This window comes from Streptomyces sp. NPDC002867, from assembly GCF_053591895.1.
This window is the reverse complement of the sequence record NZ_JBSFUR010000050.1, coordinates 1-42,614: the sequence shown is the minus strand read 5'-3', so window position 1 is coordinate 42,614 and position 42,614 is coordinate 1. Positions and strand designations below refer to the sequence as shown.

Here is a 42,614-nt window from a genome sequence, read left to right as displayed (position 1 = left end):
AACCGACGAGACCGCCCTGCCCACCGAACTCACCGCATAGCCTCAAAACGAGATCACCGAGTGGCCGTCACTACACCACTCCAGCGGACGTGACCAGATACTACTTCCCATTCAATGAGGAAGCGTTGCACTCTGCTTTGGTTATCGGCCGATGCTGCGGCGTTTCATGTGTACCAGCCAAGCCGTGCTCTGTGGCAGCGGGCGGTTGATAGCTGTGCGCGCAACGCGTGAGTTGCCGGGCTGAGGCGCGGTGGAGACAGGCCCGGCCGGGGCCCGCCTTGGTCGAACAGTGAAGGCGGCACCCCTCTCGGGCGATAGCGCCCTGACGCGCTGTGCGCTGAGGCTGAGGGCGGTTCATGCTGTCGGTGTGCCCCGAGACGGAATCCCTCGCAGGGTGGAGGCATGCGTGAGCCGCTACCTGTGGTCGTCTACCCGCCCTCGCCGACGGGCGGCCGGCGCGTGCGTGTGGGTGGCGAGATTTTCGGCCTCGCGAACTCGGATCGGGACCTGATCGAGTTTCTGCGGCGAGCGGGCCTTGCCGATGCTGACGAGCTGGTGCTCAGCGATGCGTTGTTGATCGACTGGCGGGGCGGGCGGCCGCACGAGTACAACGCGGCGTAGTTGCAATGCCTCTGAACAGCTCCCCGCAAGGTCTGTCCGGACTGTCCGGCTGTCCGGTTAAGGATCTGACCAGCAGATACGGGCCGGCCAGCTCTGAGGGCAGGTGTCCGGGCTGTCCGGTCAAAGACGGCGCAACACCAGCACCGGTGTTGCAGCCGTCGGCGAAGCCGACCCCGTGGGCCGTGTCGCCGGAGGCGACTCCTCTTACTAAGGAGGAGTCGCATGAGCACCCCGGAAGAACGCCCCAACCCCGACGACGCACTCGCCCGCGCCCGTGCCGCCCGCGAGCAGATGGCCGCCGCGCTCACCGAGGACCAGGAGCCGGACCCTGACGAGCCCCTGGGGTGGCAGCCGATCTGGAAGCGCCGCCGGAAGCCGAAGTCGAAGGCCGCGAAGAAGGCAGAACTGCGCAAGCAGCGGAAGCGACTCCAGGAAGCCGGGAAGCGCCGCCTCGCCGCCTCGCAGTCGCGCCGGCCCCGCTCCCGGCAGAACCGGATCGGCAACGCGGCCGCGCGCCGCGATGCCCGCGCCCTGTCCCGGGTGCGGCACTCCAACGCCTGGCTGTGGTGACGATGCCGGGCATCGTCCACTGAGTGGAGTCCACCCGATGTCGCGCATCGCCACCGGATGCAGAACATCGAGTGGGCGCCACTCGGTGGATTCCACCCGGTGGATTCCACCGAGTGGACTCCACTCCGGTGCGCCGGATGACGATGGACGCCACCGTGGTGCGCACCGCGATGGTGCGCCACCGCACCCGGTGCGCCGCACCACCCGACGATGCCCGGCACTCTCTCGCGCGCCGGTGCGCCGCACCTGATGCTCCGCACCGCCGACCATCCGCCGCTGACCTCCGACAAGGCGGGGCCCGGCTGGGCCGGAGGCTACAGCGACGAACCACCGTTCTGACCCCGGCTGCGCCCCGCCCGCTCGGGTCATGAGCCGTCCCGGCCCCGCACGCACCGCGCGTGCGGGGCCGACCGCGTCGATGACCTGTCCTGCAACCTGACCGGCGCTGCGCCCCACCGGATCTGACGGCCCGCCCTCCGGCATACCCGGGAGGCGGGCTGTCCACGTCACCCCTCCGGCGTCGCTGCTCCCGACCCCAGAGATTGCCCGGCTTGGTTGCCTCCATGTTCGGAAGAACCGGGGGCCTGCGTCGTTGTGGCGTGTCCGGGCGCATCCGGCGGCACGACCGAGGGCCACCCCCTCCCCTTGTCACGAACAGTCACGTTCTGCACCCTCTCGAAACGCCGTGTGACTGATCACATAGGTCCATGACTGTTCCTTTACTCAATCCTCATGAAATGATCACGCGCCGCCTGCCTCGCAGGTGATCCACATCGAACGCACGATTAAGGGGGGATGGATGCGACGAGCAGTACGTCTCGCGTCCGTCTCGACCGTCGTTGCGCTGACGCTGTCCATACAGCTGCCGGCCACCGCGGTAGAGGAAACACCGATCGCCGCCGCATCGAGCGGCGTTGACACCACCACCGGCCGCGCCGAGGCACCTGACCTCGCTTCGGCCCGCCTGGCCGCCGCGTTGAGGGGGAAGCGCGTCGAGGCCCTGTCCGAGCGGACGGAGACCTCCAGCACCTGGGCGAACCCGAACGGGACGCTCACCACGGAGACCGCGTCCGGACCGTTCCGGGTCAAGGAGGGTGGCGAGTGGAAGCAGCTCGACACCACCCTCGTCGACACCGGGGAACGGCTGGAACCCCAAGTCGCCCTGGCCGACGTCGAACTGTCCGACGGCGGGGCCGAGGACTTCGCCGCCGTCACCCGGGGGACGCAGACCTTCGGTCTCGACTGGTCCACGTCGAAGTCCCTGCCGACCCCTCGGGTCGAGGGCGACACCGCGGTCTACCACGATGTCGTTCCCGACGGTGACCTGCACGTCACCGCGCTCCCGCAGGGCTTCACCGAGTCGCTCATCCTGAACGAGCGGCCCACCAAGCCGGTGGAGCTGAGGCTCCCGATCACCCTCAAGGGCCTGAGCCTGGAGAAGGAGCGGTCGGGGCACCTGCGACTCGAGGACTCCAAGGGGGCGTTGGTCGCCAGCGCCCCGGCCCCTCGCATGTGGGGCATGGGCACGGACCCGAAGTCCGGGGACCCGACCCACTCCATGGAGATCGAGACCAGCGTCGAGCAGGGGGCGGGCCGGGCGGTCCTGGTCCTCAAGCCGAGCATGGAGTTCCTCACCGACCCCGACGTCGTCTACCCGGTCAACATCGACCCGACGACGACCCTGGCGGCGTCCACGGACACCTGGGTCGCCACCAACTACCCCGACTCCCAGCGCGGTTCGACCGAGCTGAAGGCCGGGACGTACGACGGTGGCACCACGAAGGCCCGGTCGTACGTGAAGTTCGACGTGTCGAAGTACGCCGGCAAGCAGATCCTGGACACCGAGTTCAGGCTGCACTCCTACTGGTCGTCGAGCTGCGCCACGACCGGGTCCGGCGTGGCCGTCCGGCGCATCACCGCGAACTGGGACCCCAGCGCGGTGACCTGGGGGGTCCAGCCCGCGACGACGGCCGACGGCGCCGTCGTCTCCAAGGCTGCGTACGGATTCAGTTCGGCGTGCCCGGCGAACTTCATGCGCTGGGACGTGGACGCGATCGTCCAGGCCTGGGCCTCGGGCCAGCCGAACCACGGCCTCCAGGTGCGCGCGGTCGACGAGGCCGACTCGCTGAGCTGGCGGCGCTTCCGCTCCGCGAACTACGTGGACGGGTCCCAGGGCCCCACCGAGCCGACCCTCGTCGTCACGTACAACACCAAGCCGAACCTGGCCTCCCCGGTGAGCCCTGCCGACGCCCTGGTCACGGCGGACACCACCCCCACCCTCACCGGTCAGGCCACCGACCCCGACGGTGACTCCGTGCGCCTCACCTTCGAGGTGTGGAACGCGGACGCCACCGCCAAGGTCACGAGCGGGGTCTCCGCCTTCGTCCCGTCCGGCAAGCCCGGCACCTGGACGGCCGGCGCGCTGGCGCCGGGGGCGTACAAGTGGCGCATCGCCGTGTACGACGGCAAGCTCTGGAACGGCGGTTGGTCCGTCTGGCGCACCCTGACCGTGGACACGTCCGTGCCCGCGGCCCCCGCCGTCAGCTCCACCACCTACCCCGCCGACGGCCTGTGGCACGGCGGCGCGGGGACGCCCGGAGCGTTCACGATCACCGATCCCCAGGGCAAGGCGGTGACGGCCGAGTACACCCTCGACGGTGGCGCGCCGAGCACCGTGGCGCTGACGGCCGGCAAGGCGACCGTGACCCTGACCCCCTCGGTGGACGGCACGCACGTCCTGTCCGCCCGGGTCAAGAACGTCGCCGGAACGTGGTCGGACCCGGCGGAGTACACCTTCCGCAGCGGCCGGATCACCGGGGCCCTCTCCCCCGCGTTCATCAACCAGATCGCCGAGACCCACTTCTCCGACCTGCTGCACCCCGAGGAGGAGCAGGCGGAGCCCGAGGACCGGCCCATCGACACCGAGTACCCGGAGGTCGACGACACCCCGGTGGGCTACCAGGAGCAGATCGACCCCGAGGTCGTCGAGACGGAGGAGTCCGTCCTCGCCGCCGGCGTCGTGGAGCTCCCCGGCACGGCGGGCCAGGAGATCGTGGGCACGAGCGCGGACGGGACCACCCAGACCGCCGTGACCATGCCCGCGGGTGCCGCCGCGACCGCCGGCCTCAGCGAGACCGGCGTCATCGTCTACCCCAACACGCAGACGGACGCGGACACCCTCGCCATCCGGACGAGCCAGAACGCCGTCGAGACGTTCCACCTGCTGCGGAGCGCGTCCGCGGCAAAGAGCTACGCGTACTCCCTCCAGCTGCGTCCCGGCCAGACGGCCACGCAGGGAGCGGACAACGTCATCATCGTCTCGGACGAACTGGGCAACCTCACCTTCATCACCGCCCCGATCGCCAGGGACGCCAAGGGCGTCGAGATCCCCGTGAAGCTCACGCTCTCGGGCACCGAGGTCACCGCCTCGCTGGCGCCGGCCGCCGGCCAGGAGCTCGCCTACCCGGTCCTGATGGACCCGGGCTTCGGCTACGGCAGCGCCACGCCCTCCGAGAGGTCGTACTGCTTCTGGAACCCGATCGACTGCACCGCGGCCTACGACGCGGCGAACAAGGCGTTCAAGCAGGCGCAGGACTGGTACCCCGACAGCACCCTCTTCCAGGGCACGGGTGACTCCTTCCGGCACTGCTACTGGAACGCGCGGATGGAGATCCGCCTGTCCACCACGGACGCCTACGAGTTCGCGACCCGGCACGAGTCGACGTCCTCGGGCGTTGACAAGCAGATGGACCTGAAGAACAACGCGATCGGCCGGGAGATCGGCCGCAAGCGGACCGGCCAGAACAGCGCCGGGACGAGGGCGCGGGACGATTGCCGCAGCGCCCAGCGGAACGGCAAGCTGTGGATCATCAAGAGCGGCAGGCTTGTGAGGAGCAATCAGTGACCCTTTTCGTCAGGCGGGCCGGTGCCCTGATCCTCGTTCTGGAGGCCTGCTACCTGCTCCTCATGGAGCTGGCCCTTGCGGTGTTCGTGGTGGACACCTCTGAGATCGACCACACGGACGCGGGGGGGTACGGCGGCCTCGGCGGCGTCCTCTTCCTCGCCGCCGAAGGGCTGACGGTCCTGCTGCTGCTCTGGGGAGGGGCCGCGCTCGGGCTCGCCTCCTTCGCGGACAAGGGCCCCTCGTGGGCGCGTGCCGCTGGATTCGGCCTCGTGGCCGTCACGCAGATGCTCGGCGTCTGGGCGGCGACGTCCAACGCGCTGGCGCAGGACGCCGGACCGGACGTGCTGGTCAACGCGGTGATGGTGCTGTTCGCCCTCACCGCCGGCGTCGCCTGTGTCCTGGGGCTCCGCGGCGCGGTGCGGAAGGCGCCTCTCGCGGCCTGAGCGGTCCCCTTCCCCACGGAAGGCCGGGGCCCCGGTTCGGAAGAACCGGGGCCCCGGCCTTTTTCGTGTTCAGGGGCCGCCGGGGGGCGGGGGCGGTCAGCCCGTCGCGCACGGCACACCTCCGAGGGTGAAGGCGCCGGGGGCCGGGTTGGCGCCGGTCCAGCTTCCGGTGAAGCCGACGCGTCAACGGCGCGGCCGAGTCCGCGCAGGGCTGCTTGGCGCTCGCCGGGGAGGCGGGCCTGCGCGATGGCAGTGCGGGCGTGCCCGAGGCTCGCGAAGAGGGGGTCGCGGCGGGTGATGGCAGTTGCCCGGGCCGCTTGGCCGGCTGCGAGGGCATGGATGTAGTTCCCGCGTTGGTTGGCGAGCATGGAGACCGAGTTCCACACGCACATGGCTGCGGCCGGGTCCTGGGCGAGACCGGCCAGTTGCAGAGCCCGGTCGAGGTGGGCGTCGGCACGGTCGTGTTCGCCGGCGTCGACACACGACCAGGCTGCGGTCGTGGTGTAGTCGGCGGCAAGTGAGAACAGCCGCTGCTGGGTGCGCTGGGTGGCGGCCTTTGCCTGGAGCATGAGCACTTCTCGGGCGCCGGCTAGCGCGGCCCGCTCCAGGGTGTCGTGGCCGCCGCGCTGATTGTCGAGAGCCAAGAGGGTGTCGAGCTGCTGCCGCAGCCGCACGACGTCGCTGCTGCCGACCGCGGGCGCGGCTCCGGCAAGGACCACCGAGCTTACGGCGCAGGACACGGCGTTGAGGAAGGTGCGGCGGTGCACTCGGTCCTCCGGGGCGGGGCGGTTCTTGCGGCGGTCGGGAGGTGCGAACCCTAAGAGGTCATCTCATTTGGCTACGTGTGGGGAATCCGCGACAAGTTGAGCCATCTCGCGCAGGCGGTGCCAGTACGCAGGGGGCGTCCGCTTCGCCGAGTACAGGTATGGGGCGGTAGAGCTCGGCCCACACGCGGCCTTCGTCCACTCCGAGAAGCGCCGGTGGGCCGTTGCTCCTGATGGTCCGAACGACGCGGATGGCAACTGCTGCCACGTGCAGCCCGACGTGGCCACGAACACGATCGCGGCCAGCACTTCCCGGTCGCCATGCCGGCGTCGGCCACCACCCTGAGGCCGCGACGGCGCCTCCGGCACCACACGCTGGAACAGCTCCCACAACTCGTCCGGCACCAGCCGCTCAACAATCCCCACCACGACCGACAGGCTACCGACCCGGCCAAATGAGATGATCTCTAAGCCTCTCGGAGCCTGCCTGGCCTGCCCGCATCCGCGCAACGAGCGCAGGATTCCGGCAGTCCGCGCGACACAGCTCCGACACAGTACGCGCATCCTTGGAACCCCCCGTCGGCTCCCGCGCAGGTCAGATAGCATGCAGGACATGATCGGCACAATCACTCCGGAGCCGTGTGCGTAGGTTCGAATCCTGCCGGGGGCACTTCGCAGGAAGTGCCCAAAGACCCCGCCACCAGCGCTTTCGCTGAGGACGGGGTCTTCGCGTATGTGCAGGCGCCTGCCGCTCGGAGCGGGCGTATGTCGGGGGTCCGCAGATCCTCGACGTGGGCGTCCCCTCAGCCGGCAGCTTTGGCGATGATGCGGTCCATCTCCTCCCGGCCGAAGGCCCGCAGCGTCGTGCTACGGACGTTGCCCAACCCTCCGACCTGTAGGAGCACTGCGGTGGCGGTCTCGTCGTCGGGCGCCTCGACGACTGCCACGAGGTCGTACGGACCGACCGTCCAGTAGAGGTTCAGGACCTTCACCCCGAGCTTCTGCGCCGCTGCGGCGAAGGCCTCGGCGCGTTGCGGGGTGTCCTTGTAGCCGCGGATCCCCTGGTCGGTCCAGTTCAGCAGCGCAACAAATGTAGGCATGATCCTTTACCTCTGTGAGGAGACACAACGCATCACGGTCAACTCTGGGCATGAGGCGCGCAATGTGCATGAAAGGCGCATCTGAACGAGTGAGAGGAGCCATCGCTTCCTCGAGCGGCAGGCAGCCCGTCAGCACAAGTAGTGCGGCTTCCGCCACCACTGCGTCGCCACCGACGGCAGCCGAAGTGGTTCGGTTCGGAACTCGATTACGCGCCGGTCCCGTCCTTCAGCAGGCCCGGCACATCCGCGAACGAATCCAGCACATGGTCCGGTGTCCCCGACGCCGCCTCGTGTGTCTCCCGGCGGTACTTTCCCGTCTTGACCAGGACACCCGTCAGCCCGTTGCGCTGGGCTGCGAGGACGTCCGACTCGATGTCGTCGCCGACCATCAGTGTCTCGGAGGCAGCGGCGCCCACGCGGGACAGGGCCGTCGCGAAGAACGCGGCGGCGGGTTTGCCGATGACCTCCGCCTCGACGTCCGCTGCACGCTCCAGGCCCAGCAGGAAGGCGCCCGTGTCGAGGGTGAGGTCCGACTCCGTGCGCCAGTAGAGGTTGCGGTGCATGGCCACCAGGCGGGCGCCCTGCCGGAGGTGGGCGAACGCACGGTTGAGGGACGCGTAGTCGAACTCCGGGCCCGCCCCGCCGACGACCACCACGTCGGCAGGGGCGGGGTCATCCGGCTCGATCAGCGTGACGCCCGCGAGGCCGTCGGCGATGTCGCCGCTGTTGAGCAGCAGACAGCGCGCGCCGGGAAAGTGCTCGGTGAGGTACACGGCGGTGGCGGCCGGCGCGGTGAGGACGTCTTCGGCGGTGACGGGAAAGCCGGCCTGCGCCAGGACCGTCGCGATGGAATCGCGCGTGCGGGACGTGGTGTTGGTGAGCAGCGCCAGCGGTACGCGGTGCTCACGCAGATGTCGCATCGCCTCGACCGCACCGGGCAATGGCTTCCAGGAGACGGTGAGCACCCCGTCGATATCGATCAGGACCGCGCCGACCCGTTCCATGCAACGACCGTACCGAGGCCGGTCCGCTCCGGCAGCTCGGCCGCCCGCCCCGCCCGGAGCACGCGTAGTCCATGCCGGCACTGTGATCATGCCGCAACTGCGGCCCCGCCTCGCGCTACTCCGGGTTTCGGGCAGCTCCCGTACGGATGGCCAAAAGAAGCCCATTGCTCGGATCAACCCCGTGACGGAAAAGAGACCTGCACCTACCTAGCGGTAACAAGACGCGACGTGCCAGATTCCGCATGCCACCGGCCGGAGGCTCCCCCACCCGTACGCCACATCCTCGTCGAGAACGACCGGAAATCGCTCTCTTCCGTGGCCAGCAGCAGGAGTTCGCCGTGTCTGGATTCCGTCTGTTCAGAGTGATGCCACTGACCGCCCGCCGTCAGCGGTGGCTTCGGGCCGCCGTCGCCGGGCCGCTCGCCTTCTGTGGCCTCGTGGTCGCCGGGGCCGGGACCGCGCAGGCCGGGCCCGGGAGCGGAGCGAGTGCGATCGTGGCGCTCGGGGACAGTTACATCTCCGGTGAGGCCGGGCGGTGGCAGGGCAACAGCCTCACCAACGCAGGCAGCAGGGACGGCACCGACCGGGCCTGGACCGGGACCGCGTACGACCCGACGCGGGTGTACGGGACGACCGCCGTGAACGGGTGCCACCGGTCGGACTCCGCGGAGGTGCGCAGCGCCACCGGGACGACCCAGGCGCTGGTGAACCTCGCCTGTTCCGGGGCGACGACGCAGAACGTCTTCCGGGCGTCCAGCGGGGGCACGTGGTTCAAGGGTGAGGCGCCGCAGGCGGACCAACTCGCCGCCGTGGCCGCGAGGTATGACGTCAAGGTGATCGCGCTGTCGATCGGCGGCAACGACCTCGGGTTCGCCGACATCATCACGACCTGCGCGAAGGACTACATCCTCTACTACTCGTACTGCCACGACGATCAGCAGGACGTCGTGGACGCGAAGATCGACACCGTGATGGCGAACGTCGGCAAGGCCGTCGACGAGGTCCGCGCGGTGATGTCCGGGGCCGGATACGCGGCCTCCTCGTACCGGATCGTGCTCCAGTCGTACCCGTCGCCGATCCCCCGGGGCAGCGAGAACCGGTACGCGGAGAGCGGCTGGTCGCGGGTGAACACCGGCGGGTGCCCCTTCTGGAACCTGGACGCCGACTGGGCGCGCGACTCGCTCGTGCCGCAGCTCGCCGACCGGTTGAAGGCGCTGGCGGCGGCGAAGGGCACGCAGTTCCTGGATCTGCGGGACATGCTCCAGGGCCGCGAGGTCTGTGCGAAGGCCAGCCGCCTGGTGACCGCGACGCAGCCGCCGTCGGCCTCGGCCAGCGAGTGGACGCGGTGGATCGACAGCGACGGCACGCAGGGGCCGGTGCAGGAGTCCGCGCACCCCAACTACTACGGGCAGCTGGCCCAGGGGCGCTGCCTTTCGCTGGTCTACGCGAAGCCGGCGGGCGACTACAGCTGCCGCAACACGGCCGGGACCGGGGCCTCGGGCATGTATCTGACGGCCCTGTCCGGGACGTCCTGACGGTCACCAGCCGCACGGGAGCCCGGCGGGGACCGTCCCCGGGTCGGCTCGCCGGTACCAGGCGACAGGTCGATGAGGTGGGTGCGCGATACGCCATCGGCGTCGCCCGTGACCAGGCAGATCCGGTCGGGACAGGCCCAGGCGGCCTCGGTCAGGGCATGACTGGAGGCGTCGCCGTTGAAGTGGCCGACCGGCCGGCGGCGGGTGGTGGGCCCCGTACCCGGTCCACGTGGACCAGCCAGTACGGGTCGATCACCGCCGCGCCCTCCTCGACGACGAGGCGGCGGTCGGAGCGGCCCGGCGCCGGGCGTTCAGGATGGTCTGCGTGGCGGCGCCCTGGACGAGCAGGAGCGAGAGCGGCCCGCCGAGGACCACGGCGGCGCCGGCCGTCAGGGCCGTCGCGACGCGCACGACGGCGTGGCGGACGCCGACCAGCACCGCGGCGGTGAGGGCGGCCAGGACCAGCCAGCCCAAGAGCAGGGGGATGGTCGAACGCCTGCGACAGGATCAGCAGGCCGCCCTGCCGGGCGGACCATGCGCCGGTCAGCGCCGCCGTCACCAGGATCGCCGCGGCTCCCACGAGAGCCCGTACGGTCGCCCGGCGGCGCCGCTCCGTCATCTGTGCCATGCAGTCCCCCGACCTCAAGCGTCGGCGGACGTATGGCAGTCGGTCAGGATCAGGCGTTGGGCCGCTTGCCGTGGTTCGCGCCCTTCTTCTTGCGGGCGCGTCGCTTGTTGCCTCGCTTGGACATGGCACATCTCCCTCTTTCGGGGCATATCGGGCGCTCGCCAGTCTAGGTTCGGGCCGTGGCTGCCGCATCAGCGCCCGCAGCCCCGGCCTGCGCCTCCCGCGCCAGGCGCACCGGTGCCGGCGGCGCCGCGTAGGCCAGGCGGCGGTGGGTGCGGCTGAGCATCAGGCGGGCCATGAAGGGGTGGAGGCGGCGCACGACGGCCCAGTAGAGCCTGCCGCGCAGGTTGTGGATCCGGACGACGGTGGTGAGGGTGACTGTGTCGTCCTCGATCAGCACCGAGGCGCGGAAGTCGAGATGGCTCGCGTCCTCACCGAGCAGCAGCTCGTCCGGGGTGCTCGCCCTGACCTCGTACGGAAGGACATCGCGCCAGGCGGCGGGGGCCTTGGGCATGCCGGGGTCGAGCGGGAGCTGCCAGGAGTCGGTGAAGTCCGGTGCGCCGAAGGCCCGTCGGGCGAGGACGGCCGCCGCCGGGAAGGCCACGGCCTTCGGCCGGTACCAGACGGCCCGCCGCATCAGGCGCGTCCAGCGGCTCCAGCGCGCGGGCCGCAGGGGCGCGTCGGGGGTGGCGGCGCGGACGACGTTGTCGAGCAGTTCCTCGATCATCACGTCGTGCATCGGGCGGATGGCGAGCGACCAGAGCAGTGCCTGCCGGAGGTTCTGCTTCTGCTCCAGGACATGGGTGACGCGGCAACGGCCGGCGTCGAGGCGCTCCACGGTGAGGGCGTGGTGGCCGTTGTCCGGCGGCGGGAAGTCGAAGCGGATGCCGCGGCCCGGGTCGTAGGCGGTGACCCGGTACTTCACGAAGCCGTGGCCCCCGTCGGCGCCGACACCGAGCGGGCGGTCGAAGCGGATCGGCGGCCAGACGGGGCTCGGGCTCAACGGGTCGTCCGGCGACGAGAGGCGGTCGAGCAGGGCGCCGACCACGTCGGCCGGGGCTTCGACGACGCGCTCGTGGACATTGCGTTCCGCGCGCATGGCGCACCTCCATACGGTGGCGTATGTTCAACCGTACGGTAGCGTACGGACATGCCGCACGCAGAGAAAAGGAGCAAGCGGGAGCAGGGACGCCGACGGCTCACCGTGCGCGACTGGGCCGACGCCGCGCTCGCCGCGATGGCCGAGCGCGGGCTCGCCGCCGTCGCCGTCGAGCCCCTCGCCGCGCGGCTCGGCACCACCAAGGGCAGCTTCTACTGGCACTTCACCAACCGTGAGGCGCTGATCGAGGCGGCTCTTGAGCGCTGGGAGGAGATCTGCACCGAGGAGATCATCACCGCCGTCGAGGCCGAGCCCGACCCGGAGCGGCGGCTGCGCACCCTGTTGCGGCAGGCGACGACGTCGGCCGCCGACGACCCGCTGGAGGTGTCGCTGCTCGCGACCGCCGCGCACCCCCAAGTGGCCGCGGTCCTCGGGCGGGTGACGGAGCGCCGGGTCGGGTACGTGGCGTGGCTCTTCGAGGAGCTCGGCTTCCCGGCCGCGGAGGCGCGCACCCGCGGCCTGCTGGCGTACAGCACCTACCTCGGGCACACGCAGCTGGCCCACGCGGTGCCCCACGCCCTGCCACAGGGCGCGGAGAGGGACGCGTACCTGGAGTCCGTCCTGGACACCCTGCTGAGGCGGTAGTTGTTCTTTCGTGGGCCTCTCCCCGAACCGCTACGACCGGCAAGGCTCACCCACCGGGACGGGGGCGACCGGACGTGTCGTCACTGCCTGGCGATCGGCAGGTACCTGCCTTTCATCGGGCCGAGCACAGCGGAGCCAAGAATCTGCTCGGCTCGCCGTGCCATGTAAAGGTCAGCGCGTCTCGGGCACGGGTCGCGGCAACGAAGAGCAGGGGGCGGGAGCGGTGGAGCTCCCGTTGATGGCGTGTGGGGTCGGTGTGCTCCCGGGAGTCCACCGATGACCGCGGTACGAGCCCCTCGGACACTCCTGCGATGATCAGGCAGCGGTACTCCAGACCCTTGAAGCGGTACATGGTGCCGATGTGTAGGCCCTGGTCGCTCCGTGGTCCGTCCTGCGTGATCTCCGTGGCGGTGATCCCACGCTGCCCCAGGCGGTTGGCGAGCTGAGTGACCATGTCGTTGGTCGGGACACAGCTCACCGAGGACTCGCGGGGCACGTCGTGCCAGGCCCCGCGGCTGCTCGACGACGAGGTCCATCTCCTCCTCCCAGCTCCGCGCGCCGCGCAGCGACGGGCTCAACCCGTGGAGGACGCAGCGGTACCCGGCAAGATTGTCGGCGCTGCCGTCGAGGTCGACGTAGACCGCGTCGCCCAGTACGCGGATCGCGTCGCGGAGGATCTCCCGGGTCGTGCGGTAGCTGAGCGTCAGCCGGGAGGAACGGCCCCGGATGTGGACGCCGAGGCTGCCGAGCGTGACCTGGTTGTCGTAGATCCGCTGGTGTGTGTCGCCGACCAGGAAGATGTCGTCGGGCTCCGCCGGGACCATGGCGCGCAGCATCTTCCAGTGGGCGGCGCTGAGGTCCTGGGCCTCGTCGACCACGATGTGCCGGTACCGGTAACGCAGCCAGGCACCGGAGCCGGTCTCGACGTGGATGTTGTCCAGGCCGCCCCGTTCCTCCGCCCGCCCGTCGATCCTGGCGAGCGGTCTCCAGCCGTGCCGCCCGTGCCGCGACCTGGCGATGGGTCTCCAGCCCTTTGGTCTCCAGCCGCTGGGTGAAGCGTTCGGCGAGCTGCCAGATCCGGCGCGCTCGGCGCGTGTGACGCTGCGTCCCCGGTCGGCGCGACGGGCGGCGAAGTAGTCGCTCCGGGAGGTCACGGCCTGGCCGAGGATGACCTGATTCCACTCGTCGCTCAGGAACTCGGCGTTCCAGCGGGTCTCGCCCACCCCCCAGCAGCGGCTCCCGCCACTCGCGGAGCGCCGCCGTGTCGTCGATCCGCCGCTTCGCATTGCCCGGGGCGGCCTCGCTGACGATGCGGGTGGCCAACTGGTCGACGTGGGCGATGTCGACCCGGGCCAGCACGTCGGGGCCGCCGAGCGAGAGACGACGGGCCCCACCTGTGGCAAAGAACACACCGCGAGGGTGGGTGCCATCAGGTCGTTTTCCGGCCAACAAGCACCTCCCCGCCCACCCACCTTCACAGCAACCACACAGGCAATCCCGACCATGAACACACTGTGCAGGAGCACGATACCGACATATTGCCCGCACTCCACGTTCGCGCCATCGCGCTTCCCGCGCCGAAATGCTCTCTGTACTGGCCAGTTGGCTTGTGTCTATGGTGATCCCGTGTCTGATGGATCTTGACCACTCCGTCAGACGCGCGCACACATCAGTAGGCGGCCGGGGGAACAGTGCCGCCACGGGGAGGGATGGATCGTCATGCCGCGATACCGGCTTGCTGCTAAAGCCGCCTTGGTCGCCGCTGACTGCGCCCGCTGTCCCCGCGCCGGGACAGCGGACTGACCCGGCTCATCATCACCGCCCCCTCGGGCGGTCGCCCCCGCCTGCCCTCGCTCGCTACGAAGGACGATCCTTTGCGACTTGGGCCGGGGTTGTTCAACCCCAGATCCCGAAAATCCGCGACCCTCGCCTCTGCCGTCACGTCCGTCACCGCCATGGCCGTCCTCGGTGGCCTGGCCGTCCAGCCCGCTCCGCTCAGCCCGAACGCCGAACCGCGCATAGCCCCGGCCCGCGACTCGTACGAAGGCTATGACGCCAAGGCAGCCGCACAGCTGCGTGAGGACCAGTGCCTGGCCGGCGAAGCACTGCGCAAGGGCGGACCAAGCATGTTCGCCCTCGCTCAGGAGGCGATCGCGCTGCCGCCCGATCAGCTCCACAAGAAGCTCGAACGGGACATCTTCAACGACAAGACCCCGCTGCATCAGGCCTACAGAACGGACAGCGACAGCAAGGACCAGTGGGTCGACAAGGTTCAGAAGCAGGGGTACGCGTGGTCGAGTGCCACAAGCGGCCTGGAGTCCTACCCCGGCGAACCGCGCGACGCGAACAAGATCTACGACCGGATCGGGCTGCTGCCGTGGCTGTGGCAGTCGTACTCCAGTCCGGAGGAGGGGGTTCTCAACCCGTTCTGGGACCCGTCGCCCACCGCTGACGACAAGACGAAGGCCGCCGCGCTCGCGATCGGTGATCCGCTGTACACCACCGGAGGGACGCCGAAAGAACAGGAGGCGTGGGCGCTGTGGAAGAAGAACTCCGGGAAGGTCGAGCCCAACCAGTTCTTCGTTCCCAGGGTGTTCGCCGATGACGCCCGTATCTTCCTCGCCTCCGGCGGCTTCCCCCGCACAGCCCCGGCCCCGGGCACCCCGGAGTTCCGCATCGCGGTCGAGGACCTGAAGACCCGCTTCGCGTCGTGCGCGTGGCACGACCCGATCGACCCGAACCGGGTTCTCGGCAAAGAGGTGGCGCAGGCGTCCGCCGAATGGCAGCAGGAGATCGCCTCGCAGGCGACCCAGCGGCAGCAGATCCTCGGCGCCAGTTCCACCGCCACGAAGGCGTTGCAGGACGGCACGTTCGCCCTGGGGCAGATAGTCGGCCAGTCGTGGCTCGCGGACTACTACGCCCGCTGGCAGGACTACTGGTCCCCCGGCGGTGTGGGCTGGATCGGCGACAGCCATGTGACGATCGAGGTGCCGGGCGCGAACGGCACCTGCCTGGACGTTCAGGGCGGTGGCAAGACCAACGGCACACCGGTCCAGATCTACACCTGCAACGGCGGCGCGGCGCAGCAGTGGACCCTCGAGGGCAGTGAGGACGACCTCCACCTCCGCAACGTCGGCTCGCAGAAGTGCCTGGATGTGGCGGGGAACGCGTCGGCGAACGGCACGAAGATCCAGATCTCGGACTGCTACAAGTCCAAGGGGCAGTCGTGGAAGGGCGACGTCCGAGCCACCTCGCCCCTGAAGAGCCTCTCCACGGGCAGGTGTGTGGACCTGAGTTCGTTCACCAAGAGCACGGACGCGCGGCTGTGGGACTGCAAGGACGCCAGTGCGCAGAAGTTTTTGATCAAGCCGTCCGGGCACAAGGGCACCGACAGCCTGTCGTACCCGGAGAAGGCGCAGTTCGACAGAGCGAAGAAGAGCATCGCCGACACTCAGGCGGCGGCGAAGAAGCACCTGGCCACGCTCAAGACGCAGCTGGAGAACGCCAAGAAGTCGGCCACCACGTCCGATGCCGCCGAGCAGGCCGCGTACGGCATCGCGGATGCCGCTGGTGCGCCGCGGGGTCGTGGTCTTCTGGTCGGGCAGCAGAAGGCTCAGGTCACCAAGGGTGCCGTGGCCGCGCTCACGGCGATGGTGAAGGCCGGCGAGACCGCCGAGGCCGCCACCCGTGCCGCCGCCAATGACAGCGCGACGATCGCCCAGCGTGCGTTGGCTCAGGCCGCGCAGGTCAACGCGGAGTTCCGCAAGGAGGCCGCGCACAAGGCGGAGTTGCAGGCGAAGGCGGCTGCGGATGCGGCCAAGGTGCACCGGGACAACGCCAAGAAGGACAAGGAGACGGCCGAGGCCAAGCTGGCCGTGGCGGTGAAGGCCGAGGCGGACGCGAAGGCGGCCGCTGCCGAGGCCCACGCCAAGCGGTTGTCGGCGGAGGCCGAGGAGAAGACGGCCAAGGCGGAGAAGGAGACCGCGGCGGCCAAGCAGGCCGAGGCGGCGCAGCACCGCAAGACCGCCGAGACCGAGGCGTCCAAGGCGCAGTCGGCCAAGGAGAAGGCGGAGTCCGCCGAGGGCACCGCGGTCGCGAAGAAGACGGCTGCTGAGAAGGCCCGTGACAAGGCCCGCGATCTGCGGGACGACGCGTGGGACGCGGAGCAGAAGGCGAACGCGGCGCGCGCGAAGGCTGCGGCTAAGGAGGCGTTCGCGCAGGCTCACGAGTCCGACGCGAACGCGAAGGAGTCCCGGGCGGCGGCGGATGCGGCCGCGGCGCACGCGGATGACGCCGAGGCGGCCGCAGGCAGGGCCCGTACGGTGGCCGACGCCGCGACCCAGGCGGCGGCCGACGCGGACGCGGCGGCCACCCGCGCGGAGGCGGCCGCCAAGCGGGCGCGCTCCGACGCGGATGCGGCGCAGGCGGCGAAGCTGAAGGCGGACGCCGCGGTGCGGACCGCGACGAGCGCCGCCGCGGACGCGATCGACGCCTCCGAGCACGCCTCCGCGGAGGCGGCGGCAGCGGTCAAGCTGGCCAACGAGGCGGAGAAGGACGCGAAGGCCGCCAAGGCCCACGCGGACGAGGCGAACAAGGAGGCCGGCAAGGCGCTGGCGGCGGCGGCGAAGGCGGCGGGCTTCGCCCATGTCACCGCGCAGGCCGCCGCGAACGCCGGGAACGCGGCCGCCCAGGTCGCCAAGCCGGCCAACGACGCCATCCAGCTCGGTTCCCCGTACGTCACCACCGATTCGGCTGCGAGCCTGGTCGTGTTGACCGGACAGGCGTCGAAGTCCATCGCCGAGCAGCAGAAGGCCGTCGCCGACGCCCACGCCAAGAACGCGCAGGCCGAAGCGGCCGCGGCCGAGAATCTCGCCGCCCAGGCGCAGGGCGACGTGAAGGCCGCCGACCAGCATGCCGCGAACGCCGCGGGCCACGCGGTCCGTGCCCGTACCTATTCCAAGGAGGCCCTCGGCTACGCGGCCGAAGCCGCCACAGCCGCGTCCAAGGCCGCGGCGTCGCTGGCCCGCACGATCGAGTACGGCCGCCAGGCCGCCGCGGACGCCGCGGCCGCCGACCAGGCAGCCGGCCGCGCCGAGCAGCACGCCAAGGACGCACGCGCGGCGGCCACCCGCGCCGCCGAGGCCGCCACGGCGGCCGAACAGGCGGCGAAGGACGCCCAGAAGTACGCCGAGTCGGCCCAGCAGGCCGCCGAGTCCGCCGAGCGGAAGGCGGCCAACCAGCAGATCTCGACCGGGGCCGGCACCGGCATCGGCGGCACCTGGTACGTCGTCGACGAGGACAGCGTCAAGGTCACCGGCGCGAAGCAACTGAACGACTGCGTCATCGAAGTCGGCTTCGAGGGCTGCACCGTCACCTTCGACGTGACGTTCACGGCGACCGTCGACTTCTACCTCTGCACCAACCCCGAGGTGCCGGCCTCCGCGTCGGGCTGCCCGGCACAGGACACGCTGCTTCTCGAGACCAAGACCTTCCCGGGTCTGAAGAAGGAGGTCACCCGGTACTTCAGCAAGCTCGACCTGATCCAGCAGACGGTCGTCTACCAGCTGCTGAAGGCCGTCCTGGTCCAGGACTTCGTCGACTGCTGGCACGGCAGCGCCGGCGGCTGCGCCTGGGCGGCGTCCAACTTCATCCCTGGCAAGGCCTTCGCCAAGGTCGCCGAGGCGATCCGCGCCCTGGACGCCGCCATGCACACAGGGGTCGGCGTCACCGACGCATTCAAGGCCCTGAAGGCCCTGGACGTGAATCCGGAGACCCTCGCCGACATCCAACGGACTGTCAACACGTATGAGGATCTCCGCACCGCGTGCACGGTGAACAGTTTCCCCGGCGACACGCAGGTGCTCATGGCCGACGGGACCCGCAAGGCCATCAGTGAGGTACGCCGGACGGACGAGGTACTGGCTACCGACACCGCCACCGGCCAGTTGCGCGCGGAGCCTGTTCTCAGCACGTTCTGGCACGACACCGACCGGCTGGTGGACATCGGCGTCACCGGCGGTGGCCGTGTCGCCAGTACGGCCGGGCACCGCTTCTTCGTCGTCGATCGCGGCTGGACCGTGGTGTCCGATCTGCAGGTGGGCGACCGGCTCCGGACGCAGGACGGGACCGTACGGACGGTGACCACGCTCCGGGACCGGCGGGGTCTGACGGACCAGCGGGTGTACGACCTGACCGTCGACGACCTGCACACGTTCTACGTCCTGGCGGGTCGCTCCCCCGTGCTGGTCCACAATTGCAGTGACCTGGTCGCCGACGCGCAGAAGTTCCCCACTCAGGCTCACGTTCTCGACCAGCACGTGAACCCGACGCAGGCGGAAGCGCTCAGGCTCGCCGTGAACAAGAACTCGAAGAACAGCGTGTTCGTAGACCTCCAGACAGCTCAGCAGGTCGTCGACTACGCCTTGGCGAACAAGGCCACTGAGATCACCACGTGGCTCCGGGGCCGCGAGCAGCAGAAGACGCTGAGGGGGACTTTCGGAGCCAGGAATTCCCTCGGCTTCGTCGCCCACCCGGACGGCAGGACGATCACCCAGGCCGGCAACCGGTACGTGATCATCCTGAAGCGTGCGCCGGGCCACCGGTTCGGCTATTACGTCCATACCGCGTACCCGGAGTAAGGAGGAGACAGTCGATGGATCGGTCCACGGAGTTCACGTTCGGCGTCCCCTGGATCATGAGTTTTTTCCACCAGGACTGGACATTGAGCGCCTCCACGGCAGCGGCGGCCGTGGCCGATCAGTTCGTGGAGGAGCTCGAGCCGGAGGCGGTCCTGCTGGTCCGGCGCGATGCCAGGCTCCTCCTCGAAGGGCTACCGCCGGACCGGATCACCGAGCTGTGGCAGCAAGGCGTGGAGGGCGGAGAACGCTTCTACCACCGCGGCCGTGCCAGGGACGGTGCCGAGTGGATGCGGCAGGTGCTCGGCGTGTGTGACGCATGGCTCTCCCGTCGCTCGGACACCCCGACTCTCTCCGGCGCCGACCGCTTCGAGGGGAGAGACCTGGCCGATCAGGTCCTGTCAGTGGTGGAGGAGTTCCGGGCGGTCCTCGGCGAGGAGGTGACGGATGCGCTCGCCGAGTGCGTCCGCCACTGCAGTCCCGATCTCGCCTTCCGGCTGCTGCTGCAGGTCCTGCCCACGAAGAGCGCCTCGTTGTCCCCTGAGTACCTGCATCTGTCCGCAGAGCAGTACGCGAGGCTGGAGGCGCTCGGGGCGGCGCTCCGCTACGGCGAGTACGTTGTGAGCGACATCAAGTACCTCGTCGGCCCATAGGCCGGCAACCGGTTCGCTACGCGTCGGCCCGAACCCCTGCCAGGGGTGCGGGCCGACGTCATCATGCGGCCCCGGAAAGCGGTGCGTCCTACGTGACGGAGCTGGGGTTCGTCGCGATTCCGGCAGACAAGGCGGGTCGCCTGCCAGAGGAGGTTCGCAGCGGGTGCTTCCTGCGCAGGTTGGAGCCTCCCGGGAGGCGCTGACAAGGTCGGGCCACGCCCAGCTTCGCCCGGCCAGCTCGAAGGCCGTACCGTCATCGATGTCCCGGCCTGGCTCCCCGCCACGCCCCCGACCTGGAGACAGCGCGTCCGCTACGTCGCCATCGACATGTCGGCCACCTCCGCACCGCTTGACTTCAAGGACCCGTCATTTGTCCAAGATCGCGGCGAGGACGGGCCGTTCACCACGGCGGGCGTGACGATGAGGCCGAGTCAGAAGCGGTGCGGCGGGGCGGGTACGCCACACCCCACAGGGCGTTGACCACAGCGATGTTGGTGGCTGAGACCAGCGGGATCCGTTTACCCCGTGCGATCAAGTCGCGATGGCACGTTTGAGGACGGTGGTCTTCCCCGTTCCGGGCGGTCCCCATACCAGCCACAGTCCTTCACCCGTGCAAGCCCGACAAGCGAGGTCCTGAGCACGACAGAAGTGTCCCCGGGGGCAGGCCGACCGGTGCGAGCCGCCCAGTCCCCGCCTCACCACGCGCCATCAGACGGGCGAGCGGAGCGCCCGTGAGCCCGGCCATGCCATCTCGCAGCACCTTCACCAAGAAGCCGGTGGGCTGCGGTTTCATCCACAGGTGCGGGGTCGGCCGGATCCGCGAACTCGGCGACACGGACGCGCAGTGCGGTGCCGTCCTTGAAGACGTCCAGCACCGAGTGGCCTGCATCCACACCGTTCTCTTCCGGACCAGCCAGTCTCAGCCCCTCACCCTGGAGTTGGTCCGTTGCGACGTCCGAACCGCGGACGTCGACGACGTACTCCCCGGGTGTGCTGCCGCGTACTGCGCGTCCCACGGAACGCCAGCGCGGTTCGCGTGTGGGCACTCCTTCGTGCGCCACCCAGGCGTCCAGCGCCGAAACGACCTCTTCCTGCCAGCCCACGTTCCCCCGCCCACATGTCAGATCTTGTTCCCGTGGTATCAGGGCGTGACGGCGGTAGCCACGTTGTATCGCGCCAATGCGGAATTGGCTGTTCGTCGCTTGCGGACAAGAGGTCCCGGCAGTCGCCCGGACGTGGCGGAACCAGGGGAGAAGTATCCAGCTAGCGGGGTCCCTGAGGATGCCGCCCAATTAAGCACCCCACTGGCCGCTCAGAGTACGGATCAGCCATCAAGCCCGTCGTGTTCTCCCTTTGAACCACCGCACCGTGTCCATAGACGCCACCGAGGGGACCGACCTGATCCGGCCAGCGCCAGGGCCTGTAACAGGGGCGGGGTCTACGCCTCATCAGCGCCCGTTTGACCGGACCGCATGGGCCCCACACAAGGAGTCCGTTCTGGACACCCTGCTGAGGCGCTGAGGGCCGTCAGGCCGAACTGCGCCTGCGGGACGCCGTCTTCTTCGCCGCGGGCTCGGACGCCGTCTTGGACGCTGCCTTCTTGGTGGTCGTCTTCGCCGTGGACTTCGCCGTGGACTTCGCCGTGGACTTGGCCGACGCCGTCTTCTTGGCGGTCTTCGCCGTGGACTTGGCCGCCGTCTTCTTGGCCGCCGTCTTCTTCGCGGCCTGCGACGTCGACTTCCTCGCGCCGGACGGCTTGGACTCCCGCCGGCCCTTGATCGGCATGACCTCGGCGACCTCGCCCTCCCCGCCCCGCGCCTCCTTCGCCGCGCGCACGCTGTTCTCCAGCGCCGCCATCAGGTCGATGACCTTTCCGCCGCCACGCTCCTCGGAAGGCTCCGCCTCCGGCGCCGTGACCCCGCCCTCCACCTTCGCGGCGATCATGGCCTCGACCGCCTCGCGGTAGTCGTCGTGCAAGGACTCGATGTCGACCTCGCCGAGGGTGTCCATCAGTGCGTCGGCCAGGTCGAGTTCGGCTTCCCGTACGGTCACGTCCGCCTGGGGCGCCACGCTCTCGGGGGCCCGGATCTCGTCGGGCCACAGCAGGCCGTGCATGGTGATGACGTCGTCGACGACGCGCAGCATGCCGAGCCGTTCCCGGCCGCGCAGCGCGAACTTGGCGACGGCGACCTTGTCGCTGCGCTTGAGCGCCTCGCGCAGCAGGGTGTACGGCTTGGCGGCCGGCACCCCGTTGGCCGAGAGGTAGTAGGCCGCGTCCATCTGCAGCGGATCGATCTCGGAGGACGGCACGAAGGCGACGATCTCGATCGTCTTCGCCGTGGGCAGCGGCAGGGAGGCGAGGTCCTCGTCCGTGATCGGGATCATGACCCCGTCCGCGTCCTCGTACGCCTTGCCGATCTCGTCGTTCGTTACCTCCTTCTCCTCCAGCTCGCACACCTTGCGGTAACGGATCCGGCCGCCGTCGGCCTCGTGGATCTGCCGGAAGGACACCGAGTGGTTCTCGGTCGCGTTCACGAGCTTGACCGGGATGCTGACCAACCCGAAGGAGATCGCACCGTTCCAGATGGATCGCACGTTTTGTCCCTTCCATCCGGGATTCATGGGATTCTCATCGTATGACGCCGATCACGGAGGTGGATGGGCGGCGGCTGGCGCTCACCAATCTGGAGAAGGTCATCCACCCCGCCACCGGGACGACCAAGGGCGAGATCCTGCACTACTACGCCGTCACGGCCGAGGCGATACTCCCCCACCTCCAGGACCGTCCCGTCTCCTTCCTGCGGTATCCGGACGGCCCCGACGGCCAGGTGTTCTTCACGAAGAACCCGCCGCCCGGCACGCCCGACTGGGTGCGTACGGCCCCCGTCCCCCGGTCGGACGACCCCGGCGCCCGCCAGGTGGTCGTGGACGATCTGGCGTCGCTGGTGTGGGCGGGCAATCTCGTCGTGGAGTTCCACACGCCGCAGTGGCGGGCCGGCCGGCCGGCTGTCGCCGACCGCATGGTGTTCGACCTCGACCCCGGCACCCCCGCCGGTGTCGCCGAGTGCTGCGAGGTGGCGCTGTGGCTGCGCGAGCGGCTGGCGGCGGACGGACTGGACGCGTACGCCAAGACCTCGGGCTCCAAGGGCCTGCACCTGCTCGTGCCGCTCGTGCCGACGCCGTCCGAGAAGGTGTCGGCCTACGCGAAGGCCCTGGCGAAGGAGGGCGAGGCCGCGCTGCCGAAGCTGGTGCTGCACCGGATGACGCGCGCGCTGAGGCCCGGCAAGGTGTTCGTCGACCACAGCCAGAACGCCGCCGCCAAGACGACCGCCACCCCCTACACGCTGCGCGCCCGCGCCGAGCCCACCGTGTCGGCGCCGGTCACGTGGGAGGAGGTGGAGGCGCGGCAGGGGCTCGTCTTCCGCCTCGGGGACATCGCGGCGCGGCTCGACCGGTACGGGGAACTGCTCGGCCCGCTCACCGACCCGGACAGCGCCGGGCAGCTGCCGTGAGCGTGCCGCGGCCGCCGCTGAAGGTCGCGGCGGCGGAGTCGGTGACCGTTCTGCCGCGCGGGGCGGGCCTGGCGTACGAGCCCAAGTTCGACGGTCACCGGATGGTCATCTTCCGGGTGGGCGGGGAGGTGTTGCTGCAGGCCCGTTCGGGACGGATCGTCACGGCCGCCTTCCCCGATCTCGCCGAGGCGGCCGCGCGGCTGCCGGACGGCACGGTGCTCGACGGCGAGGTGGTCGTGTGGCGGGACGGGCGTACGGACTTCGCCGCCGTGCAGAAGCGGGCCGCGGCCACCGCGGGGCGGGCGCCGGGGCTCGCGCACAGCCTGCCCGCCTCGTACGCGGCCTTCGACCTGCTCGCCGAGGGCGGCGAGGATCTGCGGCGGCTCTCGTACGCCAAGCGGCGGGAGCGGCTGGTCGCGCTGGTGGGCCCGCTCGGACCACCGCTCCAGCCCGTGCCGATGACGCTGGACGTGGCGGAGGCGGAGACCTGGTTCCGGACGCTGCCCTCGATCGGTGTCGAGGGGCTGGTGGTCAAGCGGCTCGACCAGACGTACCGCAGTGGTACGCGGGCCTGGCGGAAGCTGCGGCACACGAGCAGCCGGGACGCGGCCGTGGTGGGCTTCACGGGCGGGGCGGCACGTCCGGCGTCGCTGGTGCTGGTGCTGCCGGACGACGACACGCCGGTGGTGTCGAGCCCGCTGTCCCCGGCGCTGCGGTCCCAGACAGGAGTTGCCCTGGCGGGGCGGGTGGGCGCCGGTACGGGCACGGCGGTCGCGGTGGGGGTGGGCGAGGTCGGCTACCGGACCGTCGAGGCGGGGCTGACCGCGGAGGTGGAACAGCGCACGACGCGGCACACGGTCACGACGGTGGTGCGGCTGCGGCTTCCTGAGGAATTGGATTGATCAAGTTTGACTAGCATCCCGGCGGGGCAGCACCTTCGGACGGATCGCACAGTCACGTGTGAACAGTTGAGGAGACAGAGTGACGCAACTGCCCGAAACCGGATACACCCCGACCGCCGAGGAGCTGGCGAGCATCCAGGAGTGGTTCGCCGCCTACGACGAGGCGAGCGCCAAGCGCGAGGTCGACCGGATGGCGGACATGGCCGTCTTCCCGCTCAACCTGGTCAGCGACGACTCGGCGGGCAACGGCGCCTCGGCACAGTGGGACCGGCAGCAGTTCGTACGGACGATGACGCACGTGATGGGCGACGGCGGCGACGACATGGCCTTCGAGTCGGTACGGACGCCGGTCTTCCTCTCCCCCGCCATGGCCGTGGTCTTCACGGACTCGGCCATGACCATGGACGGTCACACGCAGCAGCTGCGGTACGCGGATGTCCTGATCCGGCGGGACGGCCGGTGGGCGTTCCAGACGATGATGCAGGGCGGCTGGGGCGACAACCTGCGCTGAGACGGAGCCGCGCGGCGGTCGCGCGTCTCAGACGGCCAGCCAGGTGCGCCGGTCCCGTGCCGCCGCGTACAGCGCCTCGACGTCGGCCGGTTTCAGCACGCCGCCGAGCCGGGCCAGTGCGGGCACCTCGTCGTCCCGCAGGACGCGGATGTCCTGCGGGACGGACCGCGTCTCCAGCCGCGCGGCGCCCACCACGGCCAGCACCGGGCGCACCGCCGTGGCCAGCGCGTGGGCGGCGCGCTCGGCCCGGCGGCGCGCCGCGCCCGCGTACCCGTCCCCCGGTCCGCGGCCGACCCGCACGACGGGGCCGAGGACACGGACCCGTGCGCGCTGCGCGGCGAGGACCTGCACCGCGAGGACCCCGCCGGGGCCGACGGCGAGGTGGTCGATGCGGTCGGCGCCCGGCAGCGGTACGCAGTGCACGGTCCGCCAGCCGGCGGACTCCAGCCGGTCCAGCGCCTCGCCCAGCCGCTGCTGTGCGGCGAGGTCGGCCCGGCGCGGGTCCCGGCGCAGCCGGGACAGGGCCGGCGCGGGCCTCAGGTCCAGCTCGGCGTGCAGGGCCTCGCCGGGGCGGTTGGGCGCGAGGTCGTCGTCGGGGTGAAGGGCGAGCCGGGCGAGGTCCGCCGGGGAGGGGACGGGCGGCGGGCCGACGGTGAAGTCGCCGGTGACACAGGGTGCCAGGGCCGCGAGCGCGGCATCCCTGTACTCCTCCAGAACCACACTGATCCGGCCGTTGTCAGGGTCGTACCAGGCGACCGTACGGCCGTCCGGAAGATTCACGTACAGCCTGTTACGGCCCCCTGCCCGCGCGGGCGTCACTCGCATTCCCCGCATGGCACCACCACCCCTGACCATGGGATCAGCCATGGCGGCCGGGGGCAACATCCCGGCGTCCGGCAAGCGGCGTGATACAGGTCGCTTCGCCGGGGTCGTGGGGCACACTCTCCCCAGACAAGGACGGACGCAGGGTTCCGGGAGGGGGCAATGGTGTTCGCGGGGATCGAAGAGGTCGACTGGGCCTCTCTGGCGCACGCCTACGGCCCGGCAGTCGATGTGCCGGAGTTGCTGCGCGGACTGGCCTCGGCGGATCCCGAGGAGCGTGAGCACGCGCTCGACGCGATGTACGGGTCCGTGCACCACCAGGGAGACGTCTACGACTCGACGCTCGCGTGCATCCCGTTCCTGATGGAGCTGGTGGCCGACCCCACGGTCGAGGACCGGGGCGGCATCCTGGAGCTGCTGACCAGCATCGGCGGCATCGACCTGGACGGCGACGACGAACTGGACCCGGAGGACGAGGAGTTCGAGGGGGCGGCGAACTACGCGATGGCGGCGTCGGCCGTGACGGCGGGCGCCGACGTGTTCCTGGCGCTGGCCGGGGACCACGACCGGGGGGTGCGGCTCGCGGCGCCGCTCGCGCTGGCGACGCTGCACAGCGATCCGGTGCGGGTGCTGGATCTGCTGCGGGAGAGGTTCGACCGGGAGACGGACAACGAGGTACGGCTGGCCTGCATCGACGCGGCGGGCCGGATAGCGATGCGGCACCAGTGCCTGACGCCCGACGTCGTCGCCTGGCTGATGACGATCGGCGGCCCGGCCTCCTGCGCGGGCCTGCGGCTGGGCGCGATCGCGCAGGTCGCCCGCTGCGCGCCGGCGGACCTGCCCGCCGACGTGGTGCCGTGGGTGACCGGCCTGCTGCGCGAACTGCGGGCGGGGCCCGTCGTGGCAGCCGCGGCGGCCGACACAATGGCGCCGCCGGTGCTGGGGCAGCCGCGCCAGATACGGGCGGCTGCCGCCGCGGGCCGGGTGGCGCCGTGGGCCGCGGACCTGCTGCGGACGCTCCACACCGGCCTGGGCGACCGCGTGGACGACCGGATCGCGCTGCTGGCGGACCAGTTGTGCAGCCCCGACCGGGGCCAGCGCATCGACGCCGTACGGATGAGCGAGGCGCTGCTGCGCACCCTGCGCGGCGCCTACGAGGAGCTGGTGGGCCTGATCGGCGAGCAGCTCGCCGACCCCGAGCCGCGGCTCCGGGACGCGGCGGCCTACGTGCTCAAGGGCCTGTTCCAGCTGGCGGAGCCGGCGGCGGACGCGCTGCTGGAGCGGGTGGTGGCCGATCCGCACGGCTGGGTGCGCGAGTGGGACGCCGGGCCGCCGACGCTCGGCTCGGCCGTCATGGCACTGGTGCGGGCGGGCGACGCGCGCATCGTGCCCGTGCTGGCACGGATCCTGGAGCGGGGCGAGGCACCGGGAGACCTGGGACGGTCGCTGGACCGGCTCGGGACGGCTGCGGCGCCGCTCGGACCGGCGCTGTGCGACCGGCTCGCGCGCGTGGCGCTCGACAACACGCTTCACGAGCAGGCCGGGCCGCTGCTGCACGGGCTGTCCGTCCTCCGGGCGGCCGACACGCTGCCCGAGGCGGTGCCTGCCGTGCTGCGGGTGCTGCGGGACGCTCCGGCGCACCGGCGGGAGGGGGTGGTCGAGTCGGCGCTGCGGGCGCTGACCGCCTTCGGCCCCGCCGCGCGCGAGGCCGTGCCGGAGCTGCGCCGGCTGGTGGCGGGACCGCACGCGGGTCGGGCCTGCGACGCGGGACTGCCCGCGGCGCTGACCGCGAGGGCCGCCGGTGCGCTGTGGGCGGTCGAGGGCGACGCGGACGCGGTGCTGCCGGTGCTGTGCGCGGTGCTGAACGGGCCCGACCCGGGGGCCCGGCGCACGGCCGCCGCCGTGCTCGGCAGGCTGGGCCCGGCCGGGGCGCCGGCCGCCCATCTGCTCGGCGGGCTGCTGTGGTCGGCGGAGCCGTGGACCCGGGTCGAGTCGGCAGCGGCTCTGTGGCGGGTGACCGGGGACCCGGTCCGGGCATGGCCGGTGCTGCGCCGGGCCTGGGGCGAACTGCCGCACGCCCGGGTGCCGGTCGCGGCGGCTCTCGCGGAGATGACGACGCGGGGCGCCGAGGGCGCGGACCGTCTGGTCGACCGCGAACTGCTGTCCGTACGGCGGCACAACGCGACCGACGCGGGCGCGGACGGCCATGACATCTTCACGGACGAGAGGCTGCTGGGCCTGTGCCGGCAGGCGGTCACGGGCGGGCCGTGACCGTCCGTGACCCGGCCGCCCGCGTACGCCGTGGCCCGGGGCGCGCCCCTCGCGGCGCGTGCGCGATCCTGGACCATGACGGAGGGAAAGAGAACATGATCATTTTTGGTACCAAGGGCTACCTGTACCAACTGGCCGTACTGACGCTGGTCTGCGGCCACTGCGGCAACCCGTCGGCGCACACGCTCCGCAAGCGGGTCACGAAGTTCACGCTGTTCTTCGTGCCGCTGTTCCCGGTCTCGACGAAGTACGCGACACAGTGCACGTTCTGCGGTGCGGAGCAGCGGCTGACGGCCCCGCAGGCAGAGCAGCTCCAGCTCCAGGCCGCCTCCGCCCCGTCCGCCGGGCACCAGGTACGCCCGGGCGAATGAGGGCTGCGGGCCGATGATCGTCCCGGCGCGGCGGCCCGGCCGGCCGCCGGCGGCCGCCACCCTGATGCCGGCCGTCGGCGGGGGCGCGCCGCGGTTCCCGAACGCCGTGGACGGGGGCGCCGTCGCGCGGTGACCGTGCCCGCGTACGCACGGTTCACGGACGACGGCCCGCCGGACTGCCCCGCCGAAGATGTTCCGTGACATAAAGGGGCAAATACTCTTACGGCTTGCTACGTTGCGTGGCATGACCGCAACGACGGCGGTGCCGCCCCCGCCCGTTCCACGCCCCGCCAAGCGGCGGGGCGTGGAACTGTCGCTCCTCGTCGGCGCCGTCCTCGTCTCCGTCTACGGCTACGTCGCCGTCGGCCTCGGCCGGCAGGGGGCCGTTCCCCCGGACACCCTGCGGTACGGCGCCGGGCTCGGGCTCCTCTCCCTCCTCGCCCACCTCGCCGTCCGCCTGCGGGCTCCCTACGCCGACCCGCTGCTCCTCCCCATCGCCGTCCTGCTCAACGGCATCGGGCTCGTGCTGATCTACCGGCTCGACCTGGAGACCCCCGGCGACGTCGCCGCGCCCGCCCAGCTCGTGTGGTCCGCGCTCGGCGTCGCCCTGTTCATCGCCTCCGTCATCACCCTGCACGACCACCGGGTGCTGCAGCGCTACGCGTACGTCAGCGTCGTCGCCGCCCTCGCCCTGCTCTGCGCGCCGATCCTCTTCCCCGCCGTCAACGGCGCCCGCATCTGGATCCGCGTCGGCGGACTGTCCATCCAGCCGGGCGAGTTCGCCAAGGTGCTGCTCGCCGTGTTCTTCGCCGCGTATCTCGCGGCCAACCGGGGTGCGCTCGCCCGCTCGGGCCGGTGGTTCTCCGGACTCCAGCTGCCCGCGGGGCGCGTTCTCGGTCCGGTGCTCGCGATCTGGCTGGTGAGCGTGGGCGTGCTGGTCCTCGAACGGGACCTCGGCACCTCGCTGCTGTTCTTCGGGCTGTTCGTCGTGATGCTCTACGTGGCGACCGGCCGCACCGGATGGATCGCCGTCGGCCTGCTGCTCGCTGCGGCCGGCGCGTACGCGGTCGGCTCGCTCGAACCGCACGTCCACGGCCGCGTCCAGGACTGGCTCGACCCGTTCGCGAGCATCGAGGCGGGGCAGGGCCCGGACCAGCTCGCCCAGTCGCTGTTCGCCTTCGCCACCGGCGGAATGCTCGGCACGGGCCTCGGGCTCGGCCACTCCGTGCTCATCGGCTTCGCCGCCAAGTCCGACTTCATCCTCGCCACCGCGGGCGAGGAGCTCGGCCTCGTCGGCCTGACCGCGCTCTTCCTGCTGTACGCGCTGCTCGTCGCCCGGGGCTACGGCGCCGCACTCGCGCTGCCCGACGCGTTCGGCGGGCTGCTCGCCGTCGGGCTGTCGTCGATCATCGCGCTCCAGGCGTTCGTCATCGCGGGCGGCGTGACGGGGCTGATCCCGCTCACCGGCATGGCGATGCCCTTCCTGGCCCAGGGCGGCTCCTCCGTCGTCACCAACTGGGTGATCGTCGCCCTGCTCGTCCGCCTGAGCCACTCGGCGAGGGCGCCGCGGCCCGAGGCGGCCGAGCCAGAGGCCGTCGCCGCACTGCCGGCGGCCGGCCGGTGACCCGGTACATGCGGCACGCGGCCGCCTTCTGCGTGCTCCTGCTGGCCGCGCTCCTCGTCAACGCCGCACGGGTGCACGTCGTCGAGGCGCCCTCCCTGGTCGACAACCCGGCCAACCACCGCACCGCCATCGCCCGTTACGCTCAACCGCGCGGCGACATCCTCGTCGACGGCGGGCCGGTCACCGGCTCCCGGGACACGGGCGGCCGGCTGCGGTACGAACGGACCTACCGCCACGGACCGCTGTTCGCCCCGGTCACGGGCTACGCCTCGCAGACGTACGGCACCTCGCTGCTGGAGAACATCGAGGACGGCATCCTCTCGGGCACCGACCCGCTGCTCTCCCCGCTGCCGTTCTGGAACGACCTCAGCCGCGGCCGCCCGCCCGGCGGCAGGGTCCACACCACGATCCGGGAGGCGGTGCAGCGCGCCGCGTACGAGGGACTGAACGGCCGGCGCGGCGCCGTCGCCGCGGTCGAACCCGCGACGGGCCGCATCCTGGCCCTGGTCAGCAGCCCCTCGTACGATCCCGGTGAGCTGGCCGGCTCCGGCGAGGACACGGCGGACGCGTGGGCGCGGCTGAACGGCGCCCACGCCCGGCCGATGCTCAACCGGGCCATCCGGCAGACGTATCCGCCCGGATCCGCTTTCAAGATCGTGACGGCTGCGGCGGCGCTGGACTCGGGTGTCGTCGACGACGTGGACGCGCCGACCCGCACACCGGACCCGTACGTCCTGCCCGGTACCGGCACCACGCTGCCCGATGCGACCGAGGGCTGTGAGAACGCCTCGCTCGCGTACGCGATCCAGTGGTCGTGCAACTCCGTGATGGCCGGGCTCGGCGCGCGGGTCGGACTCTCCGGGATGGTGGAGGCCGCCGCCGGGTTCGGCTTCAACGACGCGGGGCTGCGCATCCCGGCGGCGGTCTCGCGGTCGAACTTCGACACCGACATGTCCGTGGACCAGCTCGCGCTCTCCTCGATCGGGCAGTTCAACACGACCGCCACGCCCCTGCAGATGGCGATGGTCTCCGCGGCCGTCGCCGGCGGCGGCCCCGTCCGGTACCCGTACCTGGTGGAGCGGGTGACCCGGGCGGACGGCGACCCCGTGACGCAGTACGGCCCCCGGTCCTACCGGCAGGCGATGAACCCGGCGACGGCGATGCACATGCGCCGGCTGATGGTGCGGGCCGTCGAGGAGGGCACCGGGAGCAACGCGGCGATCGAGGGGGCGGTCGTGGGCGGCAAGACCGGCACGGCCCAGCACGGCGTCGGCAACGCCGGTATCCCCTACGCCTGGTTCATCGCCTGGGCCCAGGCCGCGAACGCGGCGCAGCCCGGGGTCGCGGTGGCGGTGGTCGTGGAGGACGCGGCCGCGGACCGGGAGGAGATCAGCGGCGGGGGCAGCGCGGCGCCGATCGCCCGCGCGGTCATGGAGGCGGCACTGCGAGACTGACGGCATGGACGTGGCGCGGGCACTGGAGACCATCGGACGGCTCGATCCCGGGCTGAGCGCCTTCGTCGAGGTGTGGGGCGACCGTGCGCTGGAGCTGGAGCGCGCGGTGGATCCCGCACTGCCGCTCGCGGGGGTGCCGTTCGCGGTGAAGGGGCGGGCGGGCCTCGGCTCGTACGCGGCCCGGCGGCTGATCGCGGCGGGCGCGGTCCCGGTCGGGTCGACCTCGGTGCCCGGCCCCGGCACGTACTGGCAGACCTGGGGCCTCGGCGCGCACGGTCCCACGCGCAATCCCTGGCGCGCGGACCGCACCCCGGGCGGCTCGTCGGCCGGTTCGGCGGTGGCGGTGGCCGCGGGGATGGCGGCGCTGGCGACCGGCAGCGACGGGGCGGGCTCGGTGCGCATCCCGGCGGCGTGGTGCGGGGTGTTCGGCCTGAAGACGACGAACGGGCTGCTGCCGTCGCCGGACCGCACCGGGCTCGCGTCGGCCGGTGTGCTGACGCGGACGGCGGCGGACGCGCGCGCGTACCTGCGCTGTGTGGGGGCCGGGGATGCGGAGTCCGCCCCGGATCTGCCGCTGCGGGCGGTGTGGTCGCCGGACCTCGGTTTCGCGGACGTGGACCACGAGGTGCTTGCCGTCGCGCGGGCCGCTGTGGAGCGGCTCGTGCCGGCGGGTGTCGTACGCCTGCGGGCCCTTGACGCGTCCTTGCTGGACCCGGCGGAGGCGTGGACGGCGGTGCGGGCCGGGCGGGCGGCGGAGGGCGCGGCGGTACGGGAGGAGAACGACCGGCGGCTCGACGCGCTGTTCGCCGGGGCGGACGTCCTGATCACCCCAACCACGCCCAACCGCCCGCACGGCCACGACGGCCCCGGCCCCGACGTCTACTCCACGGCGCTGACGTGGGTGTTCAACCTGAGCGGCCATCCGGCGGCCAGCGTCCCGGCGGGCTTCACGGGCGACGGCTGCCCGGTCGGACTCCAACTGGTGGCGCCGCGCGGGGCGGACGTCTCACTGCTCGAAATGTCGGTCGCGGCGGAAAGGCATCTGATTACCGTGCGGCCATGACCGCATACGAACTCGCACAGGTGAACACAGCCCGGCTCAAACACCCTCTGGACTCGGCCGAGTTGAAGGACTTCGTCGACAACCTGGACCTCGTGAACGCGGTCGCCGACGCGGCCGACGGGTTCGTGTGGCGCCTCCAGGACGCGACGGGCAACGCGACGGACCTGCGGGTGTTCGGCGACGACACGTTGATGGTGAACATGTCGGTGTGGCGGGACACGAACGCGCTGACGGCGTTCATGTACAGGGAATGCACCGCGAACTGCTGGCGCGGCGCTACGAGTTCTTCGAGCGCGTCAAGGAGGTCATGACCACGATGTGGTGGGTCCCGGCGGGCCACCGCCCGACGGTCCGGGAGGCGGAGGAGCGCCTGCTCCATGTGCGCGAGCACGGGCCGACGGAGTACGCGTTCACGCTGCGCACGTCGTTCCCGCCGCCCGTGGTGGGGTGATCGGCGGCGCCGGCCGACCGTGGTGAGGTCGACCGCCAGGCGCCTTCAGCCGTCGGAGAGCCGAGCGCCCTCCGCGATCGCGTCCTTCACCTCGGACACACGCTCCTGCTCCTCGGCCGCGAACCGTTCCCGGTCGAGCTGTTCGGCCAGTTCCTCGTCCTGGCTCATCAGCAGGTCGAGGCTGGCGTCGCCCATCTCGAAGACGCCCATGTCCAGGTAGGCCTTCTGGAGCCGTTCGCCCCACAGCCCGATGTCCTTGACACACGGCACGATGCGGCTGAACAGCAGCTTGCGGAACAGGTGGAGGAACTCGGACTGCTCCGAGTACTCCTCCGCCTCCTTGCGCGAGACGCCGAAGTTCTCCAGGACCTCGACACCGCGCAGGCGGTCGCGCATGAGGTAGCAGCCCTCGATCACGAACTCCTCGCGTTCGCGCAGTTCGGCGTCGGTGAGCTGCTGGTAGTAGTCACGCAGGGCCATCCGCCCGAAGGCCACGTGGCGGGCCTCGTCCTGCATCACGTACGCGAGGATCTGCTTCGGCAGCGGCTTGGTCGTCGTGTCGCGGATCATGCCGAAGGCGGCGAGCGCCAGGCCCTCGATGAGGACCTGCATGCCGAGGTAGGGCATGTCCCAGCGGGAGTCGCGCAGGGTGTCGCCGAGCAGGCTCTGCAGGTTGTCGTTGATCGGGTAGAGCATGCCGATCTTCTCGTGCAGGAAACGCCCGTAGATCTCGGCGTGCCGGGCCTCGTCCATGGTCTGGGTCGCCGAGTAGAACTTGGCGTCGAGGTCGGGGACGGACTCCACGATCCGCGCGGCGCAGATCATGGCGCCCTGCTCGCCGTGGAGGAACTGGCTGAACTGCCAGGCCGTGTAGTGCCTGCGCAGCTCGCCCTTGTCCTTGGCGGTCATCTTCGCCCAGTGCCGGGTGCCGTACAGGGTCAGCGCCTCGTCGGGGGTGCCGAGCGCGTCGTACGGGTCGACCTCCAGGTCCCAGTCGATGCGCCTGGTGCCGTCCCACTGCTTGTCCTTGCCCTTCTGGTACAGGGCCAGCAGCCGTTCGCGGCCGTGGTCGTACTCCCAGCTGAAGCGCGCAGCGCCGGAGGCGGGGACCTGCCAGAGCGGGTTCTGGGGTGCGTGCGTGTAGTGCTCGTACGTCGACACTGGCGGCTCCTTCGCCTCGTATCCCGTTTCGTACTCACCGATGTGCAAGGACAGTTGGCAGGCTCACACGGTGGTAGACGCGCAGTCAACAAGTCGTGCGCGAGGGATTGACGAGCTTGCTGACGGGCAGTCTCATAACGGGTGACGACCGGTAACCCCACGCGCGAGGTGTCCTCAGCCATGACAACCGTGAGCGAACGCGAGGTGCAGGTGCAGGTGCTCCGCGACGCCCTGGGCCCCCTTCGGGACCGCGAGCAGGTCGCCGCCCGCCTGCTCGAGTCCTCCGCCAAGCACTCCTTCGACCCCGACAAGGAGCTCGACTGGGAGGCGCCGATCGAGGACGGCAAGTGGTTCTGGCCGCCCGAGCTCGTGTCGCTCTACGGCACTCCGCTCTGGCACCGGATGTCCGAGGAGCAGCGGATGGAGCTGGCCCGGCACGAGGCGGCGTCGCTCGCCTCGCTCGGGATCTGGTTCGAGATCATCCTGATGCAGCTGCTGGTCCGCCACATCTACGACAAGTCCCTGACCAGCAACCACGTCCGCTACGCCCTCACCGAGATCGCGGACGAGTGCCGGCACTCGATGATGTTCGCCAGGTTGATCAGAAAGGGCGGCGCGCCGGCCTACCCGGTGCCGCGGGTCTACCACAACCTGGCGCGCGTGCTGAAGACCGTCTCGACCACGCCCGGGTCCTTCGCGGCGACGCTGCTCGGCGAGGAGATCCTCGACTGGATGCAGCGTCTCACCTTCCCGGACGAGCGGGTGCAGACCCTGGTGCGCGGAGTGACCCGTATCCACGTGGTGGAGGAGGCGCGCCATGTGCGGTACGCCCGCGAGGAGTTGCGCCGCCAGATGGTGACGGCGCCGCGCTGGGAGCAGGAGTTCACGCGCCTCAGCTGCGGCGAGGCCGCCCGCGTCTTCAGCGTCTGCTTCGTCAACCCGAAGGTGTACGAGAACGTGGGGCTCGACCGGCGCGAGGCCGTCGCCCAGGTGCGGGCGAGCGGTCACCGGCGCGAGGTGATGCAGTCGGGGGCCCGGCGGCTCACCGACTTCCTGGACGACATCGGCGTGCTGCGCGGAGCGGGCCGCAGGCTGTGGAAGAGCTCCGGCCTTCTCGCGTAGCGCGACGGGGGCTGCGGTTACGCTGCGAAGCATGACCAGTCCTGCTCCCGCGGCCCGCGCATACCGACGGCTCAGCGTCGAGGAGCGCCGCGCGCAGCTGCTCGCGGCGGCCCTCTCCCTCTTCGCGCACCAGCCGCCGGACGAGATCTCGCTCGACGACGTGGCGGAGGCCGCCGGTGTCTCCCGGCCCCTCGTCTACCGCTACTTCCCGGGCGGCAAGCAGCAGCTGTACGAGGCGGCGCTGCGCTCGGCCGCCGACCGGCTGGAGGACTGCTTCGCCGAGCCGGCCGCCGGGCCACCGACCGCCCGGCTGGCCCGGGTCCTGGACCGCTACCTGGTCTTCGTCGACGAGCACGACACCGGGTTCAGCGCGCTGCTGCGCGGCGGGAGCGTCGTCGAGACCTCGCGTACGACGTCGATCGTCGACGAGGTGCGGCGGGCCGCGGCGGAGCAGATCCTGCTGCACCTCGGCGCCGAGGGCGCGGGCCCCCGGCTGCGGATGATGGTGCGCACCTGGATCGCGGCCGTCGAGGCGGCGTCGCTGATCTGGATCGACGAGGGCAAGCAGCCGTCGGCCGCCGAGATGCGGGACTGGCTGGTCGACCATCTGATCGCCCTGCTGGTGGCGACGGCGGCGACCGACGAGGAGACGGCGGGAGCGGTCGCGGACCTGGTCGCCCAGGAGACGTCGGCCGGCGCGGTCGGCACGCTGGCCCGCCGCCTGGGACCGGTCGTCGGCGGGGCGTCGCATCTGCTGTGACACTGGAGCCGTGAGAAGCGAGAACACCCCCTTCGTCGGCGGCCCGATGGACGGACGCGTCCTGCCGGTGCTGGTGGGCCCCACGGGCCACCCCCCGAAGTGGTACAGGATCCCGGTCCCGCAAGGCGACGGCAGCCCGCCCACGGTCCACGCCTACCGCCGTGTCCCGTCCGGCTACACGAAGCGGCTGGGCCTGCAGCGGGGCTGGAAGTACGAGTACGCGCCCGAGGGCGTGGAGCGGCGTGAGATCAGGTGGCCCTGGTCGAAGCCGAAGGGCACGCCATAGGATCACGGGACCGTGTCACCCAGGGGGGATGTCGCGATGGAGCCGCTGCAGCCGGACGATCCGGGCCTGATCGGCCCGTACCGCACGCTGGCCCGCGTGCGGGAGTCGGCCAGTTCGGTCCGTTTTCTGGCCGTCGGTCCAAACGGGGCGGCGTCCGTGGTCGCGCTCGTACGGCCCCGGCTGGCCGCCTCGCACGTGTTCCGGCGCCGCTTCCGGCACGAGACCCGCAGGACGGAACAGCTCGCCGGGGGCTGGGTGCAGCCGGTCGTGGCGGACGTGGACGGTCCCCTGCTGTGGACGGCGAGTGCGTACGTCCCCGCGCTGACCCTGCGGGAGGCGGTCGCGCTCGCCGGCCCGCTGCCGGGGCGCGCGGTGCGGATCCTGGGCGCCGCGCTCGCCGAGACCCTGTCCCGTGTGCACGCCACGGGCACGGTGCTGCACGGCCTCTCGCCCGACACCGTGCTGCTGGCGGCGGACGGCCCGAGGGTGACGGCGCTCGGCGCACTCGGCGCGGCGGCCGTCGCCGAGGCGGACGCGGACGGTCAGCTGACGGTGAAGCTGAGCTACCTGACTCCCGAACAGGCCACGGGCGCGCAACCGGGCCCCGCCTCGGACATGTTCGTCCTCGGCCACCTGCTCGCGTACGCGGCGACGGGGACGACCCCGCTCGCGGATGCGGACCGGATCGCCCACGGCGAACCGGAACTCGGCGGTGTCCCGGAGGAGTTGCGCCCGGTCGTGGCGTCCTGCCTGGCAAAGGCCCCCGGCGAACGCCCGTCCGCCGGAACGGTGGCGGCGGACCTGGCCCTGGAGGGCGCGTCCGCGCTGACTCGTGACGGCTGGCTCCCGGACGCACTGCTCTCGGCCCTGGCGGCGCAGGAGTCGGAGACGGCGACGCTGGTGTCGGGCGGCGGGGCGCTGCGCGCGGGAGCGGCGGGGGGCGCCGTGGTGCCGGCTGCGGGCGCGCAGGCGAGCGCCGTCGTCCCGGCAGCGGGCGCGGTGCACGGCGCGGCGGGCGGCACAGGCGCCGGTGACGCGGGTACCCCGGGCACGGCTGTGGCCGGCGCCGCCCAAGCCGCCGGCGCGACCGGCGGCACGGCGTACGCGACGGCGGGCAGCGCGGTCGCCCCCGGCGCGAGCCCGGCGGCGAGTGCCGACGGCAGGGGCGGCGGGGCCGCCCCCGCGACCGCCGGGAACGGGCACGTCGAGGACCGGGACACCATGCTCGTGCGGCGGGCCGGTGGCGCGGGGCGGGACACCACGCCCCTCCTCGGGAGGGAACCCGCCGCACCGGCCGCCCTCCCCGTTCCCGCACCGGCCGCCCTCCCCGCCGTCGTCCCACCGGTCCTGCCCGTCGTCACCACCGCGCCCGCACAGGACCCCGGCATCGCGCGCCGCGGGCTGCTCGTCGCGGCCGCCGCCGGTGTCGCCGGGCTCGTCGTCGGCGGCGGGGCGGTGTACGCCCTCGCCTGGGACGGCGGGGACACGACCGGGCCGGCCAGGCCGGCGCCCGCCCCGCGGCCGAGCCGCATGGCCGGCCTCGCGCCCGAACCGACGTGGCGGTACGTGCACCCGGCCACCGGCGACCAGCCGGTCGGGGCGACCGTGTGGCGCGACCGGCTGCTGCTGGTGACGGACGGCGAGCGGATGACCGGCGTCGACCTGCGCACCGGCAGGCGCCGGTGGGAGCTCCCGGAGGCCGCGTCCACCTCCCGGCCGGTGCCCGTCGACGCCGCGTTCTGCCTCGTCGACACCGCCGACGCACTGCTGTGGGTGTCGGCCGAGGACGGCCGGCCGGGCCACCGCGTGGCCAAGGAGACGCTGGCGCAGCCGGGCGAGAGCCTCACGATCGGGAACGTCATGGGGGCCGACGGCCCCACCGTCTGGTTCACCGCCCACGTGCGCAGGACGGTGGAGAAGACCGTCAAGAAGCGCAAGCGGAAGGTGGAGGTGCGGGAGACGTACGTCATCGCCTACGACCTCGCCGGGCGCAAGCAGCTGTGGCGGGCCCGCGTTCCCGACGGGCGTGCCCCGTACACACCGCGGTACCAGCTGGTGGCGGCCCGCCCCGGGGAAGTGCTCGTGCGACAGGACGGCCACACCCTCACCCCCGCGCAGCGCAGGGCCGCCAGAAACGGCACTGTGCTCCTCGGCTTCGACCGCGGTACGGGCAAGGCGCTCGCGTCCGTACCGCTCAGCGCGGTGGCGCCCACCGCCGCTGTCACCGGTGACGCGACGGGCAGGCTGTACGCCGCGTCGGGCGGCGAGCTGCACGCGTACTCCGGGCCGGACGGCAAGCGGCAGTGGCGGGTCGCCGCGGCCGACGCGCGCGGCGAGAGCGGCGTGTTCGCCTTCGGCACGGCCGCCTTCCACGGCCCGACCCTGTATGTCGCCAACCGCTACCAGCAGGTGTGCGCCGTCGATACGGCGACCGGTCGCCCGTTGTGGCGCCGCTCCACCGAGGCACCGGTGTGGCGCGAAACCCCCTCGACCGCCCTGAGCACGAGCGGCCGCACCGTCCTCGCGGGCGACGCCGCGCAGCTCACCGCCTTTTCCGCACGCGACGGCCGGCGGCTGTGGAAGTTCCAGGAGGCGGGCGCCACCGACGCCGAGGAGCAGGCCGCGCCGCGCTACACGGCGATGCCGGCCGGGGACCGCGGGGTTCTCGTCCGCCGCGGGCCGGTGTTCTACGCCCTGCCCGTGGACTGACGGGTCGCCGCAGGGCCCGTAGCCACACCGCCCCTCGCGCGCGCTGTGCCTCGACGGGTGACCTCGTTGCACAACCCGACCACTCGGCGGGCCCGCGCGGTGGCCGCGCCGCATGCTCGCGCCGTGGGCGGACCGGCCGCCCGTGAGCCGGAGGTGCCGACGTGTCAGGCAGGGTGCTGCGTACGGTCCGTCGCGGTGGCGCTGGTCGCCGCCACCGCCGTCGCCGGAGTGCCGGGCGCCGCCGAATCCGTGGCCGGTGGTGCGTCGGATGCCGTCGCCACCGCGCCTCCCGCCGATTCCGGCTCCGCCGTGCCCTCGGCCTCCGTTTCCTGCGACGAGCCGACATGCGCCGTGGACCAGGGCTCGGCGATCTCGGGGACGGGGTCGTCGAGGCGCGCCCCACGGGAGCCCGTCCTGCGGGCCGGCGAGGCGCCCCCGTCGCTTGAACCGGTCGGCGCCGTCAGGCGCCCTGGGCGACCTCCGCCAGGTAGGCGCCCGCCTTCTCGGGGTCGTAGAAGAAGTTCTCGAAGTCGGCCGGGTTGTTGAAGCCGTTCGCGAACCGGTTCGCGACCGGCTGGAGCTGGCCGGCCGCGCCGATCAGGTTCAGCACGTGCTCCGGCGGGACGCCCAGCATCGCGTTGGTCCACTTGGTGACGTGCTGCGCCGTCTCCCAGTACCGGTCGAACGTCGCCTGCATCCACGCCTCGTCGAACGGCTTGTCGCCGTGCTCGGTGATCGAGGCCAGGTACGCGGCCGCGCACTTGGACGCCGAGTTGGAGCCCTGGCCGGTGATCGGGTCGTTGGCCACGACCACGTCCGCGACGCCGAGGACCAGGCCGCCGCCGGGGAGACGGCCGATGGGGTTGCGCACAGTCGGCGCGTAACGGCCGGCCAGCGTGCCGGCCGCGTCGGTCAGCTCGACCTTCGTGGCCCGCGCGTACTCCCAGGGCGTGTACTTCTCCATCAGCTCCAGCGTCAGGGAGAGGTGCTCGGAGGGGTCCTTGACGCCCTGGAAGACGTCGAGCGGTCCGCCGGGGATGCCCTCCCAGAACAGGATGTCGGCGCGGCCCGACGTGGTGAGGGTCGGCATCACGAACAGCTCGCCGACGCCCGGCACCAGGTTGCAGCGCACCGCGTCGCAGTCCGGGTGCTCGGGGCGCGGGCCGAGGCCGTGGACGTAGGCGACGGCGAGCGCGCGCTGCGGCTCGGCGTACGGGGAACGGGACGAGTCCCGGCCGAACATGGAGACCAGCTCGCCCTTGCCGGCCGACACCAGCACGAGGTCGTACGTGCGGGAGAAGTAGTCCAGGTCGGACACGGCCGCGCCGTGGATGACCAGCTGTCCGCCGCGCTGGGCGAACGTCTCCATCCAGCCCGCCATCTTGACGCGCTGGTCGACGGACTGGGCGTAGCCGTCGAGTTTGCCGACCCAGTCGACGGCGCGGCTCGCGTCGGGCGCGGCGACCGAGACGCCGAGGCCCTCGATCTTCGGGGCCTGCGTCTCCCAGAAGTTGATGCCCAGGTCGCGCTCGTGCTGGAGGGCGGTGTGGAACATGCACTGCGTGGACATGACCCGGCCGGACCGGATCTCGTCCGCCGTGCGGTTGGACATCAGGGTGACCTCGTAGCCCTGGGACTGGAGGCCGAGGGCGAGCTGCAGTCCGGACTGGCCGGCGCCGACTATGAGAATCTTCCGCATGACAGGGGTGCTCCGTAGATGTTCGGGAGGCTATTCGGGGGTGGCTTCGAGGGCGTGGGCGACGAGCGCGAGCAGCGACTCGATGACCGTGACGCGCTTACGGGCGTCCATGATCACCACCGGCACGTGGGGCGGCACGGTGAGGGCCTCCCGTACGTCCTCGGCCTCGTAGGCGGTCGTTCCCTCGAAGTGGTTGACAGCGACGATGTAGGGCAGCCCGCAGCTCTCGAAGTAGTCGAGGGCCGGGAAGCAGTCCGCCAGCCGCCGCGTGTCGGCCATCACGACGGCCCCGATCGCCCCGCGCACCAGGTCGTCCCACATGAACCAGAAGCGCTGCTGGCCGGGTGTGCCGAAGACGTAGAGCACCAGGTCGTCGTCGAGCGTGATGCGGCCGAAGTCCATCGCCACGGTCGTGGTGGTCTTCTCCGGCGTGGCGGTGAGGTCGTCGGTGTCCTCGCTGGCCCGGGTCATCAGTGCCTCGGTCTGCAGCGGGGTGATCTCCGAGACCGACCCGACGAAGGTCGTCTTGCCCACGCCGAAACCGCCCGCCACGACGATCTTGGTGGCGATGGGGGCACGGGTGGTGTCCAGCTCCCACGCCTGCAGATTCTCTTCGGGCCGCACGGTGTCCTCGGGGCGCGCGTCCGCCGTGACCGGGGCGCTCGACGCGTCCTGGTCCTGCGGGGCGTGCGGTCGGGCGAGGAGCGTGTCAGAGGCGGCGGAGTCCACTCAGCACCCTTTCGAGCAGCGCGCGGTCGGGCTGTCCGGTGCCGTGCCCGGTCCCGTACACACGGATCTTTCCCTGGTCGGCCAGGTCGCTGAGGAGCACCCGGACGACACCCAGCGGCATCTTCAGCAGCGCCGATATCTCGGCGACGGTACGCATACGGCGGCACAGCTCGACGATCGCCCGCAGCTCGGGCATGACGCGTGTCGAGAGGTCGCCGCCGGGCAGCTCGCGGCGCTCGGGCGGGGCCTCGAGCGCGGCGACGAAGGTCTCGACGAGGAGCACGTGGCCGAAGCGGGTGCGGCCGCCGGTGAGCGAGTACGGGCGTACGCGGGCGGGCCTGCGTCCCTGGCCGCGTACGGGGAGTGTGGAGGACGAAGCGGCAGCTGTCATCGGGCGCTCTCCATCGATTTGCGCAGCTCGCTGCGGACTTCGGGGGTGAGTACGTGTCCGGCGCGGCCGACGAACAGAGCCATGTGGTAGGCCACGATGCTCATGTCGCAGTCGGGGGCGGCGTGCACGCCGAGCAGGGAACCGTCGCTGATCGACATCACGAAGACGCTGCCCTCGTCCATGGCGACCATGGTCTGTTTCACCTTGCCGCCGTCCATCAGCCCGGCGGCGCCGATGGTGAGGCTGCCGATGCCGGAGACGATGGTGGCGAGGTCGGCGCTGGAGCCGCGGGGGCCGTCACGGCGTGCCGGATCCGCTGGGGCCGTGTTCTGCGCGGGGTCGGAGGAGAGCAGGAGCAGGCCGTCGGACGAGACGACGGCGACCGAGCGGACTCCTGGCACCTCCTCCACCAGATTGCCCAACAACCACTGCAGATTGCGGGCTTCGCTGCTCAGCCCGAATGTGCCGGTCGCAGTCAACTGCGTGCCTCCTCGACTGTGTCCCCCGTCTCTGTGTCGGTGTTCTGCTCGTCGGTTGCCCGAGTGGCCTGCTGCGTGCCGCTCTGCGCGATCTCGGCCTCGGCGTCGCGCCGGCCTTCCTGCGCGCCACGATGGAAGCCGCCGAGCCGGCGCCGCAGCGCCTCGGCGTCGACGCTCCCGGTGCGCCCGGCGGGCGCGGTGGACGGTGCGACGATCTTCGGGGTCCGCTTGGGCAGGCCCTTGTCGGTGACCCGGTCCGAGGTGACGTCGTCGGCGGGCTGCTCGGGCAGCCGCATGGAGAACGTCTCCTCCTCGATGTCCTGGGGCTCCCCGTCGGCGGTCCGCTCGTGCGCGTCCCGCTCCCCCTCGGCGGCCCGCACGGCCCGCTCGGCGGCCTCGACGAACGGATCGGCCGGGAGGAAGGGCTCCACGGGGGCGCCGTGACCGGCGTCGGCCACGGGCTCGGCGTGAGCGCCGGGGGCGGTGGTGCCGTGTGCCACGGGGGACGCGTGGTCGGCGTCCCGGTCCGCGTGCGGCGCAAGGTCGGCGAGCGCCGCGGAGCCGACGGGAGCGGCCTGGCCCGCGCCGGACGCCCGCTCGGCGTCGGCCGCGGCAGCAGCGGCGAACGGGTCGGCGTGCGCCGCCGGATCGGACGAGGCCGCGTCCGCGCCCCAGTCCGCGTACGGCGCGGGGGTG

The 42,614-nt window shown here is 71.6% G+C and carries 34 protein-coding genes and 4 pseudogenes; 22 read left to right on the top strand and 16 right to left on the bottom strand.

What is annotated here, in order from left to right; translation table 11 throughout:
- Positions 1-402: 402 nt before the first annotated feature.
- The 5 genes from ACWD0A_RS29940 to ACWD0A_RS29920 all read left to right on the top strand — a co-directional run bounded on the left by ACWD0A_RS29940 (position 403) and on the right by ACWD0A_RS29920 (position 5,538).
- Positions 403-621 (top strand): hypothetical protein, encoded by a 219-nt coding sequence (locus ACWD0A_RS29940; RefSeq protein WP_451303129.1) that lies wholly within the window; start codon positions 403-405, stop codon positions 619-621.
- Between the two features lie 222 nt (positions 622-843).
- Complete coding sequence (locus ACWD0A_RS29935; protein ID WP_451303127.1) at positions 844-1,191, top strand: hypothetical protein; 348 nt, start codon at positions 844-846, stop codon at positions 1,189-1,191.
- 210 nt (positions 1,192-1,401) lie between these two features.
- Positions 1,402-1,530 carry a hypothetical protein gene (locus ACWD0A_RS29930; RefSeq protein WP_451303125.1) on the top strand — a complete coding sequence of 43 codons (129 nt, stop codon included), beginning with the start codon at positions 1,402-1,404 and terminating at the stop codon, positions 1,528-1,530.
- A gap of 460 nt (positions 1,531-1,990) precedes the next feature.
- Complete coding sequence (locus tag ACWD0A_RS29925; RefSeq protein ID WP_451303123.1) at positions 1,991-5,095, top strand: DNRLRE domain-containing protein; 3,105 nt, start codon at positions 1,991-1,993, stop codon at positions 5,093-5,095.
- A complete protein-coding gene (locus ACWD0A_RS29920) occupies positions 5,092-5,538 on the top strand; it encodes a hypothetical protein (protein WP_451303121.1) in 447 nt (148 codons plus the stop codon). The genes ACWD0A_RS29925 and ACWD0A_RS29920 overlap by 4 nt, the downstream gene beginning before the upstream one ends.
- 930 nt (positions 5,539-6,468) lie before the next feature.
- On the opposite strand, the pseudogene ACWD0A_RS29915 reads toward ACWD0A_RS29920, so the two are convergent.
- From ACWD0A_RS29915 to ACWD0A_RS29905, 3 genes and pseudogenes are all read right to left on the bottom strand, one after another.
- Positions 6,469-6,731: pseudogene (locus ACWD0A_RS29915) on the bottom strand (transposase); the annotation flags it as partial.
- A 374-nt stretch (positions 6,732-7,105) separates the two neighbouring features.
- Positions 7,106-7,402 (bottom strand): GYD domain-containing protein, encoded by a 297-nt coding sequence (locus ACWD0A_RS29910; RefSeq protein WP_451303119.1) that lies wholly within the window; start codon positions 7,400-7,402, stop codon positions 7,106-7,108.
- A gap of 206 nt (positions 7,403-7,608) precedes the next feature.
- Positions 7,609-8,406 (bottom strand): HAD-IIA family hydrolase, encoded by a 798-nt coding sequence (locus ACWD0A_RS29905; protein ID WP_451303117.1) that lies wholly within the window; start codon positions 8,404-8,406, stop codon positions 7,609-7,611.
- Positions 8,407-8,744: 338 nt separating this feature from the next.
- On the opposite strand from ACWD0A_RS29905, the gene ACWD0A_RS29900 reads away from it, so the two are divergent.
- Positions 8,745-9,941: a GDSL-type esterase/lipase family protein gene (locus tag ACWD0A_RS29900; protein ID WP_451303115.1), complete on the top strand. Its 1,197-nt coding sequence runs from the start codon at positions 8,745-8,747 to the stop codon at positions 9,939-9,941.
- A 252-nt stretch (positions 9,942-10,193) separates the two neighbouring features.
- Here the strand turns inward: ACWD0A_RS29900 and ACWD0A_RS29895 are convergent, their stop codons facing one another.
- The 3 genes from ACWD0A_RS29895 to ACWD0A_RS29885 form a co-directional block, all read right to left on the bottom strand.
- The gene (locus tag ACWD0A_RS29895; protein ID WP_451303113.1) at positions 10,194-10,415 is read right to left on the bottom strand and encodes a hypothetical protein; all 222 of its coding nucleotides are present in this window, start codon (positions 10,413-10,415) and stop codon (positions 10,194-10,196) included.
- A gap of 203 nt (positions 10,416-10,618) precedes the next feature.
- Positions 10,619-10,693 (bottom strand): 50S ribosomal protein bL37, encoded by a 75-nt coding sequence (locus ACWD0A_RS29890; RefSeq protein WP_373297613.1) that lies wholly within the window; start codon positions 10,691-10,693, stop codon positions 10,619-10,621.
- A 42-nt stretch (positions 10,694-10,735) separates the two neighbouring features.
- The gene (locus tag ACWD0A_RS29885; RefSeq protein WP_451303111.1) at positions 10,736-11,668 is read right to left on the bottom strand and encodes a DUF2867 domain-containing protein; all 933 of its coding nucleotides are present in this window, start codon (positions 11,666-11,668) and stop codon (positions 10,736-10,738) included.
- Positions 11,669-11,719: 51 nt separating this feature from the next.
- Between ACWD0A_RS29885 and ACWD0A_RS29880 the strand changes: the two genes are divergently transcribed.
- Entirely contained in the window at positions 11,720-12,313 is a 594-nt protein-coding gene (locus ACWD0A_RS29880) for a TetR/AcrR family transcriptional regulator (protein ID WP_451303109.1), read from the top strand.
- A gap of 112 nt (positions 12,314-12,425) precedes the next feature.
- Here the strand turns inward: ACWD0A_RS29880 and ACWD0A_RS29875 are convergent, their stop codons facing one another.
- Both ACWD0A_RS29875 and ACWD0A_RS29870 read right to left on the bottom strand, forming a co-directional pair.
- Complete coding sequence (locus ACWD0A_RS29875) at positions 12,426-12,665, bottom strand: 3'-5' exonuclease (protein WP_451303133.1); 240 nt, start codon at positions 12,663-12,665, stop codon at positions 12,426-12,428.
- A 469-nt stretch (positions 12,666-13,134) separates the two neighbouring features.
- Positions 13,135-13,599, bottom strand: a pseudogene (locus ACWD0A_RS29870) (UvrD-helicase domain-containing protein); the annotation flags it as partial.
- A gap of 669 nt (positions 13,600-14,268) precedes the next feature.
- Here ACWD0A_RS29870 and ACWD0A_RS29865 point away from each other — a divergent pair.
- The gene (locus tag ACWD0A_RS29865; protein ID WP_451303107.1) at positions 14,269-18,951 is read left to right on the top strand and encodes a ricin-type beta-trefoil lectin domain protein; all 4,683 of its coding nucleotides are present in this window, start codon (positions 14,269-14,271) and stop codon (positions 18,949-18,951) included.
- Positions 18,952-18,965: 14 nt separating this feature from the next.
- Complete coding sequence (locus ACWD0A_RS29860; protein ID WP_451303105.1) at positions 18,966-19,601, top strand: hypothetical protein; 636 nt, start codon at positions 18,966-18,968, stop codon at positions 19,599-19,601.
- Positions 19,602-21,128: 1,527 nt separating this feature from the next.
- On the opposite strand, the gene ku is transcribed toward ACWD0A_RS29860, so the two are convergent.
- Positions 21,129-22,196 carry a non-homologous end joining protein Ku gene (ku, locus tag ACWD0A_RS29855; RefSeq protein ID WP_451303103.1) on the bottom strand — a complete coding sequence of 356 codons (1,068 nt, stop codon included), beginning with the start codon at positions 22,194-22,196 and terminating at the stop codon, positions 21,129-21,131.
- Positions 22,197-22,237: 41 nt separating this feature from the next.
- On the opposite strand from ku, the gene ligD reads away from it, so the two are divergent.
- The 3 genes from ligD (at position 22,238) to ACWD0A_RS29840 (ending at position 24,526) form a co-directional block, all read left to right on the top strand.
- The gene (ligD, locus tag ACWD0A_RS29850; protein ID WP_451303101.1) at positions 22,238-23,113 is read left to right on the top strand and encodes a non-homologous end-joining DNA ligase; all 876 of its coding nucleotides are present in this window, start codon (positions 22,238-22,240) and stop codon (positions 23,111-23,113) included.
- Positions 23,110-24,015 (top strand): ATP-dependent DNA ligase, encoded by a 906-nt coding sequence (locus tag ACWD0A_RS29845; RefSeq protein WP_451303099.1) that lies wholly within the window; start codon positions 23,110-23,112, stop codon positions 24,013-24,015. The genes ligD and ACWD0A_RS29845 overlap by 4 nt, the downstream gene beginning before the upstream one ends.
- A gap of 79 nt (positions 24,016-24,094) precedes the next feature.
- Positions 24,095-24,526, top strand: coding sequence for a nuclear transport factor 2 family protein (locus ACWD0A_RS29840; RefSeq protein ID WP_451303097.1), 432 nt, complete (start codon positions 24,095-24,097; stop codon positions 24,524-24,526).
- A 27-nt stretch (positions 24,527-24,553) separates the two neighbouring features.
- On the opposite strand, the gene ACWD0A_RS29835 is transcribed toward ACWD0A_RS29840, so the two are convergent.
- Entirely contained in the window at positions 24,554-25,360 is an 807-nt protein-coding gene (locus ACWD0A_RS29835; RefSeq protein WP_451303095.1) for a nuclease-related domain-containing protein, read from the bottom strand.
- A 153-nt stretch (positions 25,361-25,513) separates the two neighbouring features.
- Here ACWD0A_RS29835 and ACWD0A_RS29830 point away from each other — a divergent pair, with 153 nt between their 5' ends.
- From ACWD0A_RS29830 to ACWD0A_RS29805, 6 genes and pseudogenes are all read left to right on the top strand, one after another.
- Entirely contained in the window at positions 25,514-27,619 is a 2,106-nt protein-coding gene (locus ACWD0A_RS29830; RefSeq protein ID WP_451303131.1) for a PBS lyase, read from the top strand.
- Between the two features lie 95 nt (positions 27,620-27,714).
- A complete protein-coding gene (locus tag ACWD0A_RS29825) occupies positions 27,715-27,990 on the top strand; it encodes a zinc ribbon domain-containing protein (RefSeq protein WP_307713433.1) in 276 nt (91 codons plus the stop codon).
- Positions 27,991-28,234: 244 nt separating this feature from the next.
- Positions 28,235-29,614 carry an FtsW/RodA/SpoVE family cell cycle protein gene (locus tag ACWD0A_RS29820; protein WP_451303093.1) on the top strand — a complete coding sequence of 460 codons (1,380 nt, stop codon included), beginning with the start codon at positions 28,235-28,237 and terminating at the stop codon, positions 29,612-29,614.
- Between the two features lie 8 nt (positions 29,615-29,622).
- The gene (locus ACWD0A_RS29815; RefSeq protein WP_451303091.1) at positions 29,623-31,068 is read left to right on the top strand and encodes a penicillin-binding transpeptidase domain-containing protein; all 1,446 of its coding nucleotides are present in this window, start codon (positions 29,623-29,625) and stop codon (positions 31,066-31,068) included.
- 4 nt (positions 31,069-31,072) lie between these two features.
- A complete protein-coding gene (locus ACWD0A_RS29810) occupies positions 31,073-32,131 on the top strand; it encodes an amidase family protein (RefSeq protein WP_451303089.1) in 1,059 nt (352 codons plus the stop codon).
- Positions 32,128-32,582 (top strand): annotated as a pseudogene (locus tag ACWD0A_RS29805) (DUF3291 domain-containing protein). The gene ACWD0A_RS29810 and the pseudogene ACWD0A_RS29805 overlap by 4 nt, the downstream one beginning before the upstream one ends.
- 45 nt (positions 32,583-32,627) lie before the next feature.
- On the opposite strand, the gene ACWD0A_RS29800 reads toward ACWD0A_RS29805, so the two are convergent.
- Entirely contained in the window at positions 32,628-33,743 is a 1,116-nt protein-coding gene (locus tag ACWD0A_RS29800; RefSeq protein ID WP_451303087.1) for a ferritin-like domain-containing protein, read from the bottom strand.
- Positions 33,744-33,923: 180 nt separating this feature from the next.
- Here ACWD0A_RS29800 and ACWD0A_RS29795 point away from each other — a divergent pair, with 180 nt between their 5' ends.
- From ACWD0A_RS29795 to ACWD0A_RS29780, 4 genes are read left to right on the top strand one after another with little or no spacing between them, the layout of a single operon-like run.
- Positions 33,924-34,865, top strand: a complete 942-nt coding sequence (locus ACWD0A_RS29795; protein WP_451303085.1) for an AurF N-oxygenase family protein — start codon at positions 33,924-33,926, stop codon at positions 34,863-34,865.
- Positions 34,866-34,896: 31 nt separating this feature from the next.
- Positions 34,897-35,625 carry a TetR/AcrR family transcriptional regulator gene (locus ACWD0A_RS29790; RefSeq protein WP_451303083.1) on the top strand — a complete coding sequence of 243 codons (729 nt, stop codon included), beginning with the start codon at positions 34,897-34,899 and terminating at the stop codon, positions 35,623-35,625.
- 10 nt (positions 35,626-35,635) lie between these two features.
- A complete protein-coding gene (locus tag ACWD0A_RS29785; RefSeq protein WP_451303081.1) occupies positions 35,636-35,911 on the top strand; it encodes a hypothetical protein in 276 nt (91 codons plus the stop codon).
- A 36-nt stretch (positions 35,912-35,947) separates the two neighbouring features.
- A complete protein-coding gene (locus ACWD0A_RS29780; protein WP_451303079.1) occupies positions 35,948-38,620 on the top strand; it encodes an outer membrane protein assembly factor BamB family protein in 2,673 nt (890 codons plus the stop codon).
- Between the two features lie 460 nt (positions 38,621-39,080).
- Here the strand turns inward: ACWD0A_RS29780 and ACWD0A_RS29775 are convergent, their stop codons facing one another.
- From ACWD0A_RS29775 to ACWD0A_RS29755, 5 genes and pseudogenes are all read right to left on the bottom strand, one after another.
- A complete protein-coding gene (locus ACWD0A_RS29775) occupies positions 39,081-40,319 on the bottom strand; it encodes a styrene monooxygenase/indole monooxygenase family protein (RefSeq protein ID WP_451303077.1) in 1,239 nt (412 codons plus the stop codon).
- 30 nt (positions 40,320-40,349) lie between these two features.
- Complete coding sequence (locus ACWD0A_RS29770; RefSeq protein WP_451303075.1) at positions 40,350-41,048, bottom strand: GTP-binding protein; 699 nt, start codon at positions 41,046-41,048, stop codon at positions 40,350-40,352.
- The gene (locus ACWD0A_RS29765; protein WP_307713444.1) at positions 41,029-41,439 is read right to left on the bottom strand and encodes a DUF742 domain-containing protein; all 411 of its coding nucleotides are present in this window, start codon (positions 41,437-41,439) and stop codon (positions 41,029-41,031) included. The genes ACWD0A_RS29770 and ACWD0A_RS29765 overlap by 20 nt, the downstream gene beginning before the upstream one ends.
- Complete coding sequence (locus tag ACWD0A_RS29760; protein ID WP_451303073.1) at positions 41,436-41,918, bottom strand: roadblock/LC7 domain-containing protein; 483 nt, start codon at positions 41,916-41,918, stop codon at positions 41,436-41,438. Before ACWD0A_RS29760 ends, ACWD0A_RS29765 begins: the two co-directional genes overlap by 4 nt.
- Positions 41,915-42,614: pseudogene (locus tag ACWD0A_RS29755) on the bottom strand (histidine kinase); the annotation flags it as partial. The pseudogene ACWD0A_RS29755 and the gene ACWD0A_RS29760, both read right to left, overlap by 4 nt.

Excerpts from the sequence above, each read along its gene's own strand:
- ACWD0A_RS29810 (WP_451303089.1), top strand. The coding sequence starts at position 31,073 with ATGGACGTGGCGCGGGCACTGGAGACCATCGGACGGCTCGATCCCGGG.
- ACWD0A_RS29775 (WP_451303077.1), bottom strand. The coding sequence starts at position 40,319 with ATGCGGAAGATTCTCATAGTCGGCGCCGGCCAGTCCGGACTGCAGCTC.
- ACWD0A_RS29815 (WP_451303091.1), top strand. The coding sequence starts at position 29,623 with ATGCGGCACGCGGCCGCCTTCTGCGTGCTCCTGCTGGCCGCGCTCCTC.
- ACWD0A_RS29930 (WP_451303125.1), top strand. The coding sequence starts at position 1,402 with ATGCCCGGCACTCTCTCGCGCGCCGGTGCGCCGCACCTGATGCTCCGC.
- ACWD0A_RS29780 (WP_451303079.1), top strand. The coding sequence starts at position 35,948 with ATGGAGCCGCTGCAGCCGGACGATCCGGGCCTGATCGGCCCGTACCGC.
- ACWD0A_RS29795 (WP_451303085.1), top strand. The coding sequence starts at position 33,924 with ATGACAACCGTGAGCGAACGCGAGGTGCAGGTGCAGGTGCTCCGCGAC.
- ACWD0A_RS29835 (WP_451303095.1), bottom strand. The coding sequence starts at position 25,360 with ATGCGGGGAATGCGAGTGACGCCCGCGCGGGCAGGGGGCCGTAACAGG.
- ACWD0A_RS29905 (WP_451303117.1), bottom strand. The coding sequence starts at position 8,406 with ATGGAACGGGTCGGCGCGGTCCTGATCGATATCGACGGGGTGCTCACC.
- ACWD0A_RS29940 (WP_451303129.1), top strand. The coding sequence starts at position 403 with ATGCGTGAGCCGCTACCTGTGGTCGTCTACCCGCCCTCGCCGACGGGC.
- ACWD0A_RS29825 (WP_307713433.1), top strand. The coding sequence starts at position 27,715 with ATGATCATTTTTGGTACCAAGGGCTACCTGTACCAACTGGCCGTACTG.
- ACWD0A_RS29935 (WP_451303127.1), top strand. The coding sequence starts at position 844 with ATGAGCACCCCGGAAGAACGCCCCAACCCCGACGACGCACTCGCCCGC.
- ACWD0A_RS29910 (WP_451303119.1), bottom strand. The coding sequence starts at position 7,402 with ATGCCTACATTTGTTGCGCTGCTGAACTGGACCGACCAGGGGATCCGC.
- ACWD0A_RS29875 (WP_451303133.1), bottom strand. The coding sequence starts at position 12,665 with ATGTACCGCTTCAAGGGTCTGGAGTACCGCTGCCTGATCATCGCAGGA.
- ACWD0A_RS29790 (WP_451303083.1), top strand. The coding sequence starts at position 34,897 with ATGACCAGTCCTGCTCCCGCGGCCCGCGCATACCGACGGCTCAGCGTC.
- ACWD0A_RS29880 (WP_451303109.1), top strand. The coding sequence starts at position 11,720 with ATGCCGCACGCAGAGAAAAGGAGCAAGCGGGAGCAGGGACGCCGACGG.
- ligD (WP_451303101.1), top strand. The coding sequence starts at position 22,238 with ATGACGCCGATCACGGAGGTGGATGGGCGGCGGCTGGCGCTCACCAAT.
- ACWD0A_RS29925 (WP_451303123.1), top strand. The coding sequence starts at position 1,991 with ATGCGACGAGCAGTACGTCTCGCGTCCGTCTCGACCGTCGTTGCGCTG.
- ACWD0A_RS29765 (WP_307713444.1), bottom strand. The coding sequence starts at position 41,439 with ATGACAGCTGCCGCTTCGTCCTCCACACTCCCCGTACGCGGCCAGGGA.
- ACWD0A_RS29885 (WP_451303111.1), bottom strand. The coding sequence starts at position 11,668 with ATGCGCGCGGAACGCAATGTCCACGAGCGCGTCGTCGAAGCCCCGGCC.
- ACWD0A_RS29860 (WP_451303105.1), top strand. The coding sequence starts at position 18,966 with ATGGATCGGTCCACGGAGTTCACGTTCGGCGTCCCCTGGATCATGAGT.
- ACWD0A_RS29865 (WP_451303107.1), top strand. The coding sequence starts at position 14,269 with ATGGCCGTCCTCGGTGGCCTGGCCGTCCAGCCCGCTCCGCTCAGCCCG.
- ACWD0A_RS29820 (WP_451303093.1), top strand. The coding sequence starts at position 28,235 with ATGACCGCAACGACGGCGGTGCCGCCCCCGCCCGTTCCACGCCCCGCC.